Below are 56283 nucleotides of genomic sequence, written 5' to 3' on the forward strand. Positions count from 1 at the left end.
GTGCTCATGCGCCCGGTGATCTGGCTGCTGTCGGTCTCGACGAACGCGGTCGTCCGTCTCCTCGGCGGCGACCCCCACAAAACGGGCGAGGAGCTCACGGAGGAAGAGCTGCGCGACATCGTCTCGAGCCACCAGGGGCTTCCCGAGGACGAGCGCCGCATCCTCGACGACGTGCTGTCGCTCCGGGGGCGTCAGATCAGCGAGGTCATGCGGCCCCGGCCCGAGGTTGTCGCGCTCGACCACGCCGACGAGGTGGGAGAAGCCGCCGCACGGGTGCGCGAACTGCCGTACTCGCGCTACCCCGTCGTCGACCAGTCGATCGACGACATCACGGGCTTCGTCCACGTCCGCGACCTGTTCGAGGCCGCCGCGGTCGACCCGCGTCAGCCCATCGGGCCGCTCGTCCGCGCCATCCCCTACCTCCCGTCCACCGCCCGCGTGCTGCCGACCCTCACGGGCATGCGGGCGGGCGGCGACCAGATCGCCGTCGTGGTCGACGAGTACGGGGGCACCGACGGGATCGTCACGCTCGAGGACCTGGTCGAGGAGGTCGTCGGCGAGATCTTCGACGAGTACGACACCGATCTCGCCACCGGCGACCTCTCTGAGAACGGCGGCACCGTCGATGGCCGGCTGAACCTCCAGGACTTCGAGGAGGCCACCGGCCTCAGTCTCCCCCGGGGCTCATCCGACACGATCGCCGGATTCATGCTGGAGCGCCTCGGGCGCCTGGCCGTCGTCGGCGACACCGTCGAGGTCGACGGCGCGATCCTGCGGGTGACCGCGCTGGACCGGCGGCGCATCTCCGAGCTGTCGGTCACACCCCACGCGGCTTCGAACGCGACGGGCGAGTGAGCCGCCCGTCCCTCGCGCGGGCTACTCGGCGTCGCTGACGAGCTTCAGCCCGACGATGCACCCGACGAGGCCGATGATCAGCAGCATCCGGACCCACGAGAAGCCCTCGTCACCCGTGATCATCGCGTAGAGCACGGTGAGGGAGGCGCCGATCCCGACCCACACCGCATAGGCGGTGCCGGTCGGGATCTCGCGCATGGCCCACGCGAGGCCGCCCATGCTCGCCACGAGGGCGACGCCGAACACGATGCTCGGCCAGAGCTTGGTGAACCCCTCGCTCTTGCCGAGGGCGGTGGCCCACACGGCCTCGAGGACTCCGGAGATGATGAGGATGACCCACGACATGGCGCTCGCCTCCATGGCCAGTCTTGTCGCTCACCGGGTACTGAACCCTCGTCCGGGGATCCGGTCGGGATCCGCTGACCAGGCTACCGCCACCCCCTGATCACCGGCTGGGCGGAGATGAGAGGCGGCGGCCCGGGGCTCAGCCCCGACGCGCGCGCGCCGCGGATGCGGCCACGAGAACGAGTCCGAGACCCGCGACCAGCACTCCGCCACCGACCAGGGCGAGGCTCGACGTCTCGTCGGCACCCGTCGCCGGAAGTACGGACGGCGTGGGACGCGGCGACTGCGTCGGGCTCGGCGCCGCACTCACGGCGATCGTGACGGAAGCGAGCGGCGGCCCCTCGCTGTTGCGCGCGAAGACCTCGATCATGTACGTGCCCACGGCGTTGGGCGTGAAGGTCACCGCCGCCTGACCGTCGGTGACCGTGGCGACCTCGGGCACGAGCATCCCCTGGTTGTTCGGCAGCACCGGCTCGGCGATGGAGAAGGTCGCCTCGACGCCCTCATCCACCCCGGTCAGAGTGAGCACCGAAGACCCGCCCAGCGTCAGCGACCCGGGTGACGCCGCCAGCGCAGGTGTCAGCGGCGCGCTCACCTCGATCGTCACGGATGCCACGGCCGGGCTCTCGCTGTTCTGCACGAACGCCTCGATCACGTAGGTCGCGGCCGCGTCGGGGGTGAACATCACCGACGCCTGACCGTCGGCGACCGTCGCACTCTCCGGGTTCAGCATTCCGCCGTCGTTCGGCAGTACCGGTTGGCTGATCGCGAAATTGATCTGGACGCCGTCCTCCACACCGGTCAGCGTCAGCTCCGACGATCCCCCCAGCGTGATCGAGGCCGGCGAAGCCGTCAGCGACGGATCCGCATCGGCGTACGCGGGAACGGCGGCGCCGAAGGCGACGAGCACGCCGACGGCAAGGGCAGAGAGAAGCTTCTTCGTCATCATCGACTCCCAGGCGAGGGGACGGGGCCGTACGAGGAGCGGTCGGGCCGACGCTCCGCTGCGCTCATCGTGGCAGACAGAACCGTGTCCCGGGAAGGACATTCTTGTGCAGAGCACCCCGACCAGCACCGGAACGCAAAAAACCCCCGGAGCTCCGGGGGTTCTGTCTGTAGCAGGAGCGGGGCTTGAACCCGCGACCTCACGATTATGAGTCGTGCGCTCTCACCAACTGAGCTACCCTGCCGCGATACACCGGCAGCGAAATGCCGGATGCTGCGAGCCCCGAGTCAGGATTGAACTGACGACCCCTTCCTTACCATGGAAGTGCTCTGCCACTGAGCTATCGGGGCGTGCTGCCCTGCGCGGGCAACTCAACGAGAATACCAGAGCCGAGGCTCCCCGTTGAATCGGCGGTCACCCTCCCGCGTGCTGGCGGAGCCACGGCAGCGGGTCGATCGGCGTGGTGCCGTTCATCAGCAGCTCGAAGTGCGTGTGCGCTCCGAACGAACGGCCGGTGTTGCCGGTGCGACCGAGGACGGTGCCGACGGTGACCTGCTGGCCGGGGACGACCTGCATCGAGTCGTACTGCATGTGCGCGTAGTGGCTCGAGATCAGCTGACCGTCCACGACGTGGTCGACGATGACGTGCACGCCGTACGCGCCGCCCGACTCGCTCGCCACCCGCACGGTGCCGTCGGCGATCGCCTGAATCGGCGCGCCGGCGCCGGGGACGAAGTCCACGCCCTCGTGCATCTTGCCCGAGCGCATGCCGAAGCCGTACGTGATCGGCACACCCACCGCGAACGGCCACTGGATGGCCGCAGTGGGGTCGTTGACGTAGAAGTTCGAGAAGTTCGTGATTCCCGACGCCGCAGCCAGTTCGGCCATCGTCACGGTCTCGTAGCTCTCGCCGCGGACGATCTCGGCGTTCTCGGTGGTCGCCGGGGCGACGTAGGCCTGAATCTCGTCGGGATCGACCGAGAGGTCGGTCGAGGCCGGTGCCATCGTGGAGAGCGTGGCGGGTTCGGCGCCGGTGGCCGCGGCCACGGCTTCGGCGGGAGTGGTGGTGGCGACGGCGAGGAGACCGACGATTCCCATGACGCTCATCGAGAAGGATGCCGCGGCGGCGCGACGGAAGGCCGCTCCCCGTCCCGGGCGATGGCGACGTGCGGCTGCGACGTGCGCGGCGATGTCGGGGGTCGCGGATGCGGGTTGGCTGTTCGACGACTCATCGCCGACTTCCGGGCCGCTCTGCACCGGCATCTCGCCGGTGAAGCAGAACAGGCGCGCAGCGGCCTCGAACTCATCGTCGCACTGCGGGGCGGCGTCGCGGGTGTCCGCCGCGTCTGCGACCGGAACATCGTCGGCGACCGAGTGACCCATGGGGGGCTCGAGGAGGCGGAAGGGCCCGGTCGTCGTGGAGGCGTCGAGGAGGATCGCCCCGGTACCCCCGGTGAAGGTCGCCGGGGACTCGGGATGCTCGGGATCCACACCCTCCGCGTCGGCAGCGTCTGGGTCGGTCGACGATCCCTCCGCCGAGGCCTCGGGCACCTCGGTGACGCTCGCCTGAGCCACGGGAGCCGACTCGGCGGGCGTCGCCGTCACCGACGACGCCGGCGAGTGCGCCACATCCGCGGCGTCGCCGGTCGACGAGGCGGAGCCTGCCACCGGCGCGGCCCCGGTCGAGAACACGGGATTGATGAGGAACGGCCGCGCGGCAGCCTGGGCGCGCAGCGCCCGGCGGCTCATCGCAGGCGGAGCGGCGGTTGGCTCAGCGACGGGGGGCTCAGCGACGGGTGGCTCAGCGACGGGGGGAAGGGTCGTCGTCTCCGCCGGGTTCTGAACCTCCGCGGTGGAGACTCGACTCGACCGGCGAGTGCGCGGGCGAAGAGCCGAGGTGGAATCGTGGGGCAAAACGGGGGCGTGCTTCCAGGTCGTTGCCGCGCATGGGGGTGCACGGCAGGCGGTCGTTGGGGGATACTCCCGGTTCGGACACCGAAAGTAACGAACGGATAAACACTACCCGGCGACGTCTGGGAATGCCATGTACGACGCCGGGACGCAACCGCCCACGCGCCGGCTCAATCTGTGGTAAGCGAGAGCAGGCGTTCGAAGACGCCGGGACCGGCGGCGACCGTCAGGGGCCGAGATGCGGCATCCGGCATCTCCACACGCGCGAAGCGCCCGCCCGCCTCCGTCACCAGAAGTGCGCCGGCTGCGAAGTCCCACGGATGCAAGCCGCGTTCGAAGTAGCCGTCGAGCCGACCCGCGGCCACGAAGGCGAGATCGAGGGACGCGGCGCCGATACGGCGGATGTCGCGGGCGATCGTCATCGCGCGACCGACCCGCGCGAGGTCGGAGGCGTGCGTCGCGGGGTCGTACCCGAATCCCGTGGCCAGAAGCGCTCCGGCGGCGGACGGTTTTGCGTTGACCGTCAGCCGGGTGTCGGCCAGCCACGCCCCCTCCCCCTGGGTGGCGTGGAAGAGCTCTCCGCTGGCAGGGTTGAACACCGCGCCGGCGAGGGCATCCCAGTGCTCCGGATCGCTGCCGCCCGCCACGGCGGCAACGCTGACGGCGTACGCGGGGATGCCGTAGGCGTAGTTGACCGTGCCGTCGATCGGATCGATCACCCAGGTGATGTCGGAGTCGCCACCGTGCGACACCGGCGCTGCCCCCGACTCCTCGCCCAGAAAGCCGTCACCGGAGCGCTCGCGGCGGAGCCGGTCGCGGATCAGCTCTTCGACCTCGCGGTCGGCCTCGGTGACGATGTCGGCGAGCGCCGACTTCGTCGCGGCGATGGCGACGCCCTCGGTGCGACGACGACGGGCGAGCTCCCCGGCCTCGCGGGCGATGTCGACGGCCAGATCGTGGAGCTGCGCGGCAAGCGTCATGCCCTTCACGCTACCGCGGGCTCTCGTGCCCACGAACGATGCGGAGGCCGGCGTGCGCCTCTACGGTGGAGCCATGCCTCTCCCCCGGGATGCCGCCACGCACGATGTCGTGATCGTCGGCGGCGGTCACAATGCCCTCGTCGCCGCCGCCTACCTCGCCGGTGCGGGTCACCGCGTCGTCGTCCTCGAACGACTCGCACACGTCGGCGGCGCCGCGGTGTCGGAGGAACCCTGGCCCGGAGTCGCTGCTCGCCTCTCGCGGTACTCCTACCTCGTGAGCCTGCTGCCCCGCGCGATCATCGATGACCTGGGACTGCGGATCGACCTGCGGCGCCGGCGTTACTCGTCGTACACGCCGTCTCCCGCCGATCCCTCTCGCGGCATCCTCGTCGATCGGGGCGATGCGGAGGCCACGGCGCGGAGCTTCGCCCGGGCGACCGGCGATCCCGCCGAGGCAGCCCGCTTCGCCGCGTTCGGAGACAGACTCCTCCCGCTCGCCCGCCGCATCTTCCCCACGATGACCGAGCCCCTCCGCCCCCGCGCAGAGGTGCGCCGACTCGTCGGCGACGACGAGCTCTGGGCCGATGTCGTCGACCGGCCCCTGGGCGAGATGCTGCGTCGATCCCTTCAGACCGACCTCGCCCGAGGGATTGCGCTGACGGACGGGCTCATCGGCACGTTCGCCGCAGCCGATGACGCGACCCTCGCGCAGAACCGCTGCTTCCTCTACCACGTCATCGGCGGCGGCACCGGGGACTGGGACGTACCCGTCGGGGGAATGGGGGCGGTCAGCGCCGAGCTCGCCCGGGCCGCCCGGGAGGCGGGCGCCGAGATCCGCACGGGCGCGGAGGTCACGGCCGTCGATCCCGACGGCGAGGTGATGGTGGTCGGCCACGACGGACGACGCGAGGCGCTGCGGGGCCGGCTGGTGCTGATGGGGGCTGGACCCTCGGTGCTGGCCGACCTGCTGCGTGCGGGGGGTTCGGAGACGGATGCGACGGGGCCCGCGCCCGAGGGCGCGCAGGTGAAGGTGAACATGCTGTTGCGGCGGCTCCCCCGCCTGCGCGACGGAGAGGTGTCGGCCGAGGCGGCCTTCTCGGGCACCTTCCACATCAACGAGACCCTGAGCCAGCTCGACCGCGCGCACGCCGCGGCCTCGGCGGGGGCGCTCCCTGATCCTCTCCCGGCGGAGATCTACTGCCACTCCCTCACCGATCCCTCGATCCTCGGCCCGCAGCTGCGCTCCGAGGGCGCGCAGACCCTCACTCTCTTCGGGCTCCAGGTACCCCATCGCCTGGTCGCGGGTCGCGACGCCGACCAGGCGCGAAGGGACGTGCTCGCGGCGGCCTCGGCGTCGCTGAACGCCGTTCTCGGCGAACCGATCGAGGACTGCCTGTACACCGCGCCCGACGGCTCGCCGTGTGTGGAGGTGCGGACGACGGCCGACCTGGAGGAGTCGCTGCGGATGGCCGGGGGCGACATCTTCCACGGTGGCCTCGCCTGGCCGTGGGCGGATGACGACGCCGACCTGTCGAGCCCCGGATCGCGGTGGGGTGTGGCCACCGAGCACGAGCGGATCCTGTTGTGCGGCTCGGGCGCGCGCCGCGGAGGCGCCGTCAGCGGGATCGGCGGGCACAACGCCGCGATGGCGGCGCGGGAGCTTCTCGGCTGATCAGTTGCGCGGCGGAAGCGGCGGCGGGGGCGGGAAGCCCTCATAGCCCTGCGTGCCCGGCGCAGGCGTGGGCGGCGGGAGGGTCGCCTGCGATGACTGCGCGGGAGCGATCGGCACGAACGACTGGGCGCCCGGCGAGGGCCGGCCCGTCTGGTACGCCTGCCAGTCGGGGCTGCCGTCAGGGAGCATCGGCAGCGGCGTGCGGCCGTCGGCGTACATCGGCCACGGGAGCAGCTCGCCCTCGGCCGGCGCCGGGGCGGCCGGTGCGGGCGCGCCGGTGTCTGACGTGAGGGCTTCGGGCGCGGCGGAAGCGGACTGAGGCGCAGCCGGTGCGGGCACGGCGGGAGCGGGTTCGGCGGCAGGGGGGGCTGCAGGCTTCGGAGCGGGTACCGGAGCGGCGGGGGCCGGCGCGAAGGGCTGCGGAGCGCTCTGAGCCTGCCATCCGGCCTGCGGCTGCCAGGCCGCCTGCGCCTGCCCCGGCCATGTCTGGCCTTGGGGCGCGTGGGGCGCCCACGCGGGGATGACCCCGGTCTGCTGACCGTCGGCGCCGGGGTATCCCTGATAACCCGCGTACGCGGGGGCGACCGGCCGCGGCCGACGCGGTGCGAAGAGGACGTTCATCAGCGGGAGGAGTGCGGTCCCCACCGCGGCGAGGATCGTGATGGAGACCACGAAGCGCCAGTACAGGTCGCCCAGCTGCGCGTACTCCGAAAGCATCAGCGGGATGACCAGCATGATCGCCAGAGCGATCACGAGCACGATCGTCACGATCGCGATGACGGAGGTGAAGGTGGTGCGGTTTCGCGCGAGGGCTTTCAGGAAGAGGCGGATATGCAGCAGCGCCAGCTGCAGGATCAGCACGATGAGGAGGAACGACACGAAGCGGCCGAATCCGGAATAGGCGAAGCGCTCCGGCATCCAGATCATCACCGCCCCGATCAGCAGTGTGACGACCCAGACGCCCATGCTCGCCAGCGCCAGCCACGCCGGACGGTTCGGCGCGAGGTTCGCGTCGAGGATGGCCGCGCCGGCGAAGCCGGCGAGCAGCAGCACGGTGAGGAAGGCGCGCGCGACGATGCCGTTCTCCGGGCCGATCAGCACCCAGACCACGCAGACGATCGCCGCCGCGATGAGAGCGCCGATCGCCACCCAGATGGCGGCACGGATGAGAGGTGACCGACCCGGGTCATCCGTCGCCCGCGACTCGGCGGACGCGGACGTCTCATGCGGCTGGGGGTGTGTCATCTCGATCCTCTCGTCGACGCATGCCCATCCTGGCACGCGAGGGCGGACGTGTCAGGCGGCCCCACGGCGACCGGAACGACAAGAGCCCGGCCGAAGCCGGGCTCTCTGGGGTGGCGAGTGAGGGATTCGAACCCCCGAAGGCTACGCCGGCTGATTTACAGTCAGATCCCTTTGGCCGCTTGGGTAACTCGCCAAGTGCGCACCCGCCCGGCTTGTGCAGTCGACCGGAGGCGCGAGAAACAAGTCTAGACCCCCGGCGAGCGTCGAAAAAATCCACACCGGATGCCGCACGGCGACCCTCAGGTTCCGAGGCGATCGAGGTCGGGCTCGGTCAGCGCCGAGGGGAGGCGCAGCAGCGCGCCCTCGAAGCGGCAGGTCGCGGCAGCGACATCCATCGCCTCCTGCAGCGCGTCGCCCCACGCCTCGGAATCCGCAGGAATGCCTTCGATCACGGCGGCGATGACGGTTGCGAACGCCGCGTCGCCCGCCCCCATCGTGTCGACGATGCGACCCGGCAGATCGGAGATCGGGCGGGTGACGACATCCGCCCCCGCTTCGATCGTGGCCCCGGCGCGGCCCTGGGTGGCCAGCACCGCGGCGGCGCCGGCGTCGATCAGGCGCGCGCGCAGGGCGTCGAGAGGCTCCCCGTAGAGCAGCTCGGCGTCGTCTTCGCCGATCTTGACCAGCGCCGCGCCCGCGGCGAGCTGCTCGAAACCGCGGACGAACTCCGCGCGGTCGTGCATCATCCCCTCGCGCGGGTTCACGTCGATCGCGAGCGGTGCGCCGGACGCGCGCACCGCCTGCGACAGCGCGAGGGTCTGGGCGACATCGTCGAAGGGGAAGCAGCTGATCGCGATGACGGATGCCGCAGCGAGGGCGGCCCGCTCGGCCTCCCCGAGATGCACGGCGCGGTGCTGGGCGGCATCGTTGAAGACGTAGGTCGGCTCACCCCCGCCGCTGCGGGTGCTCACCGCGCGCGACGAGCCCCGCGGCGACGGGGTCGCGAGCAGCTCGACCCCGAAGTCATCGAGGTACGACCGGATGCGACCACCGGCCTCGTCGTCGCCGACCATCGCGATGAGAGTCGCGGGGACGCCGAGGCGCGCAAGACCGACGGCGACGTTCAGCGCGGCGCCCCCGACGAACTCGCGGACCCCGTGATCGTCGCGCAGCTCATCGATGAGGGCGTCGCCGATGACGACGGCGCGGCTCACGACCTGCTCCGCGCGTGCTGGGCGACGCTCTCGACGAAGGCCTCGGTGCGCCGCCGGGTGCCGTCGATGCGACGGTCGACACTGGCACGGATCTCACTCGGCGCAAGAGGGGCGGCCAGCCGGACGTTCTCGTGGCACGACAGGTCGGCGCACATGTAGGTGCCGACGCTGTCGCCGTTGCGGCCCGCCTCCCCCGCCTTGCGCGCCGTGAACAGCGCGACCTGATCGGCCGGCTGCATCGTGTAGCACAGGTTGCACATCGCCGATCGAGCCGACGAGGTGCCCTCGGCAGCGCGCAGCAGCACACCGACGGCCTCACCGTCGACCTCGGCGATGACGTACCCGCGCCCCCGGGTGCGGGGGTCGCGCCAGGCTAGGAAGTCCAGATGATCCCAGTCGGTCAGCACGAAATCGTTCGGCAGGGCCATCACCTGCAGTTCGTCGGGACGGGCGTTCACGAACGACGTCTGGATGTCGTCCTCGTTCAGCGGGCTCATGCACTCTCCTCGCCTGGTCTCGGGACAGTCTACGAACCTCCGCCCGCCCGCGGGGTTCATCGTGTGGTGCGGTGGCCGCGGTGCGCGGCGCGGTCACCGGCGTAGCGTCGCACGCGAAGGCGCGCGACCCGTCAGGAACGGCGGCCCGCCTGACGTGGAAGCGCCGGGAATCGACGGGTCGCGAGGGATAGGGTGGCGCCCGTGACGGACGAGGCCGACGAGACGGACGATGGCGGGTGGTCGGCCCTCGCTGAGGGCTGGGCCGCGCGGTGGGGCGGAGTGTCGGCGCCCGCGCGAGGGGCGCTCATCACCGCGTGCGCCATCGGCCCGGACACGCGCATGCTCGACATCGGCTGCGGTTCGGGCGAGTTCCTCGGCGAACTCGGCGCGCTCGGCGCGCGAGCGATCGGGGTCGACTCGTCGCCGGGAATGGTGGCGCTCGCCGCCCGGCACGGCGACGCGCGGGAAGCGGATGCCGCCGCCCTCCCCTTCGGCGATGACTCGTTCGACGTCGTGACCGCGGTCACCGTGCTCCACCTGACCGATGACCTCGATGCGGCCGTCCTCGAATGCGCGCGCGTCCTCCGGCCGGGCGGCCTCCTCGGTGTCGCGGAATGGGGCGATACCGGCCGGAACGACCTGGCCGTCATCGAGCGGGCACTCGAGGCTGCGCTGGACCCCGATGCAGGCGAGGCCGACACCCACGCCGGCGCCACGGGGACGCAGGCGGGGCCGCTGCATCCGACCCCTCTGGATCTGGCGTTGGATGCCGCGGGCTTCCGCCGGGTCTCGCACGGCGAGGTCGAGGTGCGGGTACGAGCCGCCGATGCCCAAGAGCTTGCGGCGACCGTGCTGCTCGGCGAGGACGAGGCGACGATCGGCGAGCTCTCCGCCGTCGTCGCGGCAGCGGCGGAACCGTTCCGGGAGCCCGATGGGGGCTACGAGGTGCGAGGGACCTTCCGCTGGCGCGTGCTCTCCTGGAGTTGAGCCTCAGAATCCGAGGCGGCGGGCCACCGCATCCGCCACGCGGACGGGAAAGGCGTCCCAGTCGGGCTCGAGGATCTCGCGGGCGAGCGCATACAACTCCCGCGCGGCGTCCTCTACCGGAGCCGACACCGCCTCGGCGATGCGGTCGCCCCACTCGGGGAAGTCCCGCTCGAATCGACGAAGCGGATCGATGATGTCGCGCCGGTGCGTCGACCTGTCGCCGAACCGGCCGCGGATCGCGCGGACGAGGTGGATGATCGCGGCACCGCGCACGAACTGGCCCGCGTTCAGCATCTCTCCGCGACGTGCCCGGCCGGTACCGAGCAGGAGCTTGACGAACACCAGTGCGGCGTCGTTGGCGGGGTCGAACCGGTCGCTCGCCGTCGCGTTCGCGCGGGCGCGCGCGATGAGATCGGCCGTCGTTCCCCGATCGTCATCGACGACGACGGTGGCCTCCCCCGCCACGGCTCCGGCCAATTCCGCGGCCTCCGAGAGCGCGAACTCGAACACGTGCCCGTCGTCGTACACCGCGACGAATCCGATCTCGCCCTCACGGGCGGTCACGGCGAGCATGTCCTGATCGGGCAACCACGACAGATCGGGCCGGACCTCCCGCCCCCGGCCGTCGGCGATCAGGGCGAAGAAGTCGTGATCGGACCATTCGTCGCGCCGGTGCGCAGCGTCGTCCGACGCCGAGCCGAGCAGGACCAGCCCGATCAGCGCGTCGTGTCCCTCCACCCCGGCGGCGAGGCCGCGGCTGAGTGCGGTGAACCGCGTGGGATCGGCAGGCACCGTCATCCGGTCACTTCACGCTGCCGGCGGTGAGGCCGCCGACGATGAAGCGCTGGAGCGCGAGGAACAGCGCGACGGGGATGATGGCAGCCAGCACCGCACCCGCGGCGAAGACGCTCCAGTTGCGCGCGGTCTCCTGAGAGACGAACTGGTAAAGACCGACGGCGAGCGTCTGCTTGTCAGGATCGGAGAGCACGACCGACGCGATGACGAAGTCGTTCGTCGTCGCCAGGAACGACAGCAGCCCGACGACGGCGAGGATCGGCGCGACCAGGCGCAGGATGATGGTGAAGAAGATGCGCGCGTGCCCGGCACCGTCGATCTTCGCCGCCTCGTCGATGGACGCCGGCACGGTGTTGAAGAACCCGTACATGAGGTAGGTGTTCACGCCGAGCGCTCCGCCGAGGTAGACCATGATCAGACCCAGCTGCGAGTTCAACCCGAGCGCGGGGAAGATGTCGGCGATCGCCGACATCAGCAGGAAGATCGCGACGAATGCCAGCAGCTGCGGGAACATCTGAACCAGCAGCAGGGTGAGGAGGCCGAACCGGCGGCCGGTGAAACGCATGCGCGAGAACGCATACGCCGCCAGCGCGCCGAGCAGCACGGTCCCGAAAGCGGTGGCGAGCCCGATCACGAGGGTGTTGACGAACCACGCGCCGTAGGGCTGCGACGGGTTCTCGAACAGCCGGACGTACGCGCCCAGGTCGAAGGTGGAGAACAGGCTGTTCGCCGTCAGCAGCGTGCCGCCGGGATTCAGCGACGCCGAGAGCACGTACGCCAGCGGGAAGGCGCAGAACAGCAGCATGACGATGCCGATGATGTGGCGCCATCCGGTCTCGCGGAACCACCGCCCGAAGGGTCGCCGCGGGTGGGGCGCGGGCTTGTCTGCGGCTGCGGAGCCGCGCCGATCGTCGGCGAGTGCCTCGGCGAGCACGGGGCCCGGCTGGCCGGTGAGGGGGGTGGAGTTCAGTGCCATCTCAGTTCAGCTCCTCGAGGACCTTGGTCTGTCGGAAGCTCACGTAGGAGATGACGGCGACCAGGATGAAGATGATGATCGAGAACGCGCTCGCGAGCCCGTAGTCGCGGTTGGCTCCGACGAACGCCACCTTGTAGACCATCGAGATCAGGATGTCGGTGGCACCGACGTTGATCGACGCGTCGGCGAACCTCGGCCCGCCGTTGGTGAGCATGTAGACGATGTTGAAGTTGTTGAAGTTGAACGCGAACGACGAGATCAGCAGCGGGGCGACCGACACCAGCAGGAGCGGGAACTTGATGTGGCGGAAGACCTGCCACACTCCCGCGCCGTCGACGCGACCGGCCTCCTGGATGTCGTCGGGGATCGACTGCAGCGCGCCCGTGCACACCAGGAACATGTAGGGGAACCCGAGCCAGAGGTTGACGATGAGGATCGCGACCTTGGCGAGTATGGGATCGAGCAGCCACGGTATGGATGCGCCGCCGAGGAGCACCTGGTTGATGAACCCGAAGTCCTGGTTGAACATGCCCGCCCAGATCAGGGCCGACAGGAACGCAGGGAACGCGTACGGGAGGATCAGGATGACGCGGTAGTACTTGCGGCTCTTCATCTTCGGGTCGTTGAAGACGACCGCGAGGAAGAGCCCGAGGACGAACGTGGTCGCCACCGACAGGAACGCGAAGACGAAGGTCCAGATCAGAACCGCGATGAACGGGCCGCGGATGGACTCCTCGGTGACGGCACGGACGAAGTTCTCCCCGCCGACCCAGACCTGCCATCCCGGGAGGATCTCGGTGCCGTCATCGGCGGTGAACGCGCCGGTGCCGATGTCGCGGTAGACCACACCCGTCTCGGTGTCGGTCATCGTGTCGGCGGCGGGGTCCCACTCCAGGCTCGACTGGAAGAGGTAGGCGTTCGACCCGTCGGTGGTGCGGAGGTAGCCGTCGTTCAGATCGTCGTCGAGCGGCACGGTCAGGGCGCCGATCTCGGCCTGGTTGGCGAGGATCTGAGAGAAGTCGAGCACCTCGAAGCCCGCAGCCTCGGGTGAGGAGATCGACTCCAGGGGCAGTTCGTTGCCGCCGACGCTGAGGTCGCCGGTCTCGGGGTCTTCGACGACCAAGAAGAACTCGCCGTCGCGCGTGGCGATCTGCACGGGGTAGGTGGCCGAGTCCTCCACGCGCGTCTGCGACTGCTGGAGGAGGGAGGTGATCGCGTCCTCCTTGTCGGAGTTGTGCCCCGACCCGTAGTTGGTGAACGCGATGTAGACGGTGTAGAGCACCACGAAAATCTGGAAGATGAAGAGGAACACGAGACCGGGTGCGAGGTACTTCGCCGGAAGAAGCCCCGGGATCAGGTAGATCGCGTTGAGGACGACCACGCCGACCGCGATGGCCACCGCGACGACCCACTGCTCCTGAACGACGAGAACGAGGATCGCGTAGATCGCCATCGCGTCGACGATGCCGAGGGCGACGATCTTGAACAGCCACACCTTCCAGCCGGCGGAGGCGGCATCGGCGAAGGCCGCCGCGCGGCGGCGGCGCTTCTCTGTGGCCGGATCGGCGCGACGATCGGATGCGCGGTCGTCGGTGTCGAGGGTCGGAATCGTCATCGAGGCTCCTAGGCGGACGATCGACGGCGCGGTCGATCTGTCAGGGAAAAGGGGTTCGGCGGGGATGCCGCGTGAGCGACACCCCCGCCGAAGGCGATCAGCCGATCTTGCCCTGGATGTTCTCGGCCATGGTCGTCCAGCTGGAGACCGGGTCGGCACCCTGGATGATGGCGACCTCGGTGGTGCCCCAGTCATCCCAGACGGCACCCATCTGCGGGATGCTCGGCATCGGCACGGCCTCGGCTCCGACAGCGGCGAAGCCGGCGACGATCGGGTCGGCCTGCGCGGCCTCGAAGGACTCGGTCAGCGCGGGGGCACGGCCACCGGCCTCGAACAGCGCGGTCTGCACCTCAGGGGTGGCGATGTAGTTCACGAGGAACTCGTTCGCCGCGAGGGCGTTCTCCGACTGCGAGCTGAGGAAGAAGGTCTGCACACCCGCGAACGGACGAGCGGTCTGGCCACCGGCCGACGGGATCGGGTCGACGGCGACGTTGACGCCGGCGGCCACCGCGTCGGCGATGTTCCACGGACCGGTGAGGAAGAACGGCGCCTGACCGGCGTTGAAGGCCTCCTTGGCGAGGTCGCCGTCGAGGTTGAGGTTGAACACGCCCGCGGCACCCTGCTGGCCGAGCCAGGTTGCGAACTGCTGCCCGGCCTCGTCACCGATGGTGAGGTTGGCGGCGTCGTACGAGCCGTCCGCGTTCTGCGCGAAGACCGAGTTCCCGAAGGAGGTCTGGAACGGGTACAGGTGGTACGGGTCGGAGTTCTGGGGGTTCAGGCCCACCACGAACGGGTACTGCGTGCCGGCCGCCGTGCCCTTGGCGATCATGTCGTCGAAGTTGGTGGGCGCCTCGGGAACGAGGTCGGCGTTGCGAACCAGCGCGATGTTCTCGATCGCGTAGGGCAGGCCGTAGGTGTTGCCGTCGTAGGTGACGGCCGCGATGGCGACCTCCTCGAACTCGGCCGCCTTGTCGCCGAGCTCGACGGGCGCGACGACGCCGTCCTGCACGAAGGCGCCGGTCCAGTCGTGGCCGCCGATCGTGATGTCGGGGCCCTCGCCGCTCGGGACCTGCGTGATGAAGTCCTGCTGGATGTCCTCGTACTCCTTGACGACGAGGTCGACGGCGATGCCCTTCTCCTCTTCGAAGGCGGTCGCGACATCCTGGAGGGCGCGCTCACGGTCGGCGTCGACCCAGACGGTCAGGGTGTTCTCGGCGGCGCCGGAGTCGCCACCGTTGTCGGCGCCACCGGAGCTCTCGCCACCGCCGCCGCCTGCGCAGCCGGCGAGCACAACGGCCCCGCCGACCAGGAATGCACTGAGACCCAGTGCACGCTTGTTCATCACCTTCATCGGTGTTCGCCTCTTTCTTTGGGGAGGGCGACAGGTCCGCGGGAGGCGGCTCCCTTGTCGCCAGCTCGTGTTGCAAGCGCTTACAGTTTGCGTCAGTTGCGCCCGGTGCGCAATCTTCGACCTCGGTCGATACCATCCTGTGACCGTTCCGCGGTCGGGATTGTGCCCGAGCCACAACGACGAACACCTGCTCTCCCTTTGGAAGCGCTTACATCTACAGGCGGGCTCGTTAGACTTCCGGTATGGCCGACTCAAGTTTTGACATCGTCTCGAAGATCGATCGGCAGGAAGCCGACAACGCACTGAACCAGGCGCGGAAAGAGGTCGAGCAGCGCTACGACTTCAAGGGCACTGACGCATCCATCGAGTGGAGCGGCGAGGCGATCCTCATCAAGGCGAATTCCGAGGAGCGCGCGAAAGCCGTGCTCGACGTCTTCCAGACGAAGCTCATCAAGCGGGGCATCTCGTTGAAGAGCCTGGAATCGGGGGAGCCGACGGCGAGCGGCAAGGAGTTCCGCATCGTCTCGACCCTCAAGGAGGGCATCTCGCAGGAGAACGCCAAGAAGATCGGCAAGATCATTCGTGACGAGGGTCCGAAGTCGGTGAAGTCGCAGATCCAGGGCGACGAGCTGCGCGTGCAGTCGAAGTCTCGCGATGACCTGCAGGAGGTCCAGCGTCTGCTGAAGGCCGCTGACCTCGACGTCGACCTGCAGTTCGTCAACTACCGCTGACCGGCGGATCTGTTCGTGGAATCCTGGCGCTCAGCGGCGCGATGGCTTCTCGCTGCGCTCCTGGCCGCTGCCGGGATCTCGCATCTCACCTGGGGTCGTCGGGGGTACCGGATCGTGGTGCCCGACTGGTCGGCACGGACGACCGGACTGAGCAAAGACGCCATCGTCGTGGGCTCGGGTGTCGCGGAGCTCCTCCTCTCCGGCGCCGTCGCCAGCATCCCCCGGGAACGCAGCGTGGGGTGGCTGGTCGCCGCCTTCTTCGTCATCGTCTTCCCGGGCAACGTGCACCAGTGGCGCACCGGCCGCTCCGCCCCGATGCTGCGGACCGACCGTGCACGATTCATCCGCCTGCTCCTCCAGCCCGCCCTCATCGGCTGGGCGCTCTGGGCGAATCGTTGATCGGGAATGGGCGAGCGCGACGCGCGTTGAAGCTCGCATGCGATCGATCGTCTACTCCCGCACCGGCGACTCCTCCGTCCTGACCGCCATCGAGCGGGATCTCCCGCAGCCTGGGCCCGGCGAGGTGCGCATCCGCGTCGCGGTCTCCGGCGTGAACCCCACCGACTGGAAGGCCCGTCGAGGGGGGACGGCCGTGGAGACCCTCGGGGAGGTCACCCCCAACCAGGACGGTGCCGGCATCGTCGACGCCGTGGGCGACGGGGTCGGCTCGCCTGGCGTAGGCGAGCGCGTCTGGATCCATCTCGCACAGCACGAGCGACCGACGGGAACCGCCCAGGAGTACACCGTCGTCCCTGCCGAACGTGCCGTCCCCCTTCCCGACGGCATCGGTTTCGATCTCGCCGCGAGCCTCGGCGTTCCCGCGATGACCGCCCACCGCGCCCTCACCGTCCACGAAGACGGTCCCGATCGCCTCTCCCCCGGCGCACTGGCGGGGCGCACCGTTCTGGTCGCCGGCGGCGCGGGCGCCGTCGGCCATGCGGCCATCCAGCTCGCGCGCTGGGCCGGAGCCACCGTCATCGCCACCGTCTCCAGCGACGAGAAGGCCGCGCTCGCCCGCGCCGCGGGCGCGCACCACACCGTGGACTACCGCAGCGAAGACACCGCCCGCCGCATCCTCGAGATCGCTCCTGGCGGCGTCGAACACATCGTCGAAGTCTCGCCTGCCGCGAACTTCGCTCTGGACACCACCGTCCTCGCCAACCACGGCAGCATCGCCTTCTACGCCGACAATGGCGGCGGGGAGGCGACGATCGCCGTCGTGCCGGCCTTCGCCAAGAACATCCGCATCCAGGGCCTGCTCATGTACACCGTCGGCCAGCGGGCTCTGACTGCGGCCGCCGAGGACATCACCGCGGCGCTTCGCGACGGCGCTCTTCCCGTCGGCGAGGACGCGGGGCTCCCCCTCACATGGTTCACCCTCGACGCCACGGGCGCGGCCCATGACGCGGTGGAGAGCGGCGCCGTCGGCAAGGTGCTGATCGACGTCTCCGGCGACAACCGCTGACCGGCGCTCCCGCGCCGCCACGTCTGGCCCACATCCACCTACCGCGGCAGGATGGAAGGTGTCCGCTGCGCCCGAAGAGTTCTTCGCCGAAAGCACGATCGGCCTGGAGGCCTATCGGCGGCTGCGCGACGAGATGCTTCCGCTCGGGGTCACGGTGCGTACGACCAAGAGTCAGGTGGGCTTCGTCAGCCGGCGACCATTCGCCTTCCTCTGGCTGCCCGGCCGGTACCTCCGGCATCCGCGCTCGCCCGTCGTCCTCTCCATCGCCCTTCCCCGCCGACTCCCCTCGCACCGATTCGCCCAGGTGGTGGAGCCTGCGCCCGGGCGCTGGATGCATCACCTCGACATCCATTCCGTCGCCGACCTCGACGATGAGGTCGCAGGATGGCTACGCGACGCAGCCGCCGCCGCACAGTGATGCCGACTCGACGGCCCCGGAAAGTCAGCGCGACGACGGCGACGCCTGACGCGGCAGCAGATCCGCGGTGTGGTGCGCGAAAACGAGACGCGCAGGCACCCGCCCGGTGAGAACTTCCTGCACAGCGTCATTGACGCCCTCGAGATCCCGCTCCTCGGCGATCACCCGCGTGCGTCCTGCGGCATGCAGATCGAAGACCTCCGCCAGATCCTGCCGCGTGCCCACGATGGAGCCGATGATGCTGATCCCCTTGAGCACGGTTTGGAACACCGGCAGGGTGAACTCCCCGGCAGCCGGCAACGCCACCAGAACCAGTCGTCCGCCGCGATTGAGAGCGTCGAACGCCTGGCGGGTCACCTCGGGTGCGACCGCGAGCACGATCGCCACATCTGCGCCCCCGAGTCGCCCGATCGCCGCGACCGGATCCCCTGTCGCCGCATTCACGACATGGTCGGCCCCCAGATCCTCGGCGAGCTCGAGTTTGTCCTCGGTGACGTCGACAGCGATGACCTTGGCTCCCACCAACCGCGCGTACTGCACAGCCAAGTGCCCGAGGCCCCCTACACCGAAGATCGCCACGGTCTCATCGGGTCGAACGCGGGCGTTCTTCACAGCCGCGTACGTCGTCACTCCCGCGCAGGTGAGCGGCGCGGCATCCACGGGATGGACACCGTCGGGAACGGCGACGACGAAGCGCGCGTCGGCGACCAGGTACTCGGCGTACCCACCCGGTAGCGAGAACCCTGTGTTGGCCTGGCCGACGCAGAGATTCTCGCGTCCATCGACGCAGTAGCGGCAACGACCGCACGCCCGCCCGAGCCAGGGCACGGCGACACGTCTGCCCATGCGAGGCTCTGTCACCCCGGCGCCGTGCCCCTCCACGATCCCCACCGCCTCGTGTCCGGGGATCAGGGGAAAAGTCGCGGCGACCGGCCAATCGCCGTTCATCGCATGGATGTCGGTGTGACACAGCCCACACGTCTCGACCCGCAGGAGCACCTGACCGGGTCCCGGCTCGGGAACCGGAAGCTCCTCGACCTGCGCCGACGCACCGGCTCGATTGACGACTGCTGCTTTCACGACTGGTCCTCCTCAGGCCTGGTGGAGGGAGTCTGACTGTTCACCCGTGCCGGACGGCGGGACCTTCGACCCCCCGAGGAGCACCGAACGCGAACGACGATGGTCGCATGCGCGCCTCTCAGACCGACACCGCTGTCTCGCTCACACCCGACGAGGAGCCCTTCCCGTGGACGCGACCGGGAATACTCGTGGGGGTCGACGGCTCTGAATCCGCCGCTGCCGCCCTGGAGTACGCGGTCGAGATCGCCCCGAAGCTCGGACTGCCCGTGCATGCGATGGCGGTGTGGGACGACCCGGGTCTTCTCTGGGGAGACGCCTCCGCCCCCGACGCCGGCACGGACTACGAGGGGCTGGCGCGGGACCTTGCCTCCCAGGCTGCGCGGGCGATCTTTCCGGAAGGGCAACCACCGTGGCTGACCACCGGGGTGCGTCACGGCACCGCCGAGCACACGCTCCTGACGGCGTCCGAGCACGCGGCGATGCTGGTGCTCGGCTCACACGGCCGCAGTCGGATCGGCAGTCTGTTTCTCGGTTCGGTCAGCGCGGTGTGCGCCTCGCACGCGTCCTGTCCGGTGATGATCGTCCGACACCGCCCGCGACGCGGCCCGATGCCGGCGCCGGAGGAGACGACGGGAGGCGGCGACCGTGTCTGAGGACGTGCGTATCGTCGACCATGCCGTCGAACTCACCGCGGGTGTGCGCCGGCGCGTGCCGATGTCAGAGTTGACCGACTTCTTCGCCGCGGCCTTCACCGAGACCGCACGCGCGCTGGCGGAGCAGGGGGTTGCGCCGATCGGGCCCCCGTTCGGCAAGTACTACGGCGTGCCCGACACCGCCGTCGACGTCGAGGCGGGGTTCCCTGTCGCAGGGACGGTGCGCCCGCTGGGGAACGTGAGCCCGGGTGTGCTCCCCGCGGGTCCGGTCGCGGAAGCGATGCACGTGGGGCCGTACGACACCATGGATCAGACCTACGCGGCGGTCCAGCGACACTGCGCCGCGGTGGGGATGACACCGGGACCGGTCTCCTGGGAGCAGTACCTGAGCGATCCCGAAGCCGAGCCCGACCCGACCCGCTGGCGCACTCTGATCCGCTGGCCCGTCGTCGAATCCGCCGCGGGGTGAGCAACGCCTCTGAGCGCTCATCACGCGTGCCGCAAGCGTCTTGTCGACGTGTGCCGCGAGCAGTACCCTGGCGCCAATTCAGCAGCGCAGGGGCAGGAGCGGTCCATGGGCGACTCCCCGGGTTTTCTGGATGGACCACGATCGGACCTGGAGAAGACCCTCGACGACTTGATCGCCGATGCTCAGCGCGTCCTCACAGCGGAGACGCGGCTGCGCAGTCTTCTGGCTGCGAACCGTGCGGTGACCGAGGAGCTCGACCTCGACCAGACACTGCATCGGATCGTCGACGTCGCCGCCGCGCTCGTCCACGCTGAGTACGCCGCTCTGGGCGTCGTCGGCGGCGACGGCAAGCTGGAACGCTTCATCCACACCGGAATGGATCCGGATGTGGTCGCGGCCATCGGCCACCTTCCAGAGGGGCGCGGGCTGCTGGGTGCGGTCATCGAGGAAACCCACACGATCCGTCTCGGTGACCTGGCCGGCGATGCCCGATCTGCGGGCTTCCCGCCGCACCACCCGCAGATGCACGGGTTTCTCGGAGTTCCGGTGCGTACGAGGGAAGAGGTCTTCGGCAACCTGTACCTCACCAACCCCGCGGCGGGCGAGTTCACCTCCGAGGATGCGGAGCTGATCGAAGCCCTGGCGGCTACGGCGGGAATCGCGATCGACAACGCCCGCCTGTTCGACCGAGCCGTGCGACAGCGTCGCCTGGCCAGTGCACTGTCGAGCATCAGCGCCGCACTGCTCGCCCCCGGCGGCGAGGAACCCATGGACATCGTGGTCCGCGGACTGAGCGACGTCGTCGCGGCCGACCTCATCACGATCGTGGTACCCGAGCAGGAGGGGAGGATGCATCGGGTGGTCGCCGCCTGGGGGGACCACGCCGAGGAGCTGCAGGGCACGCTGCACCTCGCGGAGGCCTCCGTCACGGAGCAGGCGATGAGGACCGGAGAACTCGCGACGGTCAACGGCAAGCGCGCCTACCTCGACGGTCGCCTGATTCTGGGGTCGACCGTCGCGGTGCCCTTCATGGCCACGCAGCACCCCACGGGAGCCATCTTCGTCGCACGCCACCCGGAGCGGCCGCACCTCTCCTCTGCCGACCTCGAAGCAGTATCGGAGTTCGCCTCGCAGGCGGGCATCGCCGTGACCCTGGCCTGGGCGCGGCGCGACCGACAGCGACTGGAAGTGATGGAAGACCGTGCACGCATCGCCCGCGATCTCCACGACCATGTCATCCAGCGTCTGTTCGCATCGGGTATCCGACTGCAGGCCTTGGCGTCGATCGAGGGACCGCATACGCCGGCGCTCGAGCGCGAGGTCGCCGAGATCGATGCCGCGATCAACGACATCCGTGCGGCGATCTTCACCCTCCGCACCCGTCCCGAGTCAGGCGTCCCGGCCGCCCGGCACCGGGTGATCGACGTCATCACCGAGCTTTCGCCCGTCCTGACGACGCCGCCCCATCTGACGTTCCGCGGTCCCGTCGACCTCGTTCTGAGCGGCGACCTCGCCGACGACGTCATCGCGGTCGTCCGCGAATCGCTGGCCAACATCGCCCGGCACGCCAGCGCGACATCCTCCACGGTGTCGATCGAGGTCGACGACGGCGGGGTGGCGGTCGTCGTCGAAGACGACGGCCACGGACCGCCGCCACACGTGACCCGCCGCGGCGGAACGAAGAACCTGCAGGACCGGGCATCCCGGCGCGGCGGCACCTACGCACTCACGAGGGGCCCGGAACGAGGCGCGCGGGCGGAATGGCGCGTGCCCCTTCTCCCCCCGCCCAGCCGGTGACGCGCAACGACCACACGCCTCAGATCGTCACCTTCTCCCCGTGGTCGGGAACGCGCGCAGCGCAGTGCAGTTCGCGCTCGATGCGCAGTCGCAGCGCGTCGGCGACTGCGGGTTCGCCATGGGTGACGTAGACCATGTCCGGCCGCGATCCTGTCCGCATCCAGTCGATCGTCTGTCGGGCATCGGCGTGGGCCGACATCGTGTGCAGGTGGTGCACCTCCGCACGGACGGGGACGTCTTTCCCGAAGACCCTGACGGTCTCCGCGCCCGCCAGCAGCGCAGCGCCCCATCGTCGACGCTCCTGATCATCGTGGCCAGGTCGTAGATCCGGTCGAGTTCGGCCTGGTCGATCCGGTGTTCCGTGGCGTGCCTGCGATACACGTCCACGACGCTGACGGCCATCGGACTGTTGACGAAGATCGGGATGTCGGGGATGTCGCCCGCCGCTCGCAGGCGGGAGAGGTGGAGGAGGATGGTCTCGGTCCGACCCACGGCGGAGGCCGGTATGAGAACGACCCCTCCGGCTGCTGCGACCCTGCGGACGATCTCGCCGAGAACGACCTGCGGATCGGCCATGCCGTGGGTTGCATCCGGCGCAGCGCCCGCTCGGCGTCTCGGGCGTCGTACAGCGGACGAGGATGCTCGTGCCGAGACCATCCGCCTCGGGCAGCGGCCCGCGCCTCCTCTTCCAGGAGGTGGGCGCTGTCGGGGAGCAGGATCGCACAGAGTTCGGCCGTGCCTCCACTCGTGAGGATGGGACCGCCGAAGCCGTCACGGACGAGCGCCGGCAGGTAGCCGGAGTGATCCAGGTGGCGTGGGTCGGGATGACAGCGTCGATGGAACTCGGATCGACGGGGAAGGGTGCGCGGTTGCGCGCCCGCAGCACCTTGAAGCCCTGGAAGAGTCCGCAGTCGACCAAGACCCGACGATCCGAACGCTCGACGAGATAGCGCGACCCCGTGACGGTGTCGGCAGCGCCGAGAAACCGGAGCGAGCCTCCCACCCCGGTCATGACGCCTCCTCCTGCGCTCCTGTCGTCCATACAAGCGCGGGCGCGCATGCGAGGAGGGGACCAAAGGCCCGAGACCGGGGTGAGCGTCGGGAGACGCTGATCTCGCCGTGACGGCCGGTCAGGAGGACGCCGTGCACCCCGCAGCGATCGTGACGCTCACCATGAACCCCGCCCTCGACGTGTCCACACGCATCGACCGGATGGAGCCGGAGCGGAAGCTCCGGTGCGCTCCGCCCAGCTACGACCCGGGCGGAGGCGGGGTGAATGTCAGCCGCACGATCCGACGTCTGAACGGGCAGTCACTGGCGATCTGCGCGTTGGGGGGATCGTCCGCAGACACCTACCTCGGTCTGCTCGAGAAGGAGAGCGTGGAGACCCTCGTCATCCCCATCGAGGGGACGACCCGTCAGAGCTTCACGGTGACGGAGACCACCACTGCCTGCCAGTACCGGTTCATCCTGCCCGGTCCGACCCTGACGGAGGCGGAGTGGCGGCAGTGCCTCCGCATCGCGGCGGAGCGACGTGCCCCTGAGGGGTACCTCGTCGCCAGCGGCAGCCTCCCCCCGGGCGTACCGACCGACTTCTATGCACGGCTGGCGACGGCGGTGAGCGGCACGGGGACCCGCGTGGTCGTCGATGCAGCAGGCCCCGCCCTCTCCGCAGCCCTGGACGCGGGAGTCTTCCTCATCAAGCCGAGCCGCGACGAGTTGGCACACCTCGCCGGAGTCGACCCCGCGTCGTCCGTTCCGGACCTCGTCCGCGTCGCCCGTTTGCTCATCCTTTCGCGGCGCACGGATCTGGTCGCTCTCAGCCTGGGCCGGGAAGGGGCCGTTCTGGTCACCCGCGACACCGAGATCCTCGTTCCCGTTCCCGACGTCAGCGTGGTGAGCACGGTCGGGGCCGGCGACGCCTTCGTCGGTGGATTCATCTCTGCACTCGCCGCCGATCACGGGCTGGAGGCGGCCCTGCGGTTCGCGGTCGCCGCGGGAACGGCGACGGCGATGCGTCCGGGCACCCAGCTGTGTCACCTCGACGACGTCGAGCGGCTTGTGACACGACTGCCACCGTCAGGGACTTTGTACCCTCCACCCGACCGGGAGTCGGCCTAGCCTCGACGCCACCCCGTTGTCAGATCGAAGGTCGCAGATGGAATCGATCGTGCTCGCCTACGACGGCTCGCCCGCCTCCGTGGCCGCGCTGGCGTGGGTTGCGACGCGGGCCGCCCGTTCGGTCGTGGGCGTCGATGTCGTGACGGTGATCTCGCGCTTCACACAGGAACGCGGCGCCGCCCTGCGACACCTCGGTGACGCGGAGGCCTTCCTTCGCGAGCGCGTTCCCGGGATCGGGGTGCAGTTGCACCGGCTCGAGGGCGGCGTGGAGCCTGCCCTGACCCTCATGAGCAGCAACGCCGACATCGTCGTCCTCGGTATCACTCTCGGGCACCCGGTCCGGGCGGCTCTGTCGGGGGCGCTGCCACTCACCGTCAGTGCGCGCTCCCGGGCGCCGGTCGTGCTGGTGCCCGCCGACTGGTCCGACGGCGGCGACCCCGTCACGGTAGGCGTGAGCGCGGACGACAGCTCGGACGCCGCGGTCGCATTCGCAGCGGCGGAAGCGGACCTCACCAGCGTCTCCCTTCGGTTGGTCCATGCCTGGCAGATGCCGCCTCCCTCCTTCGCCGGTGGCGCGACCCCCACGCTGGACGCGGTCATGGCCGAGCATCGAGGCGTTCTGGATACGCGCATGCGCTGGGTGATCGCCCGGTATCCGAGCATGGGCCTCCGCAGCGACCTCGTGCGCGATCTCGCCGGCCCGACGCTGCTGCGTCACGCCTCCCACTCGTCGCTCCTGGTCATCGGAACTCATCATCGCGGCCTGCTGCAGGGGCGTCTGAGCAGTTCGGTGGCACAGGACCTGGTGTGGCGGGCGCCGTGTCCGATCGCGGTCGTGCCCGCGAAGACAGCTGATGATGAACGAGAGGAAGACTGATGCGCGCCATTCGACTCGCACTCATGACCGTGCAGGCATTCGTTGCGTTGACCGCAGCGATCGGCGGGGCTGCGCTGATCGTCGGCACGCTGCTGCCGTCCCTTGCGACGGTCCTCATGCCGCCGCTGGACTACCTGTCGGGCTCGCCGTTCTCGTCCTATCTCATTCCGGGGCTGGCCCTCATCCTGGTGGTGGGTGGGACCCACACGGCCGCACTGGTGCTCACCCTCGCCCGGTCACCATGGTCTGCGGCGACGAGCGCGCTGGCGGGCTTCGCGTGCCTCGCGTGGATCTTCGTGCAGATGATCTACATTCCCTTCAGCGTGCTCCAGCTGGTGTACGCGGCTCTCGGGGCAGCCGAACTCGCCCTCACCATGCTGACGATGGGCATCTGGGAACGGCGACGGGTGACGCACCGGTCGACGTTCGTCGCCGATTCGCGCCCGCAATCCGGACGCACGCATCGCGTGTGACCTCAGCTGTCGGCGCGCTCCTGGGTGTGATGCAGCTCCACGATCGCGGCCTGGGTGCGGCTGTCGACACCGAGCTTCCGAAGCAGCGACGAGACGTAGTTCTTCACCGTCTTCTCGGCGATCCCGAGGCGCTCGCCGATCTGGCGATTGGTCATCCCGTCGGCGATCAAGCGGAGGATCTGGCGCTCGCGCAGGCCGAGCGACCCCCATCGCGGGTCATCGCTGTCGGCCTGGCTCCGAAGCGCGTCGGCCGACCGCTGTCCCAGCGGGCTGTTGATCAGGCGCCGACCGGCAGCGATGGCGCGGATCGCCTCCACAAGCCCGGCTCCCCGGATGTCTTTCAGGACGTAACCGGCAGCACCGGCGAGCGTCGCGGCGTGCAGCGCCGCGTCGTCGTCGAATGCGGTGAGGATCAGACAGCGCACGTGCGGGAGACGTGACCCGATCTCACGGCACAGATCGATCCCGTTCCCGTCGGGAAGGTGGACATCGAGAACGGCGATGTCGGGAGACGTCGCCTCGATACGGCTGAGCGCATCTCGGACGGTTCCCGCTTCGCCGATGACCTCGATGTCGGAATGAGCCTCGAGGATGTCTGCCAGCCCACGGCGGAGGATCTCATGGTCGTCGACGAGGAAGACGCGGAGCACGCGGACTCCTTCCGGATGAGGTGCGGATCCACGACGCTGCGGGTCCGGCTTCGCGATACAGGCTACGGTCGGGCGAGGGCGCAGAGAAGACCTGGACGGGACCTTCGTACCTCCCCCGCGGGGCGACAGGGTTTCGGATGAGAATCAGAGCATAAGGAGTCCCATGGCCGAGATGTCACGTGCACGAGATCTGACCACCGCCGAATGCTGGTCGCTGCTGGAGGGCGAGAAGATCGGACGACTCGCGGTCACCCGCACCGACGGAACGCCGGACATCTTCCCCGTCAACTTCGTCGCGCATGAGGGGGCTGTCTACATCCGCAGTGCGCCCGATGCGAAGGTCGTCAGCCTGGATGCGCGGCCCGCCGCCGCCTTCGAGATCGACGGCCATGATGACGACGGAGCGTGGAGCGTCGTCGTCCGGGGCACTGCGGTCCGCACCGTCGACGACGTGGAGATCGACGCCAGCGGTATCCGGCGGATCGTGACGGCGAGTCCGCGGTACAAGCCCCATGTTCTCAAACTCGCGGCCCGGACCGTCACGGGTCGGCGGTTCACCGACCGTGCCCCCGAGCCCCCTGCCGGCGACGAACCCGGGATCTCCTTCCCCAGCAGCAGGCCGAGGTTCCATCGCCCCGAACCCATCCCCTCCCACCGCCCATGGTCGGAAGGGGTGTCACTCGGGCCGCGGGGAGAGAGCGCCGACGCAGGTGATGCGTCGTCAGCGTGACAGCATCGCAGTCGTCCAGCGACCCATCCGCTCGTAAGCTTCGGCGCGCGCCTCCGGGCGGGACAGGAACACATCGTGCAGCGCGCCGTCGATCCGCTCGATCGTCACCGACGACCCGAGCCGGAGCGCCGCGCGCGCGATGTCGTCGACCACCAGCACCGAATCGGCGCGGGTCAGCTCGTCATCCCACCGCGTCGGCGCGACGCTCCGTGCCGACAGCAGCACGCAGACCGGCGCCGAGATCCCGAGGCCCTTCGAGACTGCCGCGTGGCCTGCGACGATCGCCCGCATCCACCCGACGTGCACGGGCAAGCTGCGTTCCGGCCGCCATGCCGGATCCACCTGCACCGGATCATCGGGATCGGCCACCTCCGCCTGCGCCCGCGCGTAGAAGCCTCCGTCGACCTGCGGCCAGAGATCCAGCGGCCGACGGCGGGAATGGATGTCGAGCACCGGCGTGATGGCCTGTCGCACCGACGCACTCAGCTGGAATTCGAGCCACGGACTGTTCAGCACGATCGCCGCTGCCGCGTCGGGATGACGCGCAGCCCACAGGCTCGCCGTCAGGCCGCCGGTCGAATGACCGAACAGCACGAGCCGGCGCTCCCCCGTGCCATCCGCTCTCCGTCCCATCGCCGTCAGGGCCGCGGCGATGTCGGGGTCGTAGTCGGCGAGGTCGCCGATGTAGCCCGGTGTCTGACCGGCACGCAGGCTCCGGCCGTACTTGCGCAGATCCAGCGCGTAGAACCTCGCCCCGCGCTCGACCCAGAACCGGGCGAGACGCGTCTGGAAGAAGTAGTCCGACCAGCCGTGGAGGTAGAGCACGTCGACGTCGGCGAAGGGCTGCGGCCCTCCCGTGAAGAACGCCGCCAGCGAACGGCGGGGCAGCAGCCGCACCAGCGTCGCGACGACCGCGCCTTCGTCGTCATCGGGGAGCGGCAGCGTCAGCTGCTCGAACGGCTTCCCGAGGACATCCGGCACCCAGCCCTCGGTCACCCGGACGGCCTCATGGCGGGTCGCCGACCCGCGGCCTACCAGTTGCCGGGGTTGGAGTCGCGGTTCTCGTGTCGGCTGAGCGTCACCGGCAGCGCCACCGCCGCGCAGAAGACGAGCACGCCGGCGGCGAAGATCACCGCGCCGAAGTCGGGGTAGTTGAAGCTGACACCCATGATCCACATTCCGCCGACGAGCAAAACCATGTACAGCGCGATCAGCATGAGGTGACCTCCAGGTGAAGGGGAACTCCCCCAGCCTATCCGTGTCGCAGCCGGTGCCGCGCGACTACTCCCCGCGCGAGACGGCGATCATCTCGTCACGCGACACGACCTTGACCCGCGCACGGCCCTGCGGTGCGCCGAGGGCCACCTCATGCTCGTCGAGGCGGTGCCAGCCGTCGAGGTCGGTCCACGCGACGCCGCGCGATGCCAGCAGCGCGGGGATGGCCTCCTCCGATGGATCGGTCGGCTGCCACCAGGAACCCTGGTCGTTGATGATGTGACGGACGGTCTCCATCGCGTCGGACTTGGTGTGGCCGATGAGGCCCACCGGTCCGCGCTTGATCCATCCGGTCGCGTACACGCCGGGCACGCGCTCGTTGGAATCCTTGCGCAGCACCTGACCCTCGTGATTGGGGATGACCCCGTGGCGCTTGTCGAAGGGCACTCCCGGCAGCGGCGAGCCGAAGTACCCGACGGCGCGGTAGATCGCCTGCACGGCGACCTCGCGCATCTCGCCGGTGCCCACGACACCGCCCTCGCCGTCGGGGCGGGTCCGCTCGTACACGAACGCCGACACCCGGCCGTTCTGATCGGTCTTGACCTCGACCGGCTTCGCCCAGAAGTGCAGGTGCAGACGACGCGACGCCTCACCCCCGGCGTTGTTGACGCTCGGGCGCTTGCGCCACGCCTGCAGCACGCGGTCGATGACCATCACCTGCTTGTTGCTCGCGATGGCGGCCTTCGACGCTTCGTCGTACTCGAAATCCTCGTCGTAGACGACCATGTCGACATCGCGCAGCTCTCCGAGCTCGCGCAGCTCGAGCGGAGTGAACTTCACCTGCGCGGGGCCGCGACGGCCGAACACGTGCACGTCGGTCACCGGCGAGGCCTTCAGACCCTCGTAGACGTTGTCGGGAATCTCGGTGGGGAGCAGGTCCTCGGCGTGCTTGGCGAGCATGCGCGAGACGTCCAGCGCGACGTTGCCATTCCCGATCACGGCCACCGACTCCGCCTCCAGCGGCCAGGTGCGCGGCACGTCGGGGTGGCCGTCGAACCAGCTGACGAAGTCCGCCGCGCCGTACGACCCCTCGGCGTCGATCCCGGGAATCCGCAGGTCGGTGTCGCGCACCGCCCCGGTGGCGAAGATCACCGCGTGGTAGTGCTGCTTGAGATCGTCGAGGGTGATGTCTTCGCCGAAGCGGACATTGCCGAAGATGCGGATATCGCCGCGGTCGAGCACTTCGCGCAGCGCCGTGATGATGCCCTTGATGCGCGGGTGGTCGGGAGCCACGCCGTAGCGCACCAGTCCGTAGGGAGCGGGCAGCTGCTCGAACAGGTCGATGGAGACGTCGAAGCGACGCTCCGCCTTCAGCAGGATGTCGGCGGCGTAGATGCCGGCGGGTCCTGCACCGACGATGGCAAGCCTGAGCTTGGTCATGAAGTCCTTTCTGACGGATCCCGCGCCGCGGCGTTCCCGGAGACGGCGCCGATCAGCTCGCGCGATCGGCGACCGCGCGCGCGAAGCGCGTCAGCGCGTCGCGCACCGGCCCTTCGGGCAGCGGCTCCAGCGCATCGATCGCTTCAAGAGAGTACCTGTGCGCGAGCTCGCGCGTGGCCTCGGTGGTCTCGTGCTCGCGGAGCTCGGCGAGGGGACCGTCGAGGATCGCGGGGTCGGCGCCCTCGGCGATGCGCTCCACCCCCTCGTCGATCGTCTCGCGCAGCCGCACCGCGTCGGCGTCTCGCCGCTGACCGAGCAGCAGGAACGGCATCGTCGGCACGCCCGCGCGCAGGTCGGTTCCCGGTACCTTGCCGGTCTCACCGGGGTCGGGCGAGAGGTCGATCACGTCGTCGAGCAGCTGGAAGGCGACGCCCGCCTTCTCACCGAACACCACCATGGGGGCCTCGAACACGGGGTCGGCGTTGGAGAAGATCACCCCGGCCTGCGCGGCCGCGGCGATGAGCGACCCGGTTTTGTCCGAGAGCACCTGCAGATAGAACTCCACCGGGTCGTCGTCCTCGGTGGCGCCGACGGTCTCGTGCATCTGGCCGAGCACCAGACGCTCGAAGGTGTCGGCCTGGATGCGGATGGCGCGCTCCCCCAGCCGCGCCATGATCTGGCTGGCACGGGAGAAGAGCAGGTCGCCCGTGAGGATCGCGACGTTGTTGCCCCACACCGCGTGGGCGGCGGGCACACCGCGACGCTTGTCCGCGACATCCATCACGTCGTCGTGGTACAGCGAGCCGAGATGGGTCATCTCCAGCGCCGACGCGGCTTCGACGACCTCATCGGTGACCCCGTCACCCAGCTGCGAGGTGAGGAGCGCGAGAGTGGGACGCACGCGCTTGCCGCCGGCGTTGTACAGATAGCGGCTGGTGGCGTTGGCGAGCGCGTCGGTCACGCGCAGCTCGCTGCGCAGGTGTTCGTCGACGCGCGCGAGCCCGTCCTCGACCGCCGCGAGAAGGCGACGAGCCCCAGGCCCGGCGAAAACCCGCTCGGTCAAGCTCAGCTGACCGGTGATCGGCGAGCCGGGAGCGGAAGGAGTCACGCATCCAGCCTAGCGGCGCGACGATCAGCGGCGGTCGCTCAGGGCTTGCGGCCCCGGTGCAGGGCGACGATGCCCATCGACAGGTTGCGGAACGCGACATCCGTCCACCCCGCCCCGCGGATCCAGGCCGACAGCGTGCGCTGATCGGGCCAGTCGCGGATCGACTCGTTGAGATAGTCGTACGCCTCGGCGTTGGAGCTCACCGCCTTGGCCACCGTCGGGAGCACGCGGTCGTTGTAGAAGCGGTACAGCCGGTTGAAGGCGCCCGACGGCGGCTGCGAGAACTCGCAGATCACCAGGCGTCCGCCGGACTTCGTCACCCGCAGCAGCTCTCCGAGCGCCTTCTTCGGGTCGTTGACGTTGCGCAGACCGAACGACATCGTCACGGCATCGAATTCGGCGTCGGCGAAGGGCAGATCGGTCGCGTCCGCCTGCACGAACGACAGATTCCGGATGCCGCCGCCCGGCGCCGCCGCCCCGTAACGGCGCTCGCCTTCGGCGATCATCCCGGGAGAGAAATCGGCGGCGACCACCTGGGCCCCGCTCTTTGCGAGGGCGACGCTGGAGGCGCCTGTTCCCGCGGCGAGGTCGAGGATGCGCTCACCCGGCCGAGGCGAGACCGCGCGGGTCGTCGCCGCGCGCCACATCCGGTCGTTCCCGAGGCTCAGCACGGTGTTGGTGCGGTCGTAGCCGCGGGCCACCTGGTCGAACATGCCGCTGACGCGTCGCGGATCCTTGCCGAGGTCGGCGCGGTTGGGTTCGCGATCGGTCGTCACGGGTCGAGTCTAAGCGCGACGCGCCCGGCGCAGACCGGCGGACGCCGGTCATCCTCACTCCTCAGAGATGCAGGGCCTCCAGCCGCGCAAGCCAGCGCGCGGGCGTGGCCTCGTCGAACGGTGCGACGCCCGCCCGCACCTTCTGCTCGAGGTCGATCGCGAGCGACTCCAGCCGCGCGACGATGTCGAGGGGGTACCCGTAGGCGACCCGATGCTCCTCCCACTCGTCGCGGTCGTCGATGTAGATGCCGCGTTCGGTGTGCTTGACGACATCCAGATCCATGTCGACGCCGACCGGCGCACCGTCCTGCCAGCCGACATCCCACGCCAGGTCGATGTAGATCTGCGTCCGGTTCGGATCCGCGTTGCGGGTGTAGGCGTACTCCCCGCTCGGCGGCAGCAGCATCACACACGCCTGGCGCGTCACCATCTGCCGTCCGGGCCGCTCGCTGATCCACCCCGCGGGCTGGCCGACCCAGTCGCCCCACCGGTCGCTGCCGAGGTAGACGCAGTCGTGCTCCCAGTGCACCCCGCCGTTCCACTTGCGCCAGCGGAAGCGCACGCGCCGTCCGATCTCGGGCCGGGAGGCGGAGGACGAAGCGTCGGTCACCTCGTCAATATACGGTGTCGCCGTCCGGCCCCGGGCGCCCGGATCTAGAGTGGAGCCGTGATCTCCCCCCTCCCCCGGCTGGTGGTCGAGACCTCTCCGATCGACCCCGTCGAGGAGCTTCTCCCCTTCGCCGATGCCGCGTCACCGCTGTGCTGGATCCGCCGCGCCGAGGGCATCGCCGGATTCGGCGAGGCCCTGAGACTGGAGGAGCCGGGAGGCCGGCACTCCCCCGCCGGACCGCACAACGCGCGCATCGCCCGCCTCGCCGATGCGTGGCGCGAGGTGGCGGCCCAGGCGGAGGTCGACGATGCGGTCGGCGTTCCCGGGTCGGGCCTGGTGGCCTTCGGCGCGTTCAGCTTCACCGCCGCCTCGGCCGCGACGAGCGTCCTCATCGTCCCGCGCGTCATCGTCGGCCGCCGGAGCGGACGCGGGTGGATCACCACCATCCGCACGGCCGATGAGGCGGCGACCGAGCCCTCCCCGCGCCGTCTCGGGCCGTACTGGCCCGGCGCGGTGGGCCCCGGCCGGATGACGCATGAGGGCTACCAGTCGGCGGTCCGCGATGCGGTCGCCGCGATCGGCGCCGGAGAAGTCGGCAAGGTGGTGCTCGCCCGCGATCTCGTCGGCGCGGTGCCGTGCGATGCCGACCTCCGCCGCCTGGTGCGAGCCCTTGCGACCGACTACCCGGACTGCTGGACCTTCGCTGTCGACGGTCTCATCGGAGCGAGCCCCGAGACCCTGGTGACGGTGCACGACGGCACTGTCACCGCCCGCGTCCTCGCCGGCACACGCGCCCGAGGGGCCGACGCCGACGCCGACAACGCCGCATCGCTCACGCTCGCGACGAGCGCGAAAGACCTCGACGAGCACCGGTACGCCGCCCACAGCGTCCTGTCCTCCCTCCGCCCTCACACCAGCGCCCTCGCCGCGAGCGAGCAGCCGTTCACACTGAAGCTGCCGAACGTCTGGCACTTGGCCACCGACATCGAGGGCACTCTGGATGACGGGGCCTCATCGCTCGACCTCGTCGCGGCCCTCCACCCCACCGCGGCGGTGGCCGGCTCTCCCACCCAGGCCGCGCTCGCCGTCATCGATCGCCTCGAGCCCTTCGATCGGGGACGCTATGCCGGACCCGTCGGCTGGGTCGATCAGTCGGGGAACGGCGAGTGGGCGATCGCGCTGCGGTGCGCGCAGTTCGGTCTCGACGAGGTCGGCGGCCAGGGCGACGGGATCGCCGTCGTCGCCCACGCCGGGGCGGGGATCGTCGCCGGCAGCGACCCGGAAGCAGAGCTGCTGGAGACACGCGTGAAGTTCCGTCCGATCGTGGACGCCCTCGCGTGAGCGGTGCGGTCCCCTCGCTTCCCACCCGCGGCAACGCGGTGCTGGTGGGCCTGAACCTCATCGACGGCGTCGAGTCCCAGCCCCGCGACGGCGCGGCCCTCGTCATCGAGGACGGCAGGATCGCACGCGTCACGACCCCGGATGACGCGCTGAGCGGGGCAGAGCGGGTGATCGACCTCGACGGCGCCTTCGTCATGCCGGGCCTGATCAACATGCACACGCACTTCTCGCTGTCGCTCCCAGGCGCGGGCGGCGACGCGGTCAGCGGCCTCAGCCCGCACGAGCTCTCGCTGTACATGGCGGACGGCGCGCGCCGCACGCTGCTGTCGGGGGTGACCACGGTGCGCTGCGTCGCCGAGAAGGGCGGCGCCGACTTCGCGCTGCGCCGTGCGATCGCCGCGGGTCACGTGCCGGGTCCCCGCATCTTCACCGCAGGACGCGCGCTCTGCTGCACCGGCGGTCACGGGTTCGACAGCGACGACACCATCGAGTGCGACGGCGCCGACGCCTTCGCGCGCGGGGTCCGGTCGCAGGTCAAGGCCGGCGCCGACCTCATCAAGCTCATGATCTCGGGCGGCATCGCCGGCGAGCACGAGGAGATCACCACCCCCCAGCTCACCCGCGAGGAGATGGCCGCGGCGATCTCGACCGCCCACGCCTGGGGCCGCAAGGTGACGGCCCACGCCGGGCCCGCGGCGATCATCGCCGAAGCGGTTGCGCTGGGCCTGGACTGCGTCGAGCACGGATACGAGCTCACCCCCGAGGTGGCCCGCCTCATGGCCGAGCACGGCACCGCGCTCGTGCCGACGCTCGTGGTCACCCGCGCGAGCGCGTTCTTCGACGACCTCGGCGTGCCGGAATGGATGCAGCAGCGGTCCCTCGGCGCGGGGCCGCGCCACATGGCCTCCTACCGCCACGCGCTCGACGCCGGCGTCGAGGTGCTCCTGGGCAGCGACATGCCCCCGTTCTGGGACTTCGAGGGGACGAGCGCCGTCGTCCGCGAGCTCGAGCACATGCAGGCGGGCGGCCTCGCCGCGCCCGACGCCGTCCGCGCAGCGACCGCGGCCCCCGCCCGGTGGCTGGGCGCGGCGGGCCGGCTCGGCACCCTCACCCCGGGCGCGTGGGCCGACCTCGTCGTGACGCCTGGCGACCCGACCGCCGACGTCGGCGCACTCCGCGACCTCGATCTGGTCATGAAGGGCGGCGTCGTCGTCCGCGACGACCGCGGCCGCGTCCGCGGCGCCGCCGACTGACACGCGCGATCGCCTGACAGGATGAGGGCGATGTGTGCTGCGAACCCTCCCGAGCCCCCCTCCGACAGCGGCGGCGACGGCCCCACCTCGGACCTGTACGACCTCCGGGTCGTCGTCGAACGCATCGAGGGCCGGTCGGTCTGCGGCATGGCGGTGGGCGATCACATTGATCTCGTCGAGAGCAGCCGGCTGCGCCTGCCCGACGGCGGTCATTTCTGCCTCTACGCCCTCCAGGCGGTCCTTCCCCTCCTCCCGGCCAAGCAGCGGCAGCTTCCGGCGGGCGACTGGCTGGAGCGGGATGACCTCGTCGCCTGCCCCGACCCCGAGGAGCGTCTGATCATGCGGATCGAGCGCACGGGCATCCGCTCCATCCCGACCGACGAGCTCACGTGAGCGGCTCTGCCCGCCGGGTGCAGGTGAGCCTGGGCCTGCAGACCGACAAGCGCCTCGGCGATTACGGCGCGCTCGCGCGCCTGGCCGAGGACCTCGGCTTCGACGGCGTGAGCGTCTTCTCCGATCTGCTCTATCAGCCGCCGATCGCGGCGCTGCTGGAGATGGCGGGCGCCACCTCGCGCATCCGGCTCGGATGCGCGTGCTGGAACCCCTTCACCCTCCATCCCTACGAGATCGCCGGCCAGTTCGCGCTCGTCGACGATGCCTCCGGCGGCCGGGCGTATCTCGGCCTCGCGCGCGGTTCGTGGCTCGAGGCCGTCGGGCTCGAGCCCGAGCGGCCGATCACGGCGCTGCGCGATGCCGCCGGGTTCATCCAGGCGCTGCTCGGCGGTCGAGGCGAGGGGTACGACGGCCGGGTGTTCCGTCTGGAGCCAGAGGTGCGGCTGCGGTACCCGGTGGTCCGTGCGAAAGCCCCGGTGCTGATCGGCTCGTGGGGGCCCCGGGGCATGGCCCTGGCCGGAGAGATCGCCGACGAGATCAAGATCGGCGGTTCAGCGAACCCGGCGATGGTGCGAGTCGTGCGCGAGCGCCTCCGCCCCGGCACGCAGAAGGCGGGCCGTACCGAGGGCGACGTCGGGATCGTGCTCGGTGCGGTGACGGTCGTCGATCGGGACGGCGATGCCGCCCGCGCGCTCGCCCGCCGAGAGGTGGCGATGTACCTCGACGTGATCGCGGCTCTCGACCCGACCGTGGACCTTCCCGAGGGGCTGCTTCCCGGCATCCGCGAGCGCCTGGCCGACGGCGACGAGGAGGGGGCGGGGAAGCTCGTCCCTCGCGACGTGCTGGAGCTGTTCGCCTTCGCCGGCACCCCCGACGACATCGCCCGGCAGGCGCACCTCCTCATCGACGCCGGGGTGGATCGGATCGAGTTCGGCACCCCTCACGGACGGGTGCCGGCCGAGGGCATCGCACTTCTCGGCCGCGAGGTGCTGCCGCAGCTCGCCGACTGACCGACCGCGTCGGCGGCCGGCCCTCAGCCCAGCAGGCGTTCCCGGAGAGGGTCGAGACCCATCGGGCCGAGCGCCAGGGCATCGCGATGGAATCGGCGGAGCGAGAAGTCCGCGCCGTCGACGACCTCGCGTGCGTGACGGGCCTGCGTCCACAGGCGCGCGCCGACGCGGAACGCCAGCGCCTGGCCCGGCCAGCCGAGATAGCGGTCGACCTCGAATCCGGCGAGCGCCGGCTCGACCAGTGCGAGATCGACGAGGAGCTCGCGGCCGAGCTCGGGAGACCAGGGCTGCGCGGGCACCAGGACGCCGTCGGGAACCGGCCAGCCGGTGTGCAGGCCGATATCGGCGACGATGCGCACCGTCCGCCAGATCTGTCCGAGCACCAGTCCCAGGCGCTCGGCAGGATCGCGGATGAGACCGAGGTCGTCCGAGAGCTGCTCGGCGTAGTGGGCCCACCCCTCGGCGTACCCGTGGATGTGGCAGAGATGGCGCTGCCACGGGTGAAGACCGGGGTCGGAGGCGGTCACGACGAACTGCAGGTGATGGCCCGGAAGTCCCTCGTGGTGGACGCTGGTGACCTCCTGCCACGTGGCTGCGACGGGAACACCGCTCGGGATGGTCCAGACGATGCGACTCGGCGCAGACCCGTCGGGCGGCGCGGGGGTGTAGTAGACGACGCCGGTCGAGGCCTCCGAGACGACGCAGTCGACGCGGTGGATGTCCTCCGGCAGGTCGAAGGCGTCGGCGAGCGCGCCGGTGGTCTCGGCGACCCGGATGCGGAGCCAGTCGCGGATGGCCGCCACTCCGTCCAGCCGGTAGCGGGGGTCGGCATCCAGAAGGGCCGCGGCCGCCCGCACCGGGTCCTCACCGGTGCCGCCCAGCTCGGTCGCGAGCTCGCGCGACCGAGCGACCAGCCGCGCCAGCTCGCTCCAGCCCCAGGCGTAGGTCTCGCGCAGGTCGATGTCGGCGCCGAGCATCGCCGCGGCCATGCTCGGGTACACCTCGGCGCCGACGCCGTCGACCGTCGGGGCGACGGGGCGCAGCTCGTCTCGGAGGACCGCGACGAGCTCGGCGAGCGCGGCGTTCGTCGCGTCCGCAGCGTCGCGCAGGCGCTGCCGCGCAGCGGCGTCGACATCGTCGGCGACGGGGATCGCGCCGAACCAATCCGTCTCGACCCAACGCTCGACCTGCCCGGCCAGGGTGTCGAGCTGACGCACGGGTGCGACCCCGCCGCCGAGGAAGCGGTCGGTGTGATCGCGCGCCCAGCGAAGGCTCTCGATGTACCGGCGGGTCGCGAGGGGGGCGGCCTCGACGCGTCGGAGAAGAGCCTCTCCGTCGGCATCCGCGGTGAGGGTCAGCCCCTCGACGGCATGACGGACCAGGTGGATGGGGGTGGCGAGCCCCGCCACGAGGCGCGGCGTGAACCCCGTGTCGAACAGCAGCCGCTCGCGCTCCATCCGCTCCCGAAGAGCTGCGCGAAGCGCGGGGTCGCCGGCCTCGGGGGCGAGGGCGTCGAGCCTTGCGATCACCTCGCCCTGGAGCGCATAGCGCTCCTGCAGCCACGCCGGCGAGAGATCGGGAAGGTCGGGTCCGTCCTCGCGGCCGATCGCCTGCGCCGCATCGGGCTCGTGCTCGGCGAGTCGGGCGACGTAGTCGTCGGCGATCAGGTGGACCGGGTCGGGGCTGGCACGCACCGGTCCAGCCTACGGACGCGCAGTCGTCGGGAAGGGCCGCTGCCGTGTTCGCGGGCCCCGCGCTCAGCGTCCCGCGGTGTTGTCCGGCGCTTCGCGCCGCGCGCATGTCTCAGAACGCGCGCATGTCTCACAGGACGTCACCTGCCCGCTGTTTCGGCGCCGCTTCCGCGACATCCTCCAGGGCGATGTCGCAGAAGGTGTCGCGTCACCCCTCCCACGGTGCCAGTTCTGCGACATCCTCGACGCCCGTGTCGCGGAAGGTGTTCCCTCCCCCCTCCCTGGGCGCCGGTTCTGCGACATCCTCGACGCCCGTGTCGCAAAAGGTGGTGCCTCCCTCGGCGCCGCTCCCGCGACATTCTCCAGGGCGATGTCGCAGAAGGTGTCGCGTCACCCCTCCCACGGCGCCGGTTCTGCGACATCCTCGACGCCCGTGTCGCAGAACGTGTTACCTCCCCCCCTCGGCGCTGGTTCTGCGACATCCTGCAGGGCGATGTCGCAATAGGTGTCGCATCACCCCTCCCACGGCGCCGGTTCTGCGACATCCTCGACGCCCGTGTCGCAGAAGGTGTTCCCTCCCCCCTCCCTGGGCGCCGCTTCTGCGACATCCCCGGCCCCCGTGTCGCAGACGGTGCGGCATGGACGCCCGAGAGCCGCCGCTACGACGACATCGTGGCTGCCAGCCGCTCCTTCTCCCGTTCGACGTCGAACGTCGCCGCCGGCCACTGCGGGTCCACGGCCTCGAGCGCCTCCAGCAGGAGGCGCTGCACGGCCAGGCGGGCATACCACTTTCGGTTCGCCGGGACCACGTACCAGGGTGCGACTGCCGTGGAGGTCCGGTCGAACACCGTCTGGTAGGCGGCCATGTAGTCGGGCCAGAGCGCTCGTTCGTCGACGTCGCCGGGGTTGTACTTCCAGTGCTTGTCGGGCCGGTCGAGCCGCTCCATCAGGCGGTCGCCCTGCTCGGCGTACGAGATGTGCAGCATGACCTTGACGATGCGGGTGCCGCTCGCCACGACGCGGGCCTCGAAGTCATTGATCGCGTCGTACCGCCGCTCGATCTCTTCAGCGGGCGCGAGGGCGCGCACGCGCCCGATCAGCACATCCTCGTAGTGCGATCGATCGAACACCCCGATGAACCCCGGCTCGGGAAGACGCCGCTCGACACGCCAGAGGAAGTCGTGCGCGAGCTCCTCGGGGGTCGGCTTCTTGAACGCGGTGAGCATGACGCCCTGGGGATCGACCGAGCCGACGACGTGCCGGACGATTCCCCCCTTGCCGGCGGTGTCCATCGCCTGCAGCACGAGGAGCACCGCCTGGTCGGTCGCCTGGTTCCTGCTCGCGGCGTAGAGGCGCTCCTGCAGCTCATCGAGCCGGGAGTCGTCGGCGAGATCGTCGACACCGTCGGCTTTGGAGCCGCGGTAGGCGGGGGTGGCGTCGGGATCGACGGCGGCGAGGTCGAAACCCTTTTCGACGCGGAGAGCGGATGCGGGGTCGCCGATCCAGCCGGTGGCTTCTGCTGTCGTCATCCCGCCATGATGTCCCACCGCCGACGGCGCGGGAAGAGCAGGGCGGTCAGCGGCCGAGCGGCACCTCGATGAGGAGGCGCGCCGCGCTCCCGGCGGTGAGCGCCTGATCGAGCTCCGCCCGGGTCGCGGCCCGCCGGTACTCCCACCCGTAGGCGCTCGCGATCGCCTCGAGCCGGACCTCATGGGGGGTGTAGAGCACACGGTCCATCGCCTCGGGGCCGGCGACCGCGGCGACCTCGAGCCCGTCGAAGATCGTGCCGCCGCCGTCGTTTCCGACGATCACCTGCATGCGCGGAGCGGGTTCGCCCGGCGGGACGAGCAGCGCGCCGACGTCGTGGAGCATCGCGAGGTCGCCGAGGAGCACCCGCGTCACACCGGCGGCGGCGCCGCCGACGGCGTCCTGGCTTGCCACGGCGATCCCCGTCGCCGTCGCGATCGTGCCATCGATGCCGGCGAGACCTCGATTGGCGTGCACCCGCACCTTCTTGCCGCCGAGGACGGTGTCGGCGACCCGCACCAATCGCGACGAGCCGAACATCAGGCGGTCGTGGGGCCAGGTCGCACGCCACACCGCGTCGACGAGCGCAGCGCGGTCGACCGGCGCACGGAGCACGGCGAGCTCGGCAGCGATCGCGGGGAGCCGTTCGTCGGGCACGGCCGACGACAGGGCGTCGGGATCGGGTGCGGGAGGGCTGAGATCGATGGATGCCGCCTGCGAGGCGCGCATCCACGCGCCGAGCCATTCGCGGTCGGTCGCGCCGGGAGCCACCGAGACGGCGTCGACGTGCGCGGTCGAGCCGTTGAGGTTCAGTGCCTCGCCCGGGCCGCGGACGGCGAGCACCGTGACGTCGTCGCGGGAGAGGAGGGCGGCGACCTCGCGGCCCAGCGTCGGGTGTCCGAACACGACGGCGCGTTCGACGCGGCCGCCGAGCGCGGGGTCGGCGAGAAGCGCCCGATACCCGTGCACGAGCTGCCGGCCGAAGCGGGCGCCGCTGACGATCTCGGCGATGAGCGGCCACCCGCCCTCGTGCGCCAGCGCCTCCGCCCCCGCACCGGCGTCGGCCCCGGCGATGACGACGGTGCGCGGACCGCGTTCGAGGACGGCGTCGAGGTCGGTGTCGGTGACGCCGCCGTCGTTCGCCCCCTCTGAGCCGCCGATACCGCCGCCGCCCTGATAGAGCGCGCCGGAGGGCTCTGGCGGTGTGACGTCGGAGGGGTCCGCGTCGGCCGACGCGGCGAGCCACGGCGGCAGGGCACCGGCGAGGGGGTCGCGGTACGGCAGATTCAGGTGAACGGGCCCTGCAGGTCGCCCGGTCTGACCGCGCGCGGCGGCGAGTGCGTCGCCGGCGGTCTGACGGAGCATCGTCGTCTGGTCGCTCCTGCCGGTCCGGTCGATCTCGGTCGGGACGGGAAGGTCGGCCTCCCACCGCGTGAAACCGGTGTACAGACCCGGCTGGCGCGTGGCTTGATTCGCGCCGATTCCGCGCAGCTCCGGCGGGCGGTCAGCCGTGAGGAGGATCAGCGGCACCCCGGCGTGATGGGCCTCGAGGACCGCCGGAAGGTAGTTCGCCGTGGCGGTACCCGAGGTGCAGACGAGGGCGGCCGGCATCCCCGTCTCGCGTCCGATCCCCAGAGCCACGAACCCCGCGACCCGTTCGTCGATGCGCACATGCAATCGCACGTCGCCCCGCCGCTCCAGTTCGGCGGCGACCAGCGCCAGCGCCTGCGAGCGCGACCCGGGGCTGAGCACGAGGTGGCGGACACCGCCGGCCACGAGCGCCCCGATCAGCGCTGCAGCGGCATCGGTCGACGCAGCCTGCGCCCCGGGGGTGTCGCCGGTCACCTCAGCTCAGCGGTCCGCGGGTGCCGAGCGGGTCATCGTCATCGGCCGGACGGTCGCCGGCCCGGGCGGAGCGGTCGCTGCCACTCGGGGGCGGCTCGATGGTGCTGCCAGGCGCCGCGCCGCGCTCGCGGGGAAGGAAGCGGGGGTCGTCGGCCTCGGCATCCAACTGCGCCAGTTCCTCTTCGAGGCGGCGGATGCGCTCGTCCTGGTCACTGATCGAACCGATGCGCCCCAGGAACTCGGGGTCGTCGTCGGGGGCGCGCCGGGCAGCGATCGTCTTCTTGCGCAGGCGCCCCACCACGAACCACAGCACGCCGCCGAGGACGGGAAGGAGGATGACGATGAGGATCCAGATCGGCTTGCTCACGCCGCGATGGCGGTTCGGCGGCTGCAGGGCGCAGTCGACGATGCTGTAGACCCAGAAGGCCACCACCAGCGGCACCACGATGAACAGCGCCCTTACCATGCCTCCATCCTAGGCGCGCTGGGCTGGGCGGGGCCTGGGGGTCGCGGGCGGCGGGGCAGCAGGGAGCCCGACGTAAACTGGAGCCGTGAAAGCCCGCTCCGCCCTGGTCTATTCCGTGCTGCGGCTTCTGGCGTTCCTGGTGCCGTTCGGCATCCTGATGCTCTTCCCGATCTTCCAGCAGCTCTACTGGCTCGCAGCGATCTTCGCCGCCCTCATCGGGCTGAGCCTGTCGCTGCTGTTCCTGCGCCGCCCATTGAACGAGGTCACCTCATCCCTCGGCGCCGGCCGCCGCGAGCGCGCGGCGCGCGTGGACAGCGCAGCCGCCGACGCCGACGCCGATGCTGAGGATGCCGCCGCTGATGCGATCGCCGACGGCGACGGGCGTGGAGGCGCCGGCGATCAGCCGACGAACGCCCAGAACAAGAACACGCCGTAGGTCAGCGACGCCAGCGAGCTCAGCGCGAGGGCGACGACCAGTTCCCGGGGAAGCCGGTAGGTCCAGACGATGAGCACCGCAGGGAGCGCAGCGAGCAGACCGAACAGGGTCAACCACGCGATGGGGTAGAACAGCGCGATCCATCCGGAGACGACGAACGGCAAGAGGATCAGCACGGTGAAGAGCACCTGCGAGCCGCGGCGACCGATCAGCACCGACAGGGTGCGCTTGCCGGCCGCGCGGTCCTGCTCGATGTCGCGGAGGTTGTTGGCCAGCAGCACGGCGCAGGCGAACAGGCCTGCACCCACGGCACCGAACCAGGCCTCCTGCGGCAGGGCGAGCGCCTGCACCCAGGTCGTGCCCAGGGTCGCCACGAGCCCGAAGAACACGAAGACGACGATCTCGCCGAGACCGTAGTACCCGTACGGACGCTTCCCCCCGGTGTAGAACCAGGCCGCGACGATGCACACAGCGCCGACGAGCAGCAGCCACCACTGCTGCGTGCGGATGACCACAGCCAGACCCGCCACGGCGGCGAGGCCGAAGAACACCAGCGCCACGATGAGCACCGTCCGCGGCTTCGCTTTCCGGGCGCCGGTGAGGCGTGCGGGGCCGACGCGGAAGTCGTCGGTGCCCCGGATGCCGTCGCTGTAGTCGTTGGCGTAGTTGACCGCGATCTGAAGGCACACCGCCACCGCCAGGCAGCACAGCGCCACGACCCATCGGAGCGAGTCGAGCACGAGCATCGAGGCACCTGTGCCGATGAGCACCGGGGTGACCGCCAGCGGGAGGGTGCGCAGTCGCGCAGCGCCGATCCAATCCCGCGCGGTCGCCTTCTGCGGCGCACGGGTCGGGGCGACCGGCTGACGCTGCGGATTGCCGCCGGGACGGGGACGGGATGCCGGACGCTTGCGCCTGGTGCGGGAGGTTCGTGCCACGAGGTCACATCCTAGGGCGGCGCACTATCGGTGCCCCGCCACGAGGCGCCGGATCGCCTCGCGGTCGGGCTTCCCCGAGGGCAGGGCGGCCACCTCGTCGACGAGGATCAGGCGGGAGGGGCGGGCGTGGGCGCCGATCTCGGCGGCCACGGCCGCGCGCGCCTCGGCGAGCTGGGTGGCTTCGCTGCGGCGGAGCGCCTCGCCGCGCGCCGCGACGATCACCGACGCCTCGCCCCAGCGGTCATCCGGCACTCCGACCACGATGGCGGCGTGAAGCCCCGCCACCGATCGCACCACGCGCTCGACCCGGTCGAGGGAGACGTTGATGCCGCCCGAGACGATGACGTTGTCCAGGCGACCGCGCACCCGCAGCACACCGTCGTCGATGAGGCCGGCGTCGCCGGTGCGGTACCAGCGGGTGCCCTCGGGGCCGGTGACGAAAGCGGCCTCGGTGCGAACCGGGTCGCCGAGGTAGCCCTCCGCGAGGGTCGGCCCCGACAGTTGCACCTCCCCGTTCTCGATCCGCAGGCCCACGCCGTCGAGCGGGACGCCGTCGTAGACACAGCCGCCGCTCGTCTCGGTCGCACCGTACGTGCGGACGATTCGTGCGCCGGCTCCCTCGGCGCGCTCGAGCACCGCCGCCGGGAGTGCCTGGCCGCCAATGAGGATCGCCTCGAACGAGTCCAGCGCCGCACGGACCGTGGGGTCGTGCTCGGCGGCGTCGAGCAGCCGGATCAGCTGGGCGGGGACGAGGGAGGTGAAGGTCGGCACCCGGCGTCCGTTCTCACTGGAGACGAGCATGAGCGCCGCCGACGCGAACGCCTGCGGCTGGAACGGCCCCGACAGCAGCCCCGGCTGCCGATCGGCGACGAGCGAGCGGACGAGCACCTGGAGTCCCGCCACGTAGCTGGCGGGGAGGGCGAGGAGCCACGCCCCGTCGCCGATGCGTGCCGCGGTGGCGAGCGCACTGGCGGTGAGCGCCGAGCGGCTGAGGACGACGCGCTTGGGAACCCCGGTCGACCCGGACGTCGTCACCACCACCGCCGTTCCGGCAGGGACCTCCTCGCCCTCCCCTGCCGCATCCGGATCGGTCATGCCGAGGCCGAGCGCCGGCCCCGCGCCCAGGACCGCGGCGCGCAGCGCCGGCAGGATGTCGCGAGGGTCGTCACCGTCGACGGGGTGGAGCTTCACTGCCGGGTCCGTCAGTAGTGCCAGGGGTAGGGCGACCAGTCGGGGTCGCGCTTCTGGAGGAACGCGTCGCGGCCCTCGACCGCCTCATCGGTGCCGTAGGCCAGACGCGTCGCCTCACCGGCGAACAGCTGCTGGCCGGCGATGCCGTCGTCGACGGCGTTGAACGCGAACTTCAGCATCCGGATCGCTGTCGGCGATTTCGTGAGGATGACGCGGGCCATCGCCAGCGCCTCGCGCTCGAGATCGGCGTGGTCGACCACGCGGTTCACGGCGCCCATCTCGTAGGCGCGCTCGGCGGAGTACTCCTCGGCGAGGAAGAACACCTCGCGCGCGAACTTCTGGCCGATCTGCCGGGCGAAGAACGCCGAGCCGTATCCGGCGTCGAACGATCCCACGTCGGCGTCGGTCTGCTTGAAGCGGCCGTGCTCGCGGCTGGCGATGGTGAGGTCGCACACCACGTGCAGCGAGTGCCCGCCGCCCGCGGCCCACCCGGGCACCACCGCGATGACCACCTTGGGCATGAAGCGGATCAGACGCTGCACCTCCAGGATGTGCAGGCGTCCGAGCGCGGCGCGCATCTCGCCGGACGCCTCGCCCGCGTCATCCGACCCGTCGTACTGGTACCCGGTCCGTCCCCGGATGCGCTGATCGCCGCCCGAGCAGAACGCCCAGCCGCCGTCCTTCGGGCTCGGGCCGTTGCCGGTGAGCAGGACGACCCCGATGCGCGGGTCCTGCCGGGCGATGTCGAGGGCGTCGTACAACTCGTCGACCGTGCGGGGGCGGAAGGCGTTGCGCACCTCGGGTCGGTCGAACGCGATGCGCGCGACCCGCCCGTCGGTGGAGACGTGGGCGGTGATGTCGGTGTACCGCTCCGCGCCCGGAGCTTCGACCCACTCGGCCACGTCGAAGAGGTCGGAGACCGCTTCGGGACTCACACCGCGCTCCCCGTGCCGTTCTTGGCGTCGCGCCAGCGCAGCCACCCGGTGATCACGTCGTAGTCCGCCTCGGAGGGCGCCCACCCGAGGGTGAACAGTCGCACCCCCGCGTCGAAGAGGGCGTCGGCGTCGGACTGGTCTCGGCGCTGCAGCTCGTTCGAGACGACGAGGCCCGAGACATCCGTGCCCTCCTTCTCAGCCCAGTTCTCGATGACGCCGAGCTTGTGCCCGAGCTCGTCGGGGGTGACGAAGCTGTGCCAGATGTGGGCGTGACGGGCGACCAGGCGCAGGGTTTTCTGCTCGCCCTTCCCGCCGATCATGATCGGGATGTCGCGGGTGGGTGCCGGGTTGAGCGCGCCCCACCGTGCGACCACGCGCTGGAGCCCCTCGGCGAGGTCGTTCAGGCGCGACCCGGCGGTGCCGAATTCGTAGCCGTATTCGGTGTAGTCCCGCTCGAACCAGCCCGAGCCCGTGCCGAAGATGAACCGGCCGCCGCTGATGTGGTCGAGCGTTCGGGCCATGTCGGCCTGCAGGTCGGCGTTGCGGTAGCTGTTGCAGTTCACCAGCGATCCGAACTCGACGCGCTCGGTCTGCTCGGCCCAGGCGCCGAGCATGGTCCACGACTCGAAGTGCAGGCCGTCGGGGTCGCCGGAGAGGGGGAAGAAGTGGTCCCAGTTGAACAGGATGTCCACGCCCATCTCCTCCAGGCGGAGCACCGCGTCGCGGATCTGCGCGTAGGTGGCGTGCTGGGGCTGGATCTGCACGCCGAGGCGCACGGGGGTGTCGAGAAGCATGCCGCCAGCCTAGAACCCGGGGCGTGAGGCCGGATCGCGAAGCGGTGTCGGGGTTTCGCAGGCTGCGAGGTCGAGCAGCCTGCGAAACCCCGACATCGGGTCCGGTCAGCGACCGAGCATCGCTCCGCCGCGTCCCGCGCGCGCCTTGAGGAACGCATCGACGGTGTCCCACGCCGCGATCGCGACGATTCCGAACCCGGTGATCACCGCGAGGATGCCGGCGACCTCGTCGCCGTCCGTACCGATGACCGTCGGGAAGAAGTCGGGGTTCAGCAGGCTCCCCTGGGTGAGCAGCCAGACCGCGACACCGGCGAAGGCGGCGTTCATCACGAGGTTGACCACGGCGAGCGCCAGGGTCCAGCGGCCGACGAGGTAGACGACGATCGTCAGCGCGGCATCGAACACCGCGAAGGCCACCAGGGCGACGAATCCGATCGGCCAGAGGCCGGGGTCGAAGAACGACAGGCCGCGCTCTGTCGGCACGAATCCGATCGACAGGTCCCAGAGGACCAGTCCCACCCCGAGCGTGAGGAAGACCAGCTGGCCGACCATGTCGCCGAAGCCCGCGCCGCGCGGCCGGGGCTCGGGCAGGCGGTCAAGAGACCATTCCCCGAATCCCATGTCGGTGCGGCGCGCGACCGTGCGTTCCACGATCGCGAAGACGAGGACGCTCCAGAACCCCAGGTTGACGGTCACCTGCAGGAGGACCACGGCCACGGTGCCGACCGTGTCGCCGAACGTGGCACCCGAGAGGGTCTTGCCGAGCGCCACGCCGAAGGCCGCGCACGGCAGCACGATCGCCAGAAGGAGCTTCACAAGGCGCCACCAGTCGAGGAAGTAGCGCGGGCCGATCAGCTGCAGCGGCCGATCGGTGTACTGAGCGGCGAGCACCTCGGGGTCGCCGAGCGCGGTCAGCACCGCTCGCTCCGCCGAAGCGGGGTCTTCGCCGCCGGCGGTACGGGCGTCGATCTGATCGTCGATGGACCCGCGGAGTTCGGCGGCGAGGTCGGGGCGCTGTGCCTCGGGTACCGTGCGCATCGCGGCGTCGATGTAGCGGTCGGTCAGGGTGGTGGTGGTCATGGCGTGTCCTCAGGAGGCGGATGAAGCGGGAAGGTCGGAGATCGCGCGGGCGAGCGCGTCGAAGTCGGCGCTGAGGGCGGCGGCGAGCCGCGCTCCCTCGGCGCTGGTGCGGTAGAACTTGCGCGGTCGCGCCTCGTCGGTGTTCCACTCGCTGGCCAGGTGTCCCTGCTTCTCGAGGCGGCGAAGCAGGGGGTAGAGGGTGTTGGCGTCGACGTCGAAGCCGCGCGTCTGCAGCTCCTCGAGCAGGCCGTAGCCGTACCCCGGTTCCTGCAGCAGCCGCAGGCACGCCAGGACGACGGTCCCCCGGCGGAGCTCCTGCAGGTGGGTGTCGAGGGCTTCGGTCTCGCTCATGGCTCACACTGTACTGTGCGTCACACACTATCGTCAATGGCACGATGATGGATGCTGCGTGAGCGGCCACAATGGCGGGATGACCCTCCCGCCGCTCGCCGAGGTCCTCGACCGCCTGCAGGTCGTATCCCTGCCGCTGGTCACCCGCTTCCGCGCGATCGACACCCGCGAGCTCGCCCTGATCGAGGGCCCGGAGGGGTGGACGGAGTTCTCCCCGTTCCTCGAGTACGACGACCGCGAGTCGGCCGCGTGGCTGGCCGCGGCGCTGGAGTTCGGGTGGGCGCCCTCCCCCGCGCCGGTCCGCGACCGCATTCCGGTGAACGCCACCGTGCCCGCCGTTCCCGCGGCATCCGTCCCCGAGGTTCTCGCGCGCTTCCCCGGCTGTCGCACCGCCAAGGTGAAGGTCGCCGACCCCGGCCAGCGCCTTGCCGACGACATCGCCCGCGTGGCCGCGGTGCGCGCAGCGATGGGGCCCGAGGGGCGGATTCGCATCGACGCCAATGGCGCCTGGAACATCGACGAGGCCGAGCACGCCGTCCGCGCGATGGAGCACGACGACCTCGAGTACGTCGAGCAGCCCTGCGCGAGCGTCGAGGAGCTCGCCGAGCTGCGCCGTCGCATCGCCCGCCTCGGCATTCCCATCGCCGCCGACGAGAGCGTGCGCAAGGCCGAGGACCCTCTTGCCGTCGCGCGCGCCGGCGCGGCCGACCTGCTGGTGATCAAGGCCCAGCCGCTGGGCGGGGTGTCGCGGGCGCTGCAGATCGTCGCCGACGCGGGCCTCCCCGTCGTCGTCTCCAGCGCCCTGGACTCCGCCGTCGGCCTGTCGATGGGGGTCGCGCTGGCCGCTGCCCTCCCCGAGCTCCCCTACGACTGCGGCCTCGGCACCGGAGCGCTGTTCACCACCGACGTCGCCGACTACGCCCTCACGGACGGATCGCTCGCCGTCACCCGCCCGATCCCCGACCCTGAGATCCTGGAGCGTCTGACCGTCAGCGCGGAGCGCCGGCAGTGGTGGGTGGAGCGGATCAGCCGCTGCCACGACCTGCTGGCCGGCAGCTGAGCCCGGAGGCCCGGGGGGTCAGTCCTCGACCAGCACGAGGTGGGCGATCTGGGCCACCTCGGCGCGGCAGCGCCGCTCGCGCTCATCCTCGTCGAGCCCGGCCATGACCGCGCTGATCAGCGTCGCCTCCCAGTTGGAGACGAACAGCCGCGCAGCGGCGGCGGCCGGCACCCGGAAGCGCACACCGGTCGATCGGCCGATGTCGTCGATGATCCGCGCGACGCTGGCGTGCATCTCCTCCTGCTGACGCAGGTAGGCCGCCGCGAAGTCGGCGTTGCGGAGCGCGTGCATGCGGATCTCGCTCATCAGCAGCACGCCGAGCCGGTCCTCGGCGGGGCCGTCGAGCACCCGCTGGACGACCGCCTGGATGGCGTCGGTGCTGACCTCGAGCCGGCCGTCCTCCTGCAGATCCGCGACCCGCGTGGCGACCGCGTCGACCCGCTCCCGCCACACGCGCGCGGCGAGCTCGAGGAAGAGCTCCTCTTTGCTGTCGAAGTTGGAGTAGAACGCCCCGCGGGTGAAGCCGGCGCGCTCGCAGACCGCCTCGACCGAGGCGGCGTCGAGACCCGATTCGGCGAAGACCTCGGCGGCGGCCTCGATCAGGCGCTGACGCGTGGCATCGCGACGGCGCGCGGGGGTGGTGCTCGTCATCGGTCCTCCTTCGACTTTCACGGGAACTCCCCAGACTGGCGGTCGGGGCGCGCTTTACGATACACCTGTGTATTGGATACAGCGCTGTATCGATATCTGATCCCTGTTGCCTGGAGGCGCCGTGTCCACACTGCTGTACGCACTCGGCCGTTGGTCGTTCCGTCGCCCCTGGAAGGTGCTCGTCACCTGGCTGCTGCTCCTGGTTCTCGCCGGCGGCGGGGCGGCCCTGTTCTCGCAGGGCACCGACAATTCCTTCTCCATCCCCGGCACCGAGGCTCAGGAGGGGCTCGAGGAGCTGAATCGCACGTTCCCGCAGGTGAGCGGCACGAGCGCCCAGCTGGTCGTCGTCGCCGCTGACGGCGACCAGATCGACGACGAGGCCTACCGCGCCGCCATTGACGACGCGGTGGCGGAGTTCGCCGACCTCGACGACGTCATCGCCGTCACCGACCCGTACGACGAGACCGTCAGCGGCCTCATCTCCGACGACGGCACGGCCGCGATCATCCGGATGCAGTTCGAGGGCCAGGCGACGGAGATCTCCGCCGACACGGTCTCGTCTGCCGAAGCGATCGCGGATGACCTCGCCGAGGCCCTGCCCGCGGGCGCGCAGTCGGCCCTGGGCGGGGACCTGTTCTCCACAGCGGTGCCGACCCTGACGATCATCGAGGCGATCGGCGTGCTCATCGCGCTGTTCGTGCTCATGGTCACGTTCCGCTCGTTCGCGGTGGCGTGGTACCCGCTCATCAGCGCGATCATCGGCGTCGGCCTGGCTGTGGCCCTGATCTTCGTCGCCACGGTCTTCAGCACGATCTCCTCCACCACGCCCCTCCTGGCGGTGATGCTGGGGCTCGCGGTCGGCATCGACTACTCGCTCTTCATCGTCGCGCGTCACCAGGACCAGGTGCGCGCCGGGATGGAACCCGAGGAGTCGGCCGCGCGGGCCACCGGGACCGCGGGCTCCGCGGTCGTCTTCGCCGGGGTGACGGTGCTGATCGCCCTGATCGGCCTGTCCTTCGCCGGCATCCCGTTCCTGACCACCATGGGGATCGCCGCCGCCGTCGCCGTCGCGATCGCCGTGGTCGTCGCCCTCACCCTCACCCCCGCGCTCCTCGGCTTCGCCAAGGGACGGGTCGTCGGCTGGAAGCGGCGGCGGGCACCCAAGCCGCTGCAGGCCGACGGCACGAAGCAGCCGAACCGCTGGGTGATGCTCGTCACCCGCCGGCCCCTCCTCACCACGATCGCCGTGGTCGCGGCGCTCGGTGCGGCCGCGATCCCCGCGGCGAGCCTCACCCTGGCCCTGCCCAACGCCGGCATGCAGAGCGAGGAGAGCGAGGCCCGACAGTCGTACGACCTCGTCACCGAGAACTTCGGCCCGGGCGCCAACGGCCCGCTCATCATGACCGGCACCATCGTCACCTCGAGCGACCCGCTCGGCCTCATGGACGACCTCGCCGCCGAGATCGAGCAGGTGCCGGGCGTGAAGGAGGTGGCCCTGGCCACTCCCAACGAGACCGCCGACACCGGCATCATCCAGATCGTCCCCGAGACCGGCCCGGATGACCCGGCCACCGCCGACCTCGTGCGCGAGCTGCGCGCACAGCACGACCGGCTCCTCGACGAGTACGGCGTGGACCTGAAGGTCACCGGGTTCACCGCGGTCGCCATCGATATCTCCGACCGGCTCGGTCAGGCGCTGCTGCCCTTCGGCATCTTCGTCGTCGGCCTGTCGCTGATCCTCCTGATGATCGTCTTCCGCTCGATCTGGGTGCCGCTGAAGGCCGCCGCCGGGTACCTCCTGTCGGTCGCCGCCGCCTTCGGAGCGGTCGCCGCCGTCTTCGAATGGGGGTGGTTCGCCGACCTCCTGCACGTCTCGCGCACCGGCCCGGTCATCAGCTTCATGCCCATCATCCTCATGGGCGTGCTGTTCGGCCTGGCCATGGACTACGAGGTGTTCCTCGTCTCCCGCATGCGCGAGGACTTCGTCCACGCGCGTCGGCGCCTCGGCCGCAACCCCTCGCGCGACGAGCTCCGGGCCATCGCGGTCGGCGCCGTGCGCTCGGGGTTCACCGCGTCGGCACGGGTCGTCACCGCGGCGGCGGTGATCATGTTGGCCGTGTTCGCCGCCTTCGTTCCCGAGGGTGACACCTCGATCAAACCGATCGCGCTCGGGCTGGCCGTCGGCATCGCCGTCGACGCCTTCCTCGTGCGCATGACGCTCGTGCCGGCGGTCATGACGCTTCTCGGAGACAAAGCGTGGTGGTTCCCGAAGGCGCTCGATCGGATGCTGCCGCACTTCGACATCGAAGGCGAGGCCGTCGAGCGCGAGATCGCGCTCGAGGACTGGCCCGAACCCGACACCACCGCGGCGATCGTGGCCGAGGGCGTCGCCGTGGGCGACAGCGCCGATGACGACGCCGACGTCGTCTACACCGGGGCGTCGTTCCGAGTGGAGCCGGGGGCGACCCTCGTTGTCACCTCCGACGACGCGCGCGCCGCGCGCGGGTTGCTGCTCACCATCGCCGGGCGCCTCGCCCCTACCGACGGGCGCATCAAGGTCGAGGGGCACCTCCTCCCCGAGCGCGCCGCCTGGGTGCGACCGCGGGTGGGCGTCGCCCTGCTGCACAACAACGACGAGCCCGCCGACGAGCTGCGCGAGGCTTTCGCCGGCGGAAGCCGGATCGTGGTCATAGACGCGCTGGACTCGCTGGAGTCGCAGTCGCTCGCCGCCCGCGACCAGGCCCTGGCCGTGCTGCGGCAGAGCGGTGAGACGACCCTCGTCGTCTCGGCCAGCGACGCCGCTTTCGCCGAGCGCGCCCTCGCCGACGCCGGCCGCACCGAGATCACGGTTCTGCATGTGGCGGGTCCGCCCGCGGCATCCGTCTCGTCCCGTTCCTCCCGATCCGCCCGCTCCGACGACGTAGCGCCCTCCCCCTTCGATGAGGTGTTCTCATGACTCTTCCCCTCGAACGCGCGCGCAGCCCGAAGCCGGTCACGTGGCTGACGATCCTCGGGGTGCTGCTGCTGCCGGTGATCGTCGGCGGCATCCTCGTCGCGGCGCTCTACAACCCCACCGAGCGACTCGACCAGCTGAACGCCGCGATCGTGAACGACGACGAACCCGTCGAGATCGACGGGCAGACCGTGCCCCTCGGGCGGCAGCTGAGCGCGGGCCTGGTCGAAGGGTCGGATGACCAGGAGAGCAACCTCACCTGGACGATCTCGAACGAGGATGACGCGGCCGCAGGCCTCGCGGACGGGACCTACGCCGCCGTCGTGACGATTCCGGCGAACTTCTCCGCCGCGGCGACCTCGACCCAGCCGGGTGAGACGCCCGAGCAGGCGACGATCGAGGTGACGACCCCGCCCGACAGCCGCGTGGTCGACGACGCGATCACCGCGCAGGTGACGTCGACTGCCGCGTCACTCGTGGGGCAGCAGCTGTCGGAGACCTTCCTCGAGAACGTGTTCCTCGGATTCACCACGCTCGGCGAGCAGCTCGGCGAGGCAGCCTCGGGGGCCGATGACCTGGCCGACGGGGCGGGGCAGCTCGCCGACGGGGCGGCGCAGGCCGCCGACGGTGCCGCGGAGCTCGCCGACGGCGCCGGTCAGCTGGCCGGCGGTGCGGCGCAGGCCGCGGATGGCGCAGCCGCGCTCCCCGGCGGGATCAGTCAGCTGGGCTCGGGAGCGGGGCAGCTCGCCGGTGGCGCGAGCGGGCTCTCGCAGGGGGCTTTGGAGCTTCAGAGCGGCTTGACGCAGATCGCCGGCGGGATCCGCGGGGCCGCCGACGGCGCCGGTCAGCTGTCCGCGGGGGTCCGCGCGGGCGCCGATGAGCTGGAACGTACCGGCCTGGTCCCTGACCAGATCTCCGGCTTCGCCCAGTCCGCCGCAGACGGCTCCGCGCTTACCGCGGAGCAGATCGGTGGCGTCGCCCAGAGTCTGGGAGCCATCGCCCCCGCTGCGGGCGGACTCGCAGAGTCGCTCGGCCAGCTGGCCGCGACCTGCGCCACGTCCGTCGATTCACCCGAATTCTGCGCTCAGGTCGCCGCGGCCGCCGGTACCGCGGGCACGACGGCGGCGGACATCGGCGCCGCGGCGCAGTCCGCCGGCGGAGCGGCCCAGACCGCTGTCGACGCGGCAACCGCGGCAGGCGCGACGAATGGGGCGCTGCAGCAGTTCGACACGGAGGGCGCGACGGAGTTCGCGAGCCGGTTCCGCACCATCGCCCACAGCGTCGATCAGCTCGCCGGAGGCCTGGGACAGCTGGCGGGGGCAACCGATCAGTCCGCGGCGGGCGCAGGTCAGCTGGCCGGCGGAGCCGGCCAGCTCGGCAGCGGGGCATCGGCGCTGGCAAGCGGCGCTCAGCAGGCGGCGGAGGGTGCGCAATCTCTGGCGACCGGCGTGCGGGGTCTCAGTGACGGTGCTGCCGGTGTGTCCGAGGGCACAGCGGGGCTCGCCGATGGCGTGCAGAGTCTGAGCGAGGGCGCCGCGGGCGTCTCCGACGGCACGACGAGCCTCGCGGACGGTCTCGCGACCGCGACGGACGAGATCCCGTCCTACAGCGAGGCTGAGGCCACCGACCTCGCCACCGTGGTGGCCGATCCCGTCGCCGCGCAGGGGGTCGGCGACAACCTCTTCGGCGCCTCGGCGATCCCGCTGCTGTCGACCCTCGCCCTGTGGTTCGGCGGGCTCGGCACGTTCGTGGCGCTGCAGGCGGTGTCGCGCCGGGCGCTGACGTCGCGGGCACCGTCGGTCGTGCTGGCGCTCCGCGGATTCCTCCCGGCCGCCGTCATTGGCGCGGTGCAGGGCGTGCTCATCGCCGGGATCGTGCAGCTGGCCGCGACGTATTCGTGGGGCGAGTGGACGGTGTACGCCGCGGTGTGCGTCGTCGCCGGCGTCGCCTTCGCCGCGGTGAATCAGGCACTCGTCGCGGTGTTCGGCGGCATCGGCCGCTGGATCTCGGCGCTCGTGGGCGTGCTCGTCGTCGCGACGGGCGTGGTCTCGACGGTGCCGGGCGCGCTGACCTCGGTCGCGTCGCTCCTACCGACCGCCCCGGCGTACCAGGGGATGCTCGCCGCCCTCACCTCGGCCGACGGCCTCGGTGCGGGTCTCGCCGGCCTCGCCGTCTGGACCGTCCTGGCGCTCATCGCCTCGGTGCTCGCGGTGTCCCGTCGGCGCACGGTTTCGGCGCGGTCGCTGAGGGCATCGCCCGCGCCGGCCTGACCCGGCGCGTGGCGTTGACCGCCGCGCCCCTCGCCGACCCGTTGAAGAACGTGGCCCCAAGTCATCCGGAGCCGCATTCTCCGACGGCTCGCGCGCTTCGCGGCAGGCGGTCGCCCGCTCCCCCGGCCGCCTCACGCTCGCGCGCCCCGCTCCCCCGTCAAGAAACGCCCCTCCGCGGCCTCAGCAGGGGCGGATGTTGTCGGGGGAGCCTCGTACGGTCACGCGTGCGGGCCACCGGCGCGGCCTGTGCGGCCCGCCGCCTGTCCGCACAGCCCTCCTCCGTCGCACGCGCTGGGTGTCTCAGCACACGCGATTCCCCGGGCAGCGATCCCGCACCTGCTGGGACACGCGGCGGCGGATGTCGCAGAACATGCGGCTGCGCCGGCCGCGAGCCGCAGCTTCTGCGACATGCGCGGGGAGCCGGCGCCCGCGCCCACGCCGGCGGCGCGGTCGAGGACGGAACTTCGCCACGGCACCCGCAGCAGCCGTCGCCGACGGCCGGCGCGGGCATTGCTCGCAGGCGAAGACGCCATCCTCCGGAAGACGAGGCTCCGGGTCATCCGGAATCGCGGTTCCCACCGGCCGCAGGTGTCTGACACTCACGTCGCGGCCTCGGAGGTCTCAGAACGTGCCGCCATTCCGGCGCAAGATCACGCGTTCTGCGACACGCAGCGGGTGCGGGCGGATGCCGCGCGGAGCGCGACTCAGCTCAGGCCGCTGTAGGCGTGCAGGCCCTTGAAGAACATGTTCACGATGGTGAAGTTGAACAGCACCGCGGCGAAGCCGATGATCGACAGCCACGCCGACCGCGAGCCGCGCCAGCCGCGCGTCGCCCGCGCGTGGATGTACCCGGCGTAGAGCACCCAGATGACGAACGTCCAGACTTCCTTGGTGTCGAAGCCCCAGTAGCGACCCCACGCGTCGTTGGCCCAGATCGCGCCGGCGATGAGCGTGAACGTCCAGAACATGAAGCCGATGATCGTGAAGCGGTAGGCGAGCGACTCCAGCGCCTCCGACCGCGGCAGGGTGCGCAGGAACCCCGGGCCCTTGGCCTTCGTTTCGCGACGCGACTGCATGAGCTGCAGGATCGACAGACCGAACGCCAGCGCGAACAGCGCCGTCGCGAGCGACGCGACGAAGACGTGGATGACCAGCCACACGCTCTTGAGGGGGTCCATCAGCGGCACGATCTCGACGTAGAACGCCAGGGTCGCGCCGCCCAGGAGCAGCACGGTGAGCCCGGTGATGAGCGAGCCCAGGAAGCGCAGATCGGACCGCACGAGTGCAGCGAGGTAGACCGCGATGATGAGGAGCGTGCCCGTCAGGGCGAACTCGTACATGTTCGACCACGGCACCCGCTCGGCGGCGATGCCGCGCGTCACGGTGGCACCGAGGTGGAAGAGGAACCCCAGCACAGTGAGAACCGTGCCGAGTCGCGCCCACACCAGGCGAGGCTTCTTCGCACCCTCGGCCTGCGTCCACGACAGCGAATCGGAACCGGATGCCGCGGGACCGGCGCTCCGCGCCCGGGTCGTCGATCCGACGGCCGCGGCCCCGACGAGCTCGCGCGACTCGGTGCGGACGGTGCCGCTCGCGGCATCCTTCTCCTCGATCGCCGACGCTGAACGGCGGGCGAGGTCGATCGCGTAGGCGACGAAGGCGAGGGCGTAGATCGCGATGGCGGTCCAGACCAGCAGAACCGAGACCGAGTCGAGTGTCAGGGCGGCGTCGGGCATGGATCCCAGTCTACGCGCGGGCTTCGACGCCGAGCCGGCGTTGGTTCGCCGTCGTGAGATCCCGTCGCCCCTTTACGCCGGTCTCGTCTCGCCGAGAAACCACTCCCCCCGGCGAAACACCATCGCGCGAGTCAGGTCTCGGCGCAGATGTGGTCTCTCGACGGAGGAGGCCACGAAACCGGATGCCGCGGGCTAGACCCGCTCGCGAAGCACGCCGGCCACGGCGTCGCCGTGACGCTGCGAGAACTGGTCGACCGCCCCTGCCAGGCCCGGGTCCTCGCCGCGCGCGAGCCCCGCGTATTCGAGCGAGACGGCTCCCTCGCCGTCGCCGTCTCCGGCGACCGGGGTGGCCCGCACCCA

General features: G+C 70.7%; 56 protein-coding genes, 3 tRNA genes, 1 pseudogene and 1 riboswitch (2 of these 61 running past the window's edge). Of the genes and pseudogenes, 23 read left to right on the forward strand and 37 right to left on the reverse strand.

Annotated features, from left to right (window positions below; all coding sequences use genetic code 11):
- Positions 1–855, forward strand: the 3' portion of a protein-coding gene (locus HDC37_RS12840) for a hemolysin family protein (protein ID WP_179560780.1). It extends 444 nt beyond the left edge of the window; only the last 855 of its 1299 coding nucleotides appear in the window; its start codon lies off the left edge, out of view; it ends in the stop codon at positions 853–855.
- Positions 856–876: 21 nt separating this feature from the next.
- Here HDC37_RS12840 and HDC37_RS12845 read toward each other — a convergent pair whose 3' ends face one another.
- The 6 genes from HDC37_RS12845 to HDC37_RS12870 all read right to left on the reverse strand — a co-directional run bounded on the left by HDC37_RS12845 (position 877) and on the right by HDC37_RS12870 (position 5037).
- Positions 877–1200: a multidrug efflux SMR transporter gene (locus HDC37_RS12845; protein ID WP_179560929.1), complete on the reverse strand. Its 324-nt coding sequence runs from the start codon at positions 1198–1200 to the stop codon at positions 877–879.
- A 12-nt stretch (positions 1201–1212) separates the two neighbouring features.
- Positions 1213–1276, reverse strand: a riboswitch (guanidine-III (ykkC-III) riboswitch).
- Positions 1277–1339: 63 nt separating this feature from the next.
- Positions 1340–2146: an LPXTG cell wall anchor domain-containing protein gene (locus HDC37_RS12850; RefSeq protein ID WP_179560781.1), complete on the reverse strand. Its 807-nt coding sequence runs from the start codon at positions 2144–2146 to the stop codon at positions 1340–1342.
- A 170-nt stretch (positions 2147–2316) separates the two neighbouring features.
- Positions 2317–2390 (reverse strand) — tRNA-Met (locus HDC37_RS12855).
- Between the two features lie 34 nt (positions 2391–2424).
- Positions 2425–2496 (reverse strand) — tRNA-Thr (locus HDC37_RS12860).
- Between the two features lie 64 nt (positions 2497–2560).
- Positions 2561–3895, reverse strand: a complete 1335-nt coding sequence (locus HDC37_RS12865) for a M23 family metallopeptidase (protein WP_257021477.1) — start codon at positions 3893–3895, stop codon at positions 2561–2563.
- 332 nt (positions 3896–4227) lie between these two features.
- On the reverse strand, positions 4228–5037 hold the full coding sequence (locus HDC37_RS12870) for an inositol monophosphatase family protein (protein ID WP_179560783.1): 810 nt from the start codon (positions 5035–5037) through the stop codon (positions 4228–4230).
- Between the two features lie 73 nt (positions 5038–5110).
- On the opposite strand from HDC37_RS12870, the gene HDC37_RS12875 reads away from it, so the two are divergent.
- Positions 5111–6709, forward strand: coding sequence for an NAD(P)/FAD-dependent oxidoreductase (locus HDC37_RS12875; RefSeq protein WP_179560784.1), 1599 nt, complete (start codon positions 5111–5113; stop codon positions 6707–6709).
- Here HDC37_RS12875 and HDC37_RS12880 read toward each other — a convergent pair whose 3' ends face one another.
- From HDC37_RS12880 to HDC37_RS12895, 4 genes are all read right to left on the reverse strand, one after another.
- Positions 6710–7954 (reverse strand): hypothetical protein, encoded by a 1245-nt coding sequence (locus HDC37_RS12880; RefSeq protein WP_257021478.1) that lies wholly within the window; start codon positions 7952–7954, stop codon positions 6710–6712. It abuts the gene before it with no gap.
- A 111-nt stretch (positions 7955–8065) separates the two neighbouring features.
- Positions 8066–8147 (reverse strand) — tRNA-Tyr (locus HDC37_RS12885).
- 106 nt (positions 8148–8253) lie between these two features.
- Positions 8254–9168, reverse strand: coding sequence for a PfkB family carbohydrate kinase (locus tag HDC37_RS12890; RefSeq protein WP_179560785.1), 915 nt, complete (start codon positions 9166–9168; stop codon positions 8254–8256).
- Positions 9165–9665, reverse strand: coding sequence for an FBP domain-containing protein (locus tag HDC37_RS12895; protein WP_179560786.1), 501 nt, complete (start codon positions 9663–9665; stop codon positions 9165–9167). The genes HDC37_RS12890 and HDC37_RS12895 overlap by 4 nt, the downstream gene beginning before the upstream one ends.
- 201 nt (positions 9666–9866) lie before the next feature.
- Here HDC37_RS12895 and HDC37_RS12900 point away from each other — a divergent pair, with 201 nt between their 5' ends.
- The gene (locus tag HDC37_RS12900) at positions 9867–10652 is read left to right on the forward strand and encodes a class I SAM-dependent methyltransferase (protein ID WP_179560787.1); all 786 of its coding nucleotides are present in this window, start codon (positions 9867–9869) and stop codon (positions 10650–10652) included.
- Between the two features lie 3 nt (positions 10653–10655).
- Here the strand turns inward: HDC37_RS12900 and HDC37_RS12905 are convergent, their stop codons facing one another.
- The 4 genes from HDC37_RS12905 to HDC37_RS12920 all read right to left on the reverse strand — a co-directional run bounded on the left by HDC37_RS12905 (position 10656) and on the right by HDC37_RS12920 (position 15389).
- The gene (locus HDC37_RS12905) at positions 10656–11450 is read right to left on the reverse strand and encodes a hypothetical protein (protein WP_179560788.1); all 795 of its coding nucleotides are present in this window, start codon (positions 11448–11450) and stop codon (positions 10656–10658) included.
- Positions 11451–11454: 4 nt separating this feature from the next.
- Positions 11455–12423, reverse strand: a complete 969-nt coding sequence (locus tag HDC37_RS12910; protein ID WP_179560789.1) for a sugar ABC transporter permease — start codon at positions 12421–12423, stop codon at positions 11455–11457.
- 1 nt (position 12424) lies between these two features.
- Positions 12425–14038 carry an ABC transporter permease subunit gene (locus HDC37_RS12915; RefSeq protein ID WP_179560790.1) on the reverse strand — a complete coding sequence of 538 codons (1614 nt, stop codon included), beginning with the start codon at positions 14036–14038 and terminating at the stop codon, positions 12425–12427.
- A 97-nt stretch (positions 14039–14135) separates the two neighbouring features.
- Positions 14136–15389 carry an extracellular solute-binding protein gene (locus HDC37_RS12920; protein WP_179560791.1) on the reverse strand — a complete coding sequence of 418 codons (1254 nt, stop codon included), beginning with the start codon at positions 15387–15389 and terminating at the stop codon, positions 14136–14138.
- 242 nt (positions 15390–15631) lie between these two features.
- Between HDC37_RS12920 and HDC37_RS12925 the strand changes: the two genes are divergently transcribed.
- From HDC37_RS12925 to HDC37_RS12940, 4 genes are read left to right on the forward strand one after another with little or no spacing between them, the layout of a single operon-like run.
- Entirely contained in the window at positions 15632–16120 is a 489-nt protein-coding gene (locus tag HDC37_RS12925) for a YajQ family cyclic di-GMP-binding protein (protein ID WP_179560792.1), read from the forward strand.
- 15 nt (positions 16121–16135) lie between these two features.
- The gene (locus tag HDC37_RS12930; protein WP_308472208.1) at positions 16136–16519 is read left to right on the forward strand and encodes a hypothetical protein; all 384 of its coding nucleotides are present in this window, start codon (positions 16136–16138) and stop codon (positions 16517–16519) included.
- A gap of 37 nt (positions 16520–16556) precedes the next feature.
- The gene (locus HDC37_RS12935) at positions 16557–17585 is read left to right on the forward strand and encodes an NADPH:quinone reductase (protein ID WP_179560793.1); all 1029 of its coding nucleotides are present in this window, start codon (positions 16557–16559) and stop codon (positions 17583–17585) included.
- 58 nt (positions 17586–17643) lie between these two features.
- Positions 17644–18003 (forward strand): DUF5655 domain-containing protein, encoded by a 360-nt coding sequence (locus tag HDC37_RS12940; RefSeq protein ID WP_179560794.1) that lies wholly within the window; start codon positions 17644–17646, stop codon positions 18001–18003.
- A gap of 24 nt (positions 18004–18027) precedes the next feature.
- Here HDC37_RS12940 and HDC37_RS17560 read toward each other — a convergent pair whose 3' ends face one another.
- Positions 18028–19083, reverse strand: coding sequence for a zinc-dependent alcohol dehydrogenase (locus HDC37_RS17560; RefSeq protein ID WP_179560795.1), 1056 nt, complete (start codon positions 19081–19083; stop codon positions 18028–18030).
- Between the two features lie 107 nt (positions 19084–19190).
- On the opposite strand from HDC37_RS17560, the gene HDC37_RS12950 reads away from it, so the two are divergent.
- From HDC37_RS12950 to HDC37_RS12960, 3 genes are all read left to right on the forward strand, one after another.
- Positions 19191–19736 (forward strand): universal stress protein, encoded by a 546-nt coding sequence (locus HDC37_RS12950; RefSeq protein WP_179560796.1) that lies wholly within the window; start codon positions 19191–19193, stop codon positions 19734–19736.
- On the forward strand, positions 19729–20205 hold the full coding sequence (locus HDC37_RS12955) for a GyrI-like domain-containing protein (protein ID WP_308472209.1): 477 nt from the start codon (positions 19729–19731) through the stop codon (positions 20203–20205). The genes HDC37_RS12950 and HDC37_RS12955 overlap by 8 nt, the downstream gene beginning before the upstream one ends.
- Before the next feature lie 105 nt (positions 20206–20310).
- On the forward strand, positions 20311–22002 hold the full coding sequence (locus tag HDC37_RS12960; RefSeq protein WP_179560797.1) for a GAF domain-containing protein: 1692 nt from the start codon (positions 20311–20313) through the stop codon (positions 22000–22002).
- Positions 22003–22021: 19 nt separating this feature from the next.
- On the opposite strand, the gene HDC37_RS17420 is transcribed toward HDC37_RS12960, so the two are convergent.
- Positions 22022–22201, reverse strand: coding sequence for an MBL fold metallo-hydrolase RNA specificity domain-containing protein (locus tag HDC37_RS17420; RefSeq protein ID WP_306457565.1), 180 nt, complete (start codon positions 22199–22201; stop codon positions 22022–22024).
- Between the two features lie 152 nt (positions 22202–22353).
- Positions 22354–22659, reverse strand: a pseudogene (locus tag HDC37_RS17605) (hypothetical protein); the annotation flags it as partial.
- On the opposite strand from HDC37_RS17605, the gene HDC37_RS17425 reads away from it, so the two are divergent.
- The 4 genes from HDC37_RS17425 to HDC37_RS12980 all read left to right on the forward strand — a co-directional run bounded on the left by HDC37_RS17425 (position 22647) and on the right by HDC37_RS12980 (position 25473).
- Positions 22647–22952 carry a hypothetical protein gene (locus HDC37_RS17425; RefSeq protein ID WP_306457566.1) on the forward strand — a complete coding sequence of 102 codons (306 nt, stop codon included), beginning with the start codon at positions 22647–22649 and terminating at the stop codon, positions 22950–22952. The pseudogene HDC37_RS17605 and the gene HDC37_RS17425 sit on opposite strands and share 13 nt — an antisense overlap.
- 169 nt (positions 22953–23121) lie before the next feature.
- Positions 23122–24123: a 1-phosphofructokinase family hexose kinase gene (locus HDC37_RS12970; protein ID WP_308472210.1), complete on the forward strand. Its 1002-nt coding sequence runs from the start codon at positions 23122–23124 to the stop codon at positions 24121–24123.
- A gap of 37 nt (positions 24124–24160) precedes the next feature.
- Positions 24161–25000, forward strand: coding sequence for a universal stress protein (locus HDC37_RS12975; protein ID WP_179560798.1), 840 nt, complete (start codon positions 24161–24163; stop codon positions 24998–25000).
- The gene (locus tag HDC37_RS12980; RefSeq protein ID WP_218869737.1) at positions 25000–25473 is read left to right on the forward strand and encodes a hypothetical protein; all 474 of its coding nucleotides are present in this window, start codon (positions 25000–25002) and stop codon (positions 25471–25473) included. The genes HDC37_RS12975 and HDC37_RS12980 overlap by 1 nt, the downstream gene beginning before the upstream one ends.
- Before the next feature lie 2 nt (positions 25474–25475).
- On the opposite strand, the gene HDC37_RS12985 is transcribed toward HDC37_RS12980, so the two are convergent.
- The gene (locus tag HDC37_RS12985) at positions 25476–26123 is read right to left on the reverse strand and encodes a response regulator transcription factor (protein WP_179560800.1); all 648 of its coding nucleotides are present in this window, start codon (positions 26121–26123) and stop codon (positions 25476–25478) included.
- 172 nt (positions 26124–26295) lie between these two features.
- On the opposite strand from HDC37_RS12985, the gene HDC37_RS12990 reads away from it, so the two are divergent.
- The gene (locus tag HDC37_RS12990) at positions 26296–26853 is read left to right on the forward strand and encodes a pyridoxamine 5'-phosphate oxidase family protein (RefSeq protein ID WP_179560801.1); all 558 of its coding nucleotides are present in this window, start codon (positions 26296–26298) and stop codon (positions 26851–26853) included.
- Here HDC37_RS12990 and HDC37_RS12995 read toward each other — a convergent pair.
- The 6 genes from HDC37_RS12995 to HDC37_RS13020 form a co-directional block, all read right to left on the reverse strand.
- A complete protein-coding gene (locus HDC37_RS12995; RefSeq protein ID WP_179560802.1) occupies positions 26845–27849 on the reverse strand; it encodes an alpha/beta hydrolase in 1005 nt (334 codons plus the stop codon). The two genes, HDC37_RS12990 and HDC37_RS12995, sit on opposite strands and share 9 nt — an antisense overlap.
- A gap of 35 nt (positions 27850–27884) precedes the next feature.
- Positions 27885–28070 carry a hypothetical protein gene (locus HDC37_RS13000; RefSeq protein ID WP_179560803.1) on the reverse strand — a complete coding sequence of 62 codons (186 nt, stop codon included), beginning with the start codon at positions 28068–28070 and terminating at the stop codon, positions 27885–27887.
- 64 nt (positions 28071–28134) lie between these two features.
- Positions 28135–29508, reverse strand: coding sequence for an FAD-dependent oxidoreductase (locus tag HDC37_RS13005; RefSeq protein ID WP_179560804.1), 1374 nt, complete (start codon positions 29506–29508; stop codon positions 28135–28137).
- Positions 29509–29560: 52 nt separating this feature from the next.
- Positions 29561–30616: a polyprenyl synthetase family protein gene (locus HDC37_RS13010; RefSeq protein ID WP_179560805.1), complete on the reverse strand. Its 1056-nt coding sequence runs from the start codon at positions 30614–30616 to the stop codon at positions 29561–29563.
- Positions 30617–30654: 38 nt separating this feature from the next.
- A complete protein-coding gene (locus tag HDC37_RS13015) occupies positions 30655–31392 on the reverse strand; it encodes a demethylmenaquinone methyltransferase (protein ID WP_308472211.1) in 738 nt (245 codons plus the stop codon).
- A gap of 61 nt (positions 31393–31453) precedes the next feature.
- Positions 31454–32002, reverse strand: a complete 549-nt coding sequence (locus HDC37_RS13020) for a DUF402 domain-containing protein (RefSeq protein ID WP_179560806.1) — start codon at positions 32000–32002, stop codon at positions 31454–31456.
- A gap of 57 nt (positions 32003–32059) precedes the next feature.
- On the opposite strand from HDC37_RS13020, the gene HDC37_RS13025 reads away from it, so the two are divergent.
- From HDC37_RS13025 to HDC37_RS13040, 4 genes are read left to right on the forward strand one after another with little or no spacing between them, the layout of a single operon-like run.
- Positions 32060–33343 (forward strand): chorismate-binding protein, encoded by a 1284-nt coding sequence (locus HDC37_RS13025; RefSeq protein ID WP_308472212.1) that lies wholly within the window; start codon positions 32060–32062, stop codon positions 33341–33343.
- Positions 33340–34596: an amidohydrolase family protein gene (locus HDC37_RS13030; protein ID WP_308472213.1), complete on the forward strand. Its 1257-nt coding sequence runs from the start codon at positions 33340–33342 to the stop codon at positions 34594–34596. The genes HDC37_RS13025 and HDC37_RS13030 overlap by 4 nt, the downstream gene beginning before the upstream one ends.
- Positions 34597–34626: 30 nt before the next feature.
- On the forward strand, positions 34627–34989 hold the full coding sequence (locus tag HDC37_RS13035; protein WP_179560807.1) for a TIGR04076 family protein: 363 nt from the start codon (positions 34627–34629) through the stop codon (positions 34987–34989).
- The gene (locus HDC37_RS13040; protein WP_308472214.1) at positions 34986–35999 is read left to right on the forward strand and encodes an LLM class flavin-dependent oxidoreductase; all 1014 of its coding nucleotides are present in this window, start codon (positions 34986–34988) and stop codon (positions 35997–35999) included. Before HDC37_RS13035 ends, HDC37_RS13040 begins: the two co-directional genes overlap by 4 nt.
- Positions 36000–36022: 23 nt before the next feature.
- Here HDC37_RS13040 and HDC37_RS13045 read toward each other — a convergent pair whose 3' ends face one another.
- From HDC37_RS13045 to HDC37_RS13060, 4 genes are all read right to left on the reverse strand, one after another.
- Positions 36023–37693, reverse strand: coding sequence for a DUF885 domain-containing protein (locus HDC37_RS13045; RefSeq protein ID WP_179560808.1), 1671 nt, complete (start codon positions 37691–37693; stop codon positions 36023–36025).
- 656 nt (positions 37694–38349) lie between these two features.
- Positions 38350–39219, reverse strand: a complete 870-nt coding sequence (locus HDC37_RS13050; RefSeq protein ID WP_257021479.1) for a polyphosphate kinase 2 family protein — start codon at positions 39217–39219, stop codon at positions 38350–38352.
- 46 nt (positions 39220–39265) lie between these two features.
- Positions 39266–41062 carry a 2-succinyl-5-enolpyruvyl-6-hydroxy-3-cyclohexene-1-carboxylic-acid synthase gene (gene menD / locus HDC37_RS17275; RefSeq protein ID WP_308472215.1) on the reverse strand — a complete coding sequence of 599 codons (1797 nt, stop codon included), beginning with the start codon at positions 41060–41062 and terminating at the stop codon, positions 39266–39268.
- Between the two features lies 1 nt (position 41063).
- Entirely contained in the window at positions 41064–41528 is a 465-nt protein-coding gene (locus HDC37_RS13060; protein ID WP_179560810.1) for a PLD nuclease N-terminal domain-containing protein, read from the reverse strand.
- An 85-nt stretch (positions 41529–41613) separates the two neighbouring features.
- On the opposite strand from HDC37_RS13060, the gene HDC37_RS13065 reads away from it, so the two are divergent.
- Entirely contained in the window at positions 41614–41964 is a 351-nt protein-coding gene (locus tag HDC37_RS13065; RefSeq protein WP_179560811.1) for a DUF4229 domain-containing protein, read from the forward strand.
- On the opposite strand, the gene HDC37_RS13070 is transcribed toward HDC37_RS13065, so the two are convergent.
- The 6 genes from HDC37_RS13070 to HDC37_RS13095 form a co-directional block, all read right to left on the reverse strand.
- Positions 41928–42902, reverse strand: a complete 975-nt coding sequence (locus HDC37_RS13070; protein WP_179560812.1) for a 1,4-dihydroxy-2-naphthoate polyprenyltransferase — start codon at positions 42900–42902, stop codon at positions 41928–41930. The genes HDC37_RS13065 and HDC37_RS13070 overlap by 37 nt on opposite strands.
- 24 nt (positions 42903–42926) lie before the next feature.
- The gene (locus HDC37_RS13075; protein WP_179560813.1) at positions 42927–44093 is read right to left on the reverse strand and encodes an AMP-binding protein; all 1167 of its coding nucleotides are present in this window, start codon (positions 44091–44093) and stop codon (positions 42927–42929) included.
- Between the two features lie 11 nt (positions 44094–44104).
- Entirely contained in the window at positions 44105–45028 is a 924-nt protein-coding gene (locus tag HDC37_RS13080) for a 1,4-dihydroxy-2-naphthoyl-CoA synthase (protein ID WP_179560814.1), read from the reverse strand.
- Entirely contained in the window at positions 45025–45822 is a 798-nt protein-coding gene (locus tag HDC37_RS13085; RefSeq protein WP_179560815.1) for an LLM class F420-dependent oxidoreductase, read from the reverse strand. Before HDC37_RS13085 ends, HDC37_RS13080 begins: the two co-directional genes overlap by 4 nt.
- 105 nt (positions 45823–45927) lie before the next feature.
- Positions 45928–46902, reverse strand: coding sequence for a permease prefix domain 1-containing protein (locus HDC37_RS13090; RefSeq protein WP_179560816.1), 975 nt, complete (start codon positions 46900–46902; stop codon positions 45928–45930).
- A gap of 9 nt (positions 46903–46911) precedes the next feature.
- A complete protein-coding gene (locus HDC37_RS13095) occupies positions 46912–47253 on the reverse strand; it encodes a PadR family transcriptional regulator (RefSeq protein ID WP_179560817.1) in 342 nt (113 codons plus the stop codon).
- Between the two features lie 79 nt (positions 47254–47332).
- Between HDC37_RS13095 and HDC37_RS13100 the strand changes: the two genes are divergently transcribed.
- Positions 47333–48313 (forward strand): o-succinylbenzoate synthase, encoded by a 981-nt coding sequence (locus HDC37_RS13100; protein WP_179560818.1) that lies wholly within the window; start codon positions 47333–47335, stop codon positions 48311–48313.
- A gap of 18 nt (positions 48314–48331) precedes the next feature.
- Here the strand turns inward: HDC37_RS13100 and HDC37_RS13105 are convergent, their stop codons facing one another.
- Positions 48332–48964 carry a TetR/AcrR family transcriptional regulator gene (locus HDC37_RS13105; protein ID WP_179560819.1) on the reverse strand — a complete coding sequence of 211 codons (633 nt, stop codon included), beginning with the start codon at positions 48962–48964 and terminating at the stop codon, positions 48332–48334.
- A 121-nt stretch (positions 48965–49085) separates the two neighbouring features.
- Here HDC37_RS13105 and HDC37_RS13110 point away from each other — a divergent pair, with 121 nt between their 5' ends.
- Both HDC37_RS13110 and HDC37_RS13115 read left to right on the forward strand, forming a co-directional pair.
- Positions 49086–51920, forward strand: a complete 2835-nt coding sequence (locus tag HDC37_RS13110) for an efflux RND transporter permease subunit (RefSeq protein ID WP_179560820.1) — start codon at positions 49086–49088, stop codon at positions 51918–51920.
- Positions 51917–54187, forward strand: coding sequence for a YhgE/Pip family protein (locus tag HDC37_RS13115; protein WP_179560821.1), 2271 nt, complete (start codon positions 51917–51919; stop codon positions 54185–54187). The genes HDC37_RS13110 and HDC37_RS13115 overlap by 4 nt, the downstream gene beginning before the upstream one ends.
- 704 nt (positions 54188–54891) lie before the next feature.
- On the opposite strand, the gene ccsB is transcribed toward HDC37_RS13115, so the two are convergent.
- Positions 54892–55923 (reverse strand): c-type cytochrome biogenesis protein CcsB, encoded by a 1032-nt coding sequence (gene ccsB, locus HDC37_RS13120; protein WP_179560822.1) that lies wholly within the window; start codon positions 55921–55923, stop codon positions 54892–54894.
- Positions 55924–56115: 192 nt separating this feature from the next.
- Positions 56116–56283, reverse strand: the end of a protein-coding gene (locus tag HDC37_RS13125; protein WP_179560823.1) for a cytochrome c biogenesis protein ResB. 1557 nt of this gene lie beyond the right edge of the window; the window shows 168 of its 1725 coding nt (coding positions 1558–1725); its start codon lies off the right edge, out of view; the stop codon is at positions 56116–56118.

It is taken from the genome of Microbacterium sp. AK009, from assembly GCF_013410955.1.
Taxonomy (GTDB): Bacteria; Actinomycetota; Actinomycetes; order Actinomycetales; family Microbacteriaceae; genus Microbacterium.

Bases quoted from the DNA above. Each gene is read 5' to 3' on its own strand.
- HDC37_RS12845 (WP_179560929.1), bottom strand. From the start codon at position 1,200: ATGTCGTGGGTCATCCTCATCATCTCCGGAGTCCTCGAGGCCGTGTGG.
- HDC37_RS12850 (WP_179560781.1), bottom strand. From the start codon at position 2,146: ATGACGAAGAAGCTTCTCTCTGCCCTTGCCGTCGGCGTGCTCGTCGCC.
- HDC37_RS12865 (WP_257021477.1), bottom strand. From the start codon at position 3,895: ATGAGCCGCCGGGCGCTGCGCGCCCAGGCTGCCGCGCGGCCGTTCCTC.
- HDC37_RS12870 (WP_179560783.1), bottom strand. From the start codon at position 5,037: ATGACGCTTGCCGCGCAGCTCCACGATCTGGCCGTCGACATCGCCCGC.
- HDC37_RS12875 (WP_179560784.1), top strand. From the start codon at position 5,111: ATGCCTCTCCCCCGGGATGCCGCCACGCACGATGTCGTGATCGTCGGC.
- HDC37_RS12880 (WP_257021478.1), bottom strand. From the start codon at position 7,954: ATGACACACCCCCAGCCGCATGAGACGTCCGCGTCCGCCGAGTCGCGG.
- HDC37_RS12895 (WP_179560786.1), bottom strand. From the start codon at position 9,665: ATGAGCCCGCTGAACGAGGACGACATCCAGACGTCGTTCGTGAACGCC.
- HDC37_RS12905 (WP_179560788.1), bottom strand. From the start codon at position 11,450: ATGACGGTGCCTGCCGATCCCACGCGGTTCACCGCACTCAGCCGCGGC.
- HDC37_RS12910 (WP_179560789.1), bottom strand. From the start codon at position 12,423: ATGGCACTGAACTCCACCCCCCTCACCGGCCAGCCGGGCCCCGTGCTC.
- HDC37_RS12915 (WP_179560790.1), bottom strand. From the start codon at position 14,038: ATGACGATTCCGACCCTCGACACCGACGACCGCGCATCCGATCGTCGC.
- HDC37_RS12920 (WP_179560791.1), bottom strand. From the start codon at position 15,389: ATGAAGGTGATGAACAAGCGTGCACTGGGTCTCAGTGCATTCCTGGTC.
- HDC37_RS12925 (WP_179560792.1), top strand. From the start codon at position 15,632: ATGGCCGACTCAAGTTTTGACATCGTCTCGAAGATCGATCGGCAGGAA.
- HDC37_RS12935 (WP_179560793.1), top strand. From the start codon at position 16,557: ATGCGATCGATCGTCTACTCCCGCACCGGCGACTCCTCCGTCCTGACC.
- HDC37_RS12950 (WP_179560796.1), top strand. From the start codon at position 19,191: ATGCGCGCCTCTCAGACCGACACCGCTGTCTCGCTCACACCCGACGAG.
- HDC37_RS12960 (WP_179560797.1), top strand. From the start codon at position 20,311: ATGGGCGACTCCCCGGGTTTTCTGGATGGACCACGATCGGACCTGGAG.
- HDC37_RS17420 (WP_306457565.1), bottom strand. From the start codon at position 22,201: ATGTCGGCCCACGCCGATGCCCGACAGACGATCGACTGGATGCGGACA.
- HDC37_RS12975 (WP_179560798.1), top strand. From the start codon at position 24,161: ATGGAATCGATCGTGCTCGCCTACGACGGCTCGCCCGCCTCCGTGGCC.
- HDC37_RS12980 (WP_218869737.1), top strand. From the start codon at position 25,000: ATGCGCGCCATTCGACTCGCACTCATGACCGTGCAGGCATTCGTTGCG.
- HDC37_RS12990 (WP_179560801.1), top strand. From the start codon at position 26,296: ATGTCACGTGCACGAGATCTGACCACCGCCGAATGCTGGTCGCTGCTG.
- HDC37_RS13000 (WP_179560803.1), bottom strand. From the start codon at position 28,070: ATGCTGATCGCGCTGTACATGGTTTTGCTCGTCGGCGGAATGTGGATC.
- HDC37_RS13005 (WP_179560804.1), bottom strand. From the start codon at position 29,508: ATGACCAAGCTCAGGCTTGCCATCGTCGGTGCAGGACCCGCCGGCATC.
- HDC37_RS13035 (WP_179560807.1), top strand. From the start codon at position 34,627: ATGTGTGCTGCGAACCCTCCCGAGCCCCCCTCCGACAGCGGCGGCGAC.
- HDC37_RS13050 (WP_257021479.1), bottom strand. From the start codon at position 39,219: ATGACGACAGCAGAAGCCACCGGCTGGATCGGCGACCCCGCATCCGCT.
- HDC37_RS13060 (WP_179560810.1), bottom strand. From the start codon at position 41,528: ATGGTAAGGGCGCTGTTCATCGTGGTGCCGCTGGTGGTGGCCTTCTGG.
- HDC37_RS13085 (WP_179560815.1), bottom strand. From the start codon at position 45,822: ATGCTTCTCGACACCCCCGTGCGCCTCGGCGTGCAGATCCAGCCCCAG.
- HDC37_RS13090 (WP_179560816.1), bottom strand. From the start codon at position 46,902: ATGACCACCACCACCCTGACCGACCGCTACATCGACGCCGCGATGCGC.
- HDC37_RS13095 (WP_179560817.1), bottom strand. From the start codon at position 47,253: ATGAGCGAGACCGAAGCCCTCGACACCCACCTGCAGGAGCTCCGCCGG.
- HDC37_RS13100 (WP_179560818.1), top strand. From the start codon at position 47,333: ATGACCCTCCCGCCGCTCGCCGAGGTCCTCGACCGCCTGCAGGTCGTA.
- HDC37_RS13105 (WP_179560819.1), bottom strand. From the start codon at position 48,964: ATGACGAGCACCACCCCCGCGCGCCGTCGCGATGCCACGCGTCAGCGC.
- HDC37_RS13115 (WP_179560821.1), top strand. From the start codon at position 51,917: ATGACTCTTCCCCTCGAACGCGCGCGCAGCCCGAAGCCGGTCACGTGG.
- ccsB (WP_179560822.1), bottom strand. From the start codon at position 55,923: ATGCCCGACGCCGCCCTGACACTCGACTCGGTCTCGGTTCTGCTGGTC.